Annotated in this window: 54 protein-coding genes and 4 pseudogenes; 31 read left to right on the top strand and 27 right to left on the bottom strand. The window is 70.4% G+C overall.

Annotated elements, in window-relative coordinates; translation table 11 throughout:
- Nucleotides 1–67: 67 nt before the first annotated feature.
- Nucleotides 68–1321: an NAD(P)-dependent malic enzyme gene (locus tag D581_RS0120445; protein WP_018959068.1), complete on the bottom strand. Its 1254-nt coding sequence runs from the start codon at nucleotides 1319–1321 to the stop codon at nucleotides 68–70.
- A 526-nt stretch (nucleotides 1322–1847) separates the two neighbouring features.
- On the opposite strand from D581_RS0120445, the gene D581_RS0120450 reads away from it, so the two are divergent.
- Genes D581_RS0120450 through D581_RS0120460 form a run of 3 tightly spaced genes read left to right on the top strand, consistent with a single transcriptional unit; the run spans nucleotide 1848 to nucleotide 4568 of the window.
- Nucleotides 1848–2810, top strand: coding sequence for an ABC transporter substrate-binding protein (locus D581_RS0120450; protein WP_018959069.1), 963 nt, complete (start codon nucleotides 1848–1850; stop codon nucleotides 2808–2810).
- Between the two features lie 28 nt (nucleotides 2811–2838).
- A complete protein-coding gene (locus D581_RS0120455) occupies nucleotides 2839–3807 on the top strand; it encodes an amino acid ABC transporter permease (RefSeq protein WP_018959070.1) in 969 nt (322 codons plus the stop codon).
- Complete coding sequence (locus D581_RS0120460) at nucleotides 3804–4568, top strand: amino acid ABC transporter ATP-binding protein (RefSeq protein ID WP_018959071.1); 765 nt, start codon at nucleotides 3804–3806, stop codon at nucleotides 4566–4568. Before D581_RS0120455 ends, D581_RS0120460 begins: the two co-directional genes overlap by 4 nt.
- Before the next feature lie 282 nt (nucleotides 4569–4850).
- Here D581_RS0120460 and D581_RS0120465 read toward each other — a convergent pair whose 3' ends face one another.
- Nucleotides 4851–5612 carry a class I SAM-dependent methyltransferase gene (locus tag D581_RS0120465; protein WP_018959072.1) on the bottom strand — a complete coding sequence of 254 codons (762 nt, stop codon included), beginning with the start codon at nucleotides 5610–5612 and terminating at the stop codon, nucleotides 4851–4853.
- A gap of 88 nt (nucleotides 5613–5700) precedes the next feature.
- On the opposite strand from D581_RS0120465, the gene D581_RS0120470 reads away from it, so the two are divergent.
- Nucleotides 5701–6321: a CGNR zinc finger domain-containing protein gene (locus tag D581_RS0120470; RefSeq protein WP_018959073.1), complete on the top strand. Its 621-nt coding sequence runs from the start codon at nucleotides 5701–5703 to the stop codon at nucleotides 6319–6321.
- Here D581_RS0120470 and sodX read toward each other — a convergent pair.
- The gene (sodX, locus tag D581_RS0120475) at nucleotides 6234–6662 is read right to left on the bottom strand and encodes a nickel-type superoxide dismutase maturation protease (RefSeq protein ID WP_003966341.1); all 429 of its coding nucleotides are present in this window, start codon (nucleotides 6660–6662) and stop codon (nucleotides 6234–6236) included. The genes D581_RS0120470 and sodX overlap by 88 nt on opposite strands.
- A 188-nt stretch (nucleotides 6663–6850) precedes the next feature.
- Between sodX and sodN the strand changes: the two genes are divergently transcribed.
- On the top strand, nucleotides 6851–7246 hold the full coding sequence (sodN, locus tag D581_RS0120480) for a superoxide dismutase, Ni (protein WP_018959076.1): 396 nt from the start codon (nucleotides 6851–6853) through the stop codon (nucleotides 7244–7246).
- A gap of 7 nt (nucleotides 7247–7253) precedes the next feature.
- On the opposite strand, the gene D581_RS0120485 is transcribed toward sodN, so the two are convergent.
- Together D581_RS0120485 and D581_RS0120490 are read right to left on the bottom strand one after the other, a co-directional pair.
- Nucleotides 7254–8408: a site-specific integrase gene (locus tag D581_RS0120485; RefSeq protein WP_018959077.1), complete on the bottom strand. Its 1155-nt coding sequence runs from the start codon at nucleotides 8406–8408 to the stop codon at nucleotides 7254–7256.
- Nucleotides 8409–8432: 24 nt separating this feature from the next.
- A complete protein-coding gene (locus tag D581_RS0120490) occupies nucleotides 8433–8933 on the bottom strand; it encodes a helix-turn-helix domain-containing protein (RefSeq protein ID WP_018959078.1) in 501 nt (166 codons plus the stop codon).
- Between the two features lie 120 nt (nucleotides 8934–9053).
- Here D581_RS0120490 and D581_RS0120495 point away from each other — a divergent pair, with 120 nt between their 5' ends.
- The 4 genes from D581_RS0120495 (at nucleotide 9054) to D581_RS0120510 (ending at nucleotide 13424) form a co-directional block, all read left to right on the top strand.
- On the top strand, nucleotides 9054–9248 hold the full coding sequence (locus tag D581_RS0120495) for a helix-turn-helix transcriptional regulator (RefSeq protein WP_018959079.1): 195 nt from the start codon (nucleotides 9054–9056) through the stop codon (nucleotides 9246–9248).
- Between the two features lie 143 nt (nucleotides 9249–9391).
- Nucleotides 9392–10831 (top strand): DUF3631 domain-containing protein, encoded by a 1440-nt coding sequence (locus tag D581_RS0120500; protein ID WP_106434436.1) that lies wholly within the window; start codon nucleotides 9392–9394, stop codon nucleotides 10829–10831.
- A 315-nt stretch (nucleotides 10832–11146) separates the two neighbouring features.
- Entirely contained in the window at nucleotides 11147–11716 is a 570-nt protein-coding gene (locus D581_RS0120505; protein ID WP_018959081.1) for a hypothetical protein, read from the top strand.
- Nucleotides 11706–13424, top strand: a complete 1719-nt coding sequence (locus tag D581_RS0120510; protein ID WP_018959082.1) for a relaxase/mobilization nuclease domain-containing protein — start codon at nucleotides 11706–11708, stop codon at nucleotides 13422–13424. The genes D581_RS0120505 and D581_RS0120510 overlap by 11 nt, the downstream gene beginning before the upstream one ends.
- Nucleotides 13425–13448: 24 nt before the next feature.
- On the opposite strand, the gene D581_RS0120515 is transcribed toward D581_RS0120510, so the two are convergent.
- From D581_RS0120515 to D581_RS0120535, 5 genes are all read right to left on the bottom strand, one after another.
- The gene (locus tag D581_RS0120515) at nucleotides 13449–13979 is read right to left on the bottom strand and encodes an ATP-binding protein (protein ID WP_020679222.1); all 531 of its coding nucleotides are present in this window, start codon (nucleotides 13977–13979) and stop codon (nucleotides 13449–13451) included.
- Nucleotides 13980–14026: 47 nt separating this feature from the next.
- Nucleotides 14027–14839: a glycosyltransferase family 2 protein gene (locus D581_RS0120520; protein WP_486585861.1), complete on the bottom strand. Its 813-nt coding sequence runs from the start codon at nucleotides 14837–14839 to the stop codon at nucleotides 14027–14029.
- A 54-nt stretch (nucleotides 14840–14893) separates the two neighbouring features.
- The gene (locus D581_RS0120525) at nucleotides 14894–16054 is read right to left on the bottom strand and encodes a glycosyltransferase (protein ID WP_486585862.1); all 1161 of its coding nucleotides are present in this window, start codon (nucleotides 16052–16054) and stop codon (nucleotides 14894–14896) included.
- Nucleotides 16055–16119: 65 nt separating this feature from the next.
- Nucleotides 16120–16824: a hypothetical protein gene (locus D581_RS0120530; RefSeq protein ID WP_018959087.1), complete on the bottom strand. Its 705-nt coding sequence runs from the start codon at nucleotides 16822–16824 to the stop codon at nucleotides 16120–16122.
- Complete coding sequence (locus D581_RS0120535; RefSeq protein ID WP_018959088.1) at nucleotides 16821–17978, bottom strand: glycosyltransferase; 1158 nt, start codon at nucleotides 17976–17978, stop codon at nucleotides 16821–16823. The genes D581_RS0120530 and D581_RS0120535 overlap by 4 nt, the downstream gene beginning before the upstream one ends.
- Nucleotides 17979–18126: 148 nt before the next feature.
- Here D581_RS0120535 and D581_RS0120540 point away from each other — a divergent pair, with 148 nt between their 5' ends.
- The 6 genes and pseudogenes from D581_RS0120540 to D581_RS0120560 form a co-directional block, all read left to right on the top strand.
- A complete protein-coding gene (locus tag D581_RS0120540; RefSeq protein ID WP_026290737.1) occupies nucleotides 18127–19101 on the top strand; it encodes a helix-turn-helix domain-containing protein in 975 nt (324 codons plus the stop codon).
- Complete coding sequence (locus D581_RS0120545) at nucleotides 19098–19661, top strand: peptide deformylase (RefSeq protein ID WP_026290738.1); 564 nt, start codon at nucleotides 19098–19100, stop codon at nucleotides 19659–19661. Before D581_RS0120540 ends, D581_RS0120545 begins: the two co-directional genes overlap by 4 nt.
- 165 nt (nucleotides 19662–19826) lie before the next feature.
- Nucleotides 19827–21209: an AAA family ATPase gene (locus tag D581_RS1000000139880; protein ID WP_158688622.1), complete on the top strand. Its 1383-nt coding sequence runs from the start codon at nucleotides 19827–19829 to the stop codon at nucleotides 21207–21209.
- A 150-nt stretch (nucleotides 21210–21359) separates the two neighbouring features.
- Nucleotides 21360–22466, top strand: a complete 1107-nt coding sequence (locus tag D581_RS0120550; RefSeq protein WP_018959089.1) for a hypothetical protein — start codon at nucleotides 21360–21362, stop codon at nucleotides 22464–22466.
- Between the two features lie 657 nt (nucleotides 22467–23123).
- Complete coding sequence (locus D581_RS0120555) at nucleotides 23124–23666, top strand: NUDIX hydrolase (RefSeq protein ID WP_018959090.1); 543 nt, start codon at nucleotides 23124–23126, stop codon at nucleotides 23664–23666.
- Nucleotides 23667–23814: 148 nt separating this feature from the next.
- A pseudogene (locus D581_RS0120560) lies at nucleotides 23815–24135 on the top strand (NUDIX domain-containing protein); the annotation flags it as partial.
- Here the strand turns inward: D581_RS0120560 and D581_RS1000000139885 are convergent.
- The 3 genes and pseudogenes from D581_RS1000000139885 to D581_RS01000000137495 form a co-directional block, all read right to left on the bottom strand.
- Nucleotides 24105–24539 (bottom strand): annotated as a pseudogene (locus D581_RS1000000139885) (alpha/beta fold hydrolase); the annotation flags it as partial. The pseudogenes D581_RS0120560 and D581_RS1000000139885 overlap by 31 nt on opposite strands.
- A gap of 92 nt (nucleotides 24540–24631) precedes the next feature.
- Nucleotides 24632–25153, bottom strand: a complete 522-nt coding sequence (locus tag D581_RS0120570; RefSeq protein WP_018959092.1) for a hypothetical protein — start codon at nucleotides 25151–25153, stop codon at nucleotides 24632–24634.
- A 69-nt stretch (nucleotides 25154–25222) separates the two neighbouring features.
- Nucleotides 25223–25438, bottom strand: a pseudogene (locus tag D581_RS01000000137495) (NUDIX hydrolase); the annotation flags it as partial.
- On the opposite strand from D581_RS01000000137495, the pseudogene D581_RS01000000137500 reads away from it, so the two are divergent.
- From D581_RS01000000137500 to D581_RS0120605, 7 genes and pseudogenes are all read left to right on the top strand, one after another.
- Nucleotides 25436–25879: pseudogene (locus tag D581_RS01000000137500) on the top strand (alpha/beta fold hydrolase); the annotation flags it as partial. The pseudogenes D581_RS01000000137495 and D581_RS01000000137500 overlap by 3 nt on opposite strands.
- Before the next feature lie 250 nt (nucleotides 25880–26129).
- Nucleotides 26130–27095 carry an alpha/beta hydrolase gene (locus D581_RS0120580; RefSeq protein WP_018959095.1) on the top strand — a complete coding sequence of 322 codons (966 nt, stop codon included), beginning with the start codon at nucleotides 26130–26132 and terminating at the stop codon, nucleotides 27093–27095.
- A complete protein-coding gene (locus tag D581_RS0120585; RefSeq protein ID WP_018959096.1) occupies nucleotides 27092–28273 on the top strand; it encodes an acyltransferase family protein in 1182 nt (393 codons plus the stop codon). Before D581_RS0120580 ends, D581_RS0120585 begins: the two co-directional genes overlap by 4 nt.
- Before the next feature lie 28 nt (nucleotides 28274–28301).
- Nucleotides 28302–29636, top strand: a complete 1335-nt coding sequence (locus D581_RS0120590) for a sensor histidine kinase (RefSeq protein ID WP_018959097.1) — start codon at nucleotides 28302–28304, stop codon at nucleotides 29634–29636.
- Nucleotides 29633–30310, top strand: a complete 678-nt coding sequence (locus tag D581_RS0120595; RefSeq protein ID WP_018959098.1) for a response regulator transcription factor — start codon at nucleotides 29633–29635, stop codon at nucleotides 30308–30310. Before D581_RS0120590 ends, D581_RS0120595 begins: the two co-directional genes overlap by 4 nt.
- Nucleotides 30311–30353: 43 nt before the next feature.
- Nucleotides 30354–31532, top strand: coding sequence for a DUF1266 domain-containing protein (locus D581_RS0120600; protein ID WP_026290739.1), 1179 nt, complete (start codon nucleotides 30354–30356; stop codon nucleotides 31530–31532).
- A complete protein-coding gene (locus D581_RS0120605; RefSeq protein ID WP_026290740.1) occupies nucleotides 31529–32725 on the top strand; it encodes a DUF1266 domain-containing protein in 1197 nt (398 codons plus the stop codon). The genes D581_RS0120600 and D581_RS0120605 overlap by 4 nt, the downstream gene beginning before the upstream one ends.
- 15 nt (nucleotides 32726–32740) lie before the next feature.
- Here D581_RS0120605 and D581_RS0120610 read toward each other — a convergent pair whose 3' ends face one another.
- From D581_RS0120610 to D581_RS0120630, 5 genes are all read right to left on the bottom strand, one after another.
- Nucleotides 32741–33622 carry an SDR family oxidoreductase gene (locus D581_RS0120610; RefSeq protein ID WP_018959101.1) on the bottom strand — a complete coding sequence of 294 codons (882 nt, stop codon included), beginning with the start codon at nucleotides 33620–33622 and terminating at the stop codon, nucleotides 32741–32743.
- Nucleotides 33619–33969 (bottom strand): DUF952 domain-containing protein, encoded by a 351-nt coding sequence (locus D581_RS0120615; RefSeq protein WP_018959102.1) that lies wholly within the window; start codon nucleotides 33967–33969, stop codon nucleotides 33619–33621. Before D581_RS0120615 ends, D581_RS0120610 begins: the two co-directional genes overlap by 4 nt.
- Before the next feature lie 33 nt (nucleotides 33970–34002).
- Complete coding sequence (locus tag D581_RS0120620; protein WP_486585863.1) at nucleotides 34003–35664, bottom strand: choice-of-anchor A family protein; 1662 nt, start codon at nucleotides 35662–35664, stop codon at nucleotides 34003–34005.
- A 115-nt stretch (nucleotides 35665–35779) separates the two neighbouring features.
- The gene (locus D581_RS0120625; protein ID WP_486585864.1) at nucleotides 35780–36778 is read right to left on the bottom strand and encodes an NAD-dependent epimerase/dehydratase family protein; all 999 of its coding nucleotides are present in this window, start codon (nucleotides 36776–36778) and stop codon (nucleotides 35780–35782) included.
- Nucleotides 36779–36943: 165 nt separating this feature from the next.
- Nucleotides 36944–37897: a LysR family transcriptional regulator gene (locus D581_RS0120630; RefSeq protein ID WP_018959105.1), complete on the bottom strand. Its 954-nt coding sequence runs from the start codon at nucleotides 37895–37897 to the stop codon at nucleotides 36944–36946.
- A 316-nt stretch (nucleotides 37898–38213) separates the two neighbouring features.
- Between D581_RS0120630 and snpA the strand changes: the two genes are divergently transcribed.
- Complete coding sequence (snpA, locus tag D581_RS0120635) at nucleotides 38214–38882, top strand: snapalysin (RefSeq protein WP_018959106.1); 669 nt, start codon at nucleotides 38214–38216, stop codon at nucleotides 38880–38882.
- Nucleotides 38883–39054: 172 nt separating this feature from the next.
- Here the strand turns inward: snpA and D581_RS0120640 are convergent, their stop codons facing one another.
- The 6 genes from D581_RS0120640 to D581_RS0120665 form a co-directional block, all read right to left on the bottom strand.
- The gene (locus D581_RS0120640; protein ID WP_018959107.1) at nucleotides 39055–39411 is read right to left on the bottom strand and encodes a GntR family transcriptional regulator; all 357 of its coding nucleotides are present in this window, start codon (nucleotides 39409–39411) and stop codon (nucleotides 39055–39057) included.
- A gap of 2 nt (nucleotides 39412–39413) precedes the next feature.
- Nucleotides 39414–40382 carry a DUF1648 domain-containing protein gene (locus D581_RS0120645; protein ID WP_026290741.1) on the bottom strand — a complete coding sequence of 323 codons (969 nt, stop codon included), beginning with the start codon at nucleotides 40380–40382 and terminating at the stop codon, nucleotides 39414–39416.
- Nucleotides 40383–40759: 377 nt separating this feature from the next.
- Entirely contained in the window at nucleotides 40760–41428 is a 669-nt protein-coding gene (locus D581_RS0120650; protein WP_018959109.1) for a DUF6304 family protein, read from the bottom strand.
- Between the two features lie 52 nt (nucleotides 41429–41480).
- Nucleotides 41481–42077, bottom strand: coding sequence for a GNAT family N-acetyltransferase (locus D581_RS0120655; RefSeq protein ID WP_018959110.1), 597 nt, complete (start codon nucleotides 42075–42077; stop codon nucleotides 41481–41483).
- A gap of 89 nt (nucleotides 42078–42166) precedes the next feature.
- Nucleotides 42167–43210: a family 2 encapsulin nanocompartment cargo protein polyprenyl transferase gene (locus tag D581_RS0120660; RefSeq protein WP_018959111.1), complete on the bottom strand. Its 1044-nt coding sequence runs from the start codon at nucleotides 43208–43210 to the stop codon at nucleotides 42167–42169.
- A gap of 90 nt (nucleotides 43211–43300) precedes the next feature.
- Nucleotides 43301–44707, bottom strand: a complete 1407-nt coding sequence (locus tag D581_RS0120665) for a family 2B encapsulin nanocompartment shell protein (RefSeq protein ID WP_026290742.1) — start codon at nucleotides 44705–44707, stop codon at nucleotides 43301–43303.
- 176 nt (nucleotides 44708–44883) lie between these two features.
- Here D581_RS0120665 and D581_RS0120670 point away from each other — a divergent pair, with 176 nt between their 5' ends.
- From D581_RS0120670 to D581_RS0120690, 5 genes are all read left to right on the top strand, one after another.
- Complete coding sequence (locus tag D581_RS0120670; protein ID WP_020679223.1) at nucleotides 44884–45330, top strand: Rrf2 family transcriptional regulator; 447 nt, start codon at nucleotides 44884–44886, stop codon at nucleotides 45328–45330.
- A gap of 137 nt (nucleotides 45331–45467) precedes the next feature.
- Nucleotides 45468–46664 (top strand): globin domain-containing protein, encoded by a 1197-nt coding sequence (locus tag D581_RS0120675; protein ID WP_018959114.1) that lies wholly within the window; start codon nucleotides 45468–45470, stop codon nucleotides 46662–46664.
- Nucleotides 46665–46701: 37 nt separating this feature from the next.
- A complete protein-coding gene (locus D581_RS0120680) occupies nucleotides 46702–47634 on the top strand; it encodes a pyridoxal-phosphate dependent enzyme (RefSeq protein ID WP_018959115.1) in 933 nt (310 codons plus the stop codon).
- A 332-nt stretch (nucleotides 47635–47966) separates the two neighbouring features.
- On the top strand, nucleotides 47967–48380 hold the full coding sequence (locus D581_RS0120685; protein ID WP_003966375.1) for an ATP-binding protein: 414 nt from the start codon (nucleotides 47967–47969) through the stop codon (nucleotides 48378–48380).
- Nucleotides 48377–49333: an RNA polymerase sigma factor SigF gene (locus D581_RS0120690; protein WP_373429550.1), complete on the top strand. Its 957-nt coding sequence runs from the start codon at nucleotides 48377–48379 to the stop codon at nucleotides 49331–49333. The genes D581_RS0120685 and D581_RS0120690 overlap by 4 nt, the downstream gene beginning before the upstream one ends.
- 108 nt (nucleotides 49334–49441) lie before the next feature.
- Here D581_RS0120690 and D581_RS0120695 read toward each other — a convergent pair whose 3' ends face one another.
- Entirely contained in the window at nucleotides 49442–49891 is a 450-nt protein-coding gene (locus D581_RS0120695; protein ID WP_018959117.1) for a hypothetical protein, read from the bottom strand.
- Between the two features lie 165 nt (nucleotides 49892–50056).
- Between D581_RS0120695 and D581_RS0120700 the strand changes: the two genes are divergently transcribed.
- Nucleotides 50057–51025 (top strand): diacylglycerol kinase family protein, encoded by a 969-nt coding sequence (locus tag D581_RS0120700; protein WP_018959118.1) that lies wholly within the window; start codon nucleotides 50057–50059, stop codon nucleotides 51023–51025.
- Nucleotides 51026–51345: 320 nt separating this feature from the next.
- Entirely contained in the window at nucleotides 51346–51603 is a 258-nt protein-coding gene (locus D581_RS0120705; protein ID WP_003953983.1) for a WhiB family transcriptional regulator, read from the top strand.
- A gap of 192 nt (nucleotides 51604–51795) precedes the next feature.
- On the opposite strand, the gene D581_RS0120710 is transcribed toward D581_RS0120705, so the two are convergent.
- Together D581_RS0120710 and D581_RS0120715 are read right to left on the bottom strand one after the other, a co-directional pair.
- Nucleotides 51796–53262 carry a PAS domain-containing sensor histidine kinase gene (locus D581_RS0120710; protein WP_018959119.1) on the bottom strand — a complete coding sequence of 489 codons (1467 nt, stop codon included), beginning with the start codon at nucleotides 53260–53262 and terminating at the stop codon, nucleotides 51796–51798.
- Nucleotides 53263–53668: 406 nt separating this feature from the next.
- Entirely contained in the window at nucleotides 53669–54751 is a 1083-nt protein-coding gene (locus D581_RS0120715; protein WP_018959120.1) for an SIS domain-containing protein, read from the bottom strand.
- A 283-nt stretch (nucleotides 54752–55034) separates the two neighbouring features.
- On the opposite strand from D581_RS0120715, the gene nagB reads away from it, so the two are divergent.
- The gene (gene nagB / locus D581_RS0120720; protein WP_018959121.1) at nucleotides 55035–55820 is read left to right on the top strand and encodes a glucosamine-6-phosphate deaminase; all 786 of its coding nucleotides are present in this window, start codon (nucleotides 55035–55037) and stop codon (nucleotides 55818–55820) included.
- Nucleotides 55821–56145: the final 325 nt, after the last annotated feature.

Below are 56145 nucleotides of genomic sequence, written 5' to 3' on the forward strand. Positions count from 1 at the left end.
CGCTGCCCCGGACCCCGCTCCTCACACGCCGGAGGGGCTGAAAGCGGCACAACCGCTCAACGCGGCATCAGCGCCGGGCCACACCCTCCGCACGGGCCGCCGCGGCCACCGCCGCGGTGACCGCCGGGGCGACCCGCTCGTCGAACGGCGACGGGATCACGTACTCCGCCGCCAGCTCGTCGCCGACCACGTCGGCCAGCGCGTTCGCCGCGGCGATCTTCATGCCCTCGGTGATCCGGGAGGCCCGGACCTGGAGCGCGCCCGCGAAGATGCCCGGGAACGCCAGCACGTTGTTGATCTGGTTCGGGAAGTCCGACCGCCCGGTCGCCACGACCGCCGCGTACTTGTGCGCGACGTCCGGGTGGACCTCCGGGTTCGGGTTGGCCATCGCGAAGACGTACGCGCCGGGGGCCATCGAGGCCACCGCCGCCTCCGGGACCGTACCGCCGGAGACGCCGATGAAGACGTCCGCACCGGCGAGCGCCCGCTCCAGCGAACCGGAGAGGCCGGCCCGGTTGGTCAGCTCGGCCAGCTCGCGCTTGACCTCGGTGAGGTCGTCGCGGTCGCGGCTGACGATGCCCTTGCGGTCGGCCACCGCGATGTCGCCGATCCCCGCCTCCAGCAGGAACTTGGCGATGGCGACGCCCGCCGCGCCCGCGCCGGAGATGACACCGCGCAGATCGCCGAGCGTCCGCCCGGAGAGCTTCGCGGCGTTGCGCAGGGCGGCGAGGGTGACGACGGCCGTGCCGTGCTGGTCGTCGTGGAAGACCGGGATGTCCAGCCGCTCCTGGAGCTTGCGCTCGATCTCGAAGCACCGGGGCGCCGAGATGTCCTCCAGGTTCACCCCGCCGAACGAGGGGGCGAGCCGGACGACGGTCTCGACGATCTCGTCGGCGTCGGTGGTCGCGAGCGCGATCGGCACCGCGTCGACGCCGCCGAACTGCTTGAAGAGGATGGCCTTGCCCTCCATGACGGGGAGGGACGCCTCGGGCCCGATGTCGCCGAGGCCGAGCACGGCGGTGCCGTCCGTCACGACGGCCACGACCTGGGACTTCCAGGTGTAGTCGTGGACGAGCTCGGGGTTGTCGGCGATGGCGCTGCACACTTTCGCCACACCGGGCGTGTACGCCAGGGAAAGGTCGTCCTTGTCCCGGATCGGGACGGTGGCCTGCACGGCCATCTTCCCGCCCCGGTGGAGGGCGAAGGCCGGATCGAAGGGCTCGTCGGCCCCGGTGTCCACTGCGCTCGTGCGCTGGATGGCACTGTCGGCGGTGCTGTCGATGGTGCTGTCGCTGCGAGGATTGACGATCTCCGCTGCCATGGTGTTGACCCCTTAAGTCTTCATCGTTTGAGGGTGGCCACTCCTGGTTGAGGAGGGGTGGGCGGGCACCGCGTACGCGCCCCGCACCGGGCGGTTGGCCCGCCCCGGCAGGGAATGAGGTACATACGCGCGGGCGCGCCGCACACGCGCCCTGAGCCCCGGATGAGGGGTGTAAACGTCTTTCTTACCGGACGAACGGTGTTACGGACGAGTCCATATCGACGCGGTGACGTGACTCATAGTCGAATATCTGGACAAGTCGGCAAACCGGCATAAATGCCGCCCACTAGTCGAGACATGCCGAAGATCCTCCGGCAGGAGGAATGAATCCCCACAGATGGTCCGGTCCTCGCGCACCGGCCGTTGATGTTCGGGGGTCGCCCGTTATCCGATTTTGACATGGCCGGACCCCTGAATGAGCCAGTCCGAATGGCAGGATGCCGTCATCACACAAGGTGGCGACACTCGAAGGTGCGTGCCAAGCCGCCCACCAGCACCTCACCCTCACCTGCCGGAGGACCCCGACATGACCGCAAGCACCACGCGTCGTACGACCGCGAAGTCCCGGATTGCGGCGATCGGCGCCATCGCGGTCGCCGGCTCCCTGCTGCTCACCGCCTGTGGCGATCAGACAGACAGCTCCTCCCAGGAGGGAGGCAGCGGCAAGGAGACCAAGAGCGGCGCGCCGCTCTTCTCGAAGCTGCCGGAGAAGTACCAGAAGTCCGGTGTGATCAAGGTCGGCACGAATGCCGAATACGCCCCGATGGAGTCCGTCGAGAACGGGAAGATCGTGGGTGTCGACCCCGATCTGGCCGAGGCCCTCGGCAAGCAGCTCGGGGTGAAGTTCGAGTTCACCTCCGGTTCCTTCGACGGTCTGATCACGGCCCTGAACAGTGGGCGTCACGACATCGCGATGTCGTCGATCACGGACAACAAGCAGCGCCAGGAAGGCCTGGACGAGTCCGGCAAGAAGCTGGGCGAGGGCGTCGACTTCGTCGACTACTTCCTCGCCGGCACCGCCGTGTACACGAAGAAGGGCAACCCGCAGAACATCAAGTCCATCGAGGACCTCTGCGGGAAGGCCGCGGCCGTGCAGCGCGGCACCACGTACGAGAAGGCCCTCAAGACGCAGTCGAAGGCCTGTACGGACGGTGGCAAGGCGGCCGTCAAGATCGAGTCGTTCGAGAACGACACCGAGGCGCAGACCCGCGTCAAGTCCGGCGGTGCGGTCGCCGGCGTCAACGACTATCCGGTCGCGGTCGACCTGGCCCGCAAGGCCGACGGCGGCAAGGCGTTCGAGGTCGTGGGCGAGCAGGTCGACGCCGGCCCGTTCGGCATCGCCGTCAAGAAGGACAACACCGGGCTGCGCGACGCCCTGAAGGAGGCCGTCGACGCGATCATCGCCGACGGTTCGTACCAGAAGGTGCTCGACAAGTGGGGCGCCGGTACGGGAGCGATCGACAAGGCCGCCATCAACGGCGGCAAGTGACCGGACGCTCCACTGAAGGGCAGTCACCATGACTGACAAGTTCGACAAGACACCCGCCGGTTCACCGGCCGGCCCGGTGTCCGTCTCCAAGGGCGCCACCCCGGCCCCGGAGAACATCAAGGCCATTCCGGTCCGCCATGTCGGCCGCTGGATCAGCGGCGTCGTGGTCATCGGCCTCCTCGTCGCCCTCGGGTACGCCTTCTCGCAGGGCAACATCCAGTGGCACGCCGTGGGCGACAAGCTGTTCGACAGCACGGTCGTCGCCGGTGCGGGCCGCACCCTGCTGATCAGCGTCCTCGCGATGGTGCTCGGCGTGATCCTCGGCGTGGTGCTGGCCGTCATGCGGCTCTCGAAGAACCCGGTCACCAGCTGGGTGGCCTGGCTGTACATCTGGTTCTTCCGGGGCACCCCGGTCTACGTACAGCTGCTGCTCTGGTTCAACCTGGCGCTGATCTTCCCGGTCCTGAACATCCCGTTCATCTACAAGGACGAGATGACGGACGTCATGACCCCGTTCATGTGTGCCCTGCTGGGGCTCGCGCTGAACGAGGCCGCCTACATGGCGGAGATCTGCCGGGCCGGCATCCAGTCGGTCGACGAGGGACAGACCGAGGCCTCGCACGCGCTGGGCATGACCCAGGGCAAGACCATGCGCCGTGTGGTCCTCCCGCAGGCGCTGCGTGTGATCATCCCGCCGACCGGCAACGAGTTCATCAACATGCTGAAGACCTCGTCGCTCGTCTACGCCGTCACGTACAACGAACTGCTCCGCTCCACCTCCCAGATCGGCTCCACGTCGTACGCGGTGATGGAGATGCTGTTCGTCGCGTCCATCTGGTACATCGTGATGACCAGCGTGTTCAGCGTCGGCCAGTACTACCTGGAGCGCCGCTTCGCCCGCGGCGCGCTCCGCTCGCTGCCGCTCACGCCGCTCCAGCGCGTCAAGGTCAACCTCGCCGCGTTCGGCAACCGGCCCTCCGGAGGTGTCTCCGCATGACCACCCCCATGGTGAAGGCCGAGGGCGTCCACAAGTCCTTCGGCGCCGCCCACATCCTCAAGGGCATCGACCTGGAGGTCGCCCCGCGTGAGGTGTTCTGCCTGATCGGCCCGTCCGGTTCCGGCAAGTCGACCTTCCTGCGGTGCATCAACCACCTGGAGAAGATCAACGCCGGCCGGCTCTCGGTCGACGGCGAGCTGGTCGGCTACCGGCAGAAGGGCGACAGGCTCTACGAGCTGAAGGACAGCGAGGTCGCCCTCCAGCGGCGCGACATCGGCATGGTCTTCCAGCGCTTCAACCTGTTCCCGCACATGACGGCCATCGAGAACGTCATGGAGGCCCCGGTCCAGGTCAAGGGCGAGTCCAGGGCCGTGGCCCGGGCCCGCGCCGAGAAGCTGCTGGACCGGGTGGGCCTCTCCGACAAGGCGGACAACTACCCCACCCAGCTGTCCGGCGGGCAGCAGCAGCGCGTGGCCATCGCCCGCGCGCTGGCGATGGAACCGAAGCTGATGCTCTTCGACGAGCCGACGTCCGCGCTCGACCCGGAGCTGGTCGGCGACGTCCTGGACGTCATGCGCGGTCTGGCCGAGGACGGTATGACGATGATCGTCGTCACCCACGAGATGGGCTTCGCCCGCGAGGTGGGTGACGCGCTGGTCTTCATGGACGACGGCGTGGTGGTCGAGTCGGGCCACCCGCGCGACGTGCTGACCAACCCGCAGCACGACCGGACGAAGTCGTTCCTGTCCAAGGTGCTGTAAGGCGCGCGTACGGGAGGGCGGTACGGACCACGGCCCGTACCGCCCTCCCGCGCGTCCGGCCGCGCCCGGTGCACGCCCCCGCGTCCGCGCCCGCGCCCTCAGCCCTTCGGCAGCACCTCCGGGCCGGAAAGCAGCTCCTTCAGCTGCTGCCGGGAGAGCGGCGGCCCCTGGGTGTCCGACAGCAGCGGCCCCTGGGTGCCGGTGCCCTCGAATCCGGTGCCGGAGCGTACGAGGAACTCCGCCGTGCGGCTGCCGCCGTTCGCGAGTGGTGACTCCGGGCGGCTACTTCACGGCGAGGACCAGGGTGTCCGAGGGGGACGCCCAGACCGCGCGGGCCTCACCGAAGCCGGAGGCCAGCAGGGTGCGGGCGTGCCAGTCGGCGGAGGGCATGTCGCCGTCCGCGTGCTCGCCGTAGATCGCGAACCGCTCGGCGGTGGGCGCGGCCAGGACGGGGTCCTTCGCGGCGACGGCCCACCACTCGGCCCAGTCCAGCGCCCCGGCGGCCTTGGCGCGGTCCATCGCGGCGTGCCGGTGGGCGCCTTCGGCGGCGTTGATCCGGGGGGTGGCCGGGTCGATCGTGCGGTCGGCGTTCATGAACACCCCGCCGTCCCGGACGAGGCCGCCGAGCTGCCCGTAGAGCGTGGTGAGCGGGTCCCTGTGCAGCCAGTGCAGGGCGGTGGCGGTGAGGACGGCGTCGTACGAGGTGTAGGGCAGCCGAGCCGTCCAGTCGGGGTCCTTGAGATCGGCGGTGACGAAGGCGACCCGGTCGTCGCCCTCGAAGGTGCCGCGGGCGATGGCCAGGAGCGCGGGGTCGAGATCGACTCCGGTGCTCGTGGCGTTCGGGAACCGCTTGAGGAGCCGGTCCGTAATACTTCCCGTACCGCACGCGAGGTCGAGCACCCGCGGTTCCGGTCCGACGACCGCCTCGACCATGTCCAGCATCACCCGGAACCGCTCCTCGCGGTCGGGCATGTACCACTCCTGCTGCCGGTCCCAGCTCTCCTGCCAGGACTGCCAGTCGGTGCCCGTAGCCGTCTCCGTCACGCCAACCTCCACGTAATGCCCGTTTACGTCAATCGACCATTACACTGGCCGACACCCAGACTCTAGACCGACACCGTAAGGACTACAAGTGGAACTGGCCTATTACTCGGACTACGCCGTGCGTCTGGTCAACACCGAGGAGCCGGCCCGCAACAAGGACGCCCTCACCTCCGTCGAGGCGGTCCGGGAGCTGTTCGGAGCCAATCAGCAGGCGGCGCGGCGGACGACGGACGCGGACGTGACCCGGTTCCGTTCCGTACGGGCACGGCTGCGCGCGGTCTTCGACGCGGCGGACGGGGACGACGAGACGCTCGCGGTCGACCTGCTGAACTCGCTGCTGCTGGAGTTCCCGGTGAGCCCGCAGATCTCGGGGCACGACGTACGCGACCAGGACGGCAGGCCGGACTGGCACATGCATCTGGCCGACCACCCGTCGAACGCGACCGCCGGTTACGCGGCCATCGCGGCGATGGGCCTGGCCTTCCACCTCACCGAGCACGGCGTGGACCGCCTCGGCCTGTGCGAGGCGGCGCCGTGCCGCAACGCCTATCTGGACACCTCCACCAACCGCTCCAGGCGCTACTGTTCGGACCGCTGCGCGACCCGCGCGAACGTGGCCGCCTACCGGGCCCGCAAGCGCGAGGAGGCCGAGCGCACCGGCCGCAGCGCGGAGACCGCCCAGCCGAGCACCGCCGTCACCGACCGCTGACCCTTCGCCAGGGGCCGGTAGCGGGCCCGCACCCGAGCCAGCACCAGCTCCTCCGGCACGGTCCCGTAGTCGGTGCTGTCCCCGCCCGCGAAGGTGTTGTCACCCCGCACCCACCAGCCGCCGGGCCGCCGCTCGGTGGCCCGCTTGACCACCAGCAGGTCCTGCTGGAAGGGGTGCCGCAGGATCACCACGTCACCGGGGCTCACGGGCGCCCCGTACTGCACGAGCAGCAGGTCGCCGTGGTAGAGCGTGGGCACCATCGAGGGTCCCGTCACCTCCACCACCCGCAACGGACGCCGCGTCACCCGCCCGCCTCCGGACACCTGTCGCCGCTCCGGCATCTCCGGCACCTCCCGGTCCCTCCTCCACCACATCGTCAGCACATCGCCCGAGCGTCACTCCGTACGTTCGGCCGACGGCCCGATTCTCACACCGGACTTTTGACCTAAGCCCCTGGGGCAGCCACGGAAAGCGGCGCTCCACGGAGTAATGTCCCACCTGAGAAGACGATCACGAGGAGGACAGCTCCATGCTTTCCCGCCTGTTTGCCCCCAAGGTGAAGGTCAGCGCCCACTGCGACCTGCCCTGCGGCGTGTACGACCCGGCCCAGGCCCGCATCGAGGCCGAGTCGGTCAAGGCCGTCCAGGAGAAGTACCAGGCCAACGAGGACGCGGACTTCCGCACCCGCGCCGTCCTGATCAAGGAACAGCGCGCCGAGCTCGCGAAGCACCACGTCTCGGTGCTCTGGAGCGACTACTTCAAGCCCCCGCACTTCGAGAAGTACCCGGAGCTGCACCAGCTGGTCAACGACACCCTGAAGGCGCTCTCCGCGGCCAAGGGCTCGAACGACCCGAAGACGGGCCAGAAGGCTCTGGACCTGATCGCCGAGATCGACCGGATCTTCTGGGAGACCAAGAAGGCCTGATCTACGGTTAGGCGGTCTGACCTGCGGTTTCGCTAGTCATACTGCCTACCGGTCCGCACCCGGTCCGCAGGCCGCCGAGCACGGCGTCCATCACGGACCGGGTGCGGTCTTCTTCGCCCGGCCACAGATGCGCGTAGATCCGCAGCGTGATGACGGCGGACGCGTGGCCGAGGACCATCTGCACCTGCTTGACGCTCGCCCCGCCCGCGATGAGCGCGGAGGCGTAGAAGTGCCGCAGGTCGTGGGTCACCATGTGCGGCAGCTCGGCGGGTTTGCGGCCCTCACGCCCGGCCGCCTCGCCCTCCGCCGCCTGGAGCGCCTTGCGGGCACAGTTCCACTCGGTCTTCCACCGTCGATAGTTGAGTGGTTCCCCCTCCTCCATCGTGAACAGCCACTCCGTGGAGGGGCGCGCGGCGAGATGCCCGAGGAGCGCGTCGGTGACGACCTCCCCGACCGGAACTGTCCGCCGGGACTTGGCGGTCTTCGGCGGACCGACCTTCCCCGACTGGAGCCGCTGCCGCTCCACGCGGATGGTGCCGGCCTTGAAGTCGACATCCGCCACCTTGAGGCCGAGCAACTCCCCTATCCGCAGACCTGATCCGGCGAGCGTGACGACGGCCGCCCGGATGTATGGCGGCATCGCTCGCGCCATGGCCCCGACCTGGGCGACAGTGGGCGGGGCGACCTCTTCGTCCGGCATGACCGGAAGGGTGATCCGGCGGCACGGGCTGGAGGCGACGACCTTGTCGTCCACGGCCGCCGTCATGACGCGCACGAGGACGTCGTGGACGTTCCGGACGCTGCCGGGGCCGAGCTGATCGGACAGGTGCTTGAAGAGCACCTGTATGTCGTTGCGGCGTATCGCCGCCAGCGAGCGAGCGCCCAACGCGGGTACGAGGTGAAGCCGGAGCGCGTTGTCGGTGATGCGTTCACCCGCCTCGCTCGCGATGAGCGAGCCCTGCCACCTCTCGGCGTACTTCTCGAAGGTGACGCGGCCGGCGCGCGGGTCGACGTACTGACCGGTGACCACGCTGGTCGTGACCTCGTCGAGCCAGCGCTGGGCGTCGAGTTTCCGGTCAAAGTGGCGGGCGTGCTCCTTGCCGTCGAGGTCACGGTATCGGGCGCGCCATTTGCCGTTGGGGCGCTTCTGGATGTTCGCCAAGTGGCTTCTCCTTGGTGCTGGTTGTCAGTAGTGACCCCCGCCCTCGATGTCGCCGCTGAGGACGCGAGCGTCTCGCTCGTCCCCCATGAGGCGGAGGCATTGCTCATGGATCGCCCGCGAGCTGTCCGGGTGGGCCTTGATGTGGCCGGCGACGGCGACCACGGCACGGTGCAGACGGTCGCGGGCGTCACGGGTTTCGTAGAACGCTTCGACGGCTTCCTGGACGAGCCGTCGGCTGTCGACGTCGAGCCCTTCGAGGGGCGGTGACATGAGCTCTTCGAGGGGGAGCTCGAAGACGCGGGAGAAGGCGAGCGCCTCGTCGAGGTTGATCCGGCGACGGGGTGAGCCGTTCTCGATGCGCCAGACGGCCGTCTGGTTCATCTTCACGCCGGCTCTGGTCACCCGTTCGGCCAGCTCGGTCGTGCTCCACCCTCTGACCTCGCGCTCCAGGGCCACACGGCCCGCCACGTTGCCTTCGCTGTAGAGCAGCGGCACTTCGCCACCCTCGGCCTTCTCGCTTGCCATCGAACCTCCATCGCGACTGTCGCTATCCAAATTGAAACATGGGCTTCCCGGTTTGGCTAACCGCCGATCATGAGGTACTGATTATGCAGATCGAATCGTCGCCTAGCCGAATGGGAACACATGCGATACCTGACCACTGCCGAGGTCGCCGAGCGCTACCGCACCGCCGAGAGCACTGTCCGCTACTGGCGCCAGCTCAAGAAGGGGCCGTGCGGCATCAAGGTCGGCAAGCGGGTGCTCTACCCCGAGGCCGAACTGCTGCGCTACGAGCGCGCGCTGATCGACGGCGGAGACGAGTGGGGCCTGGTCTCATGAGCCGCCGGACCGCCCGGACACAGGAACGGCCCTCGGCGCGCCTACGCCGAGGGCCGGAGATCCCCTTGCACCTCGCCCATCCCTGAACGAACTGGTCGGGGGCGAGACCTTGCCCGTCTCGCCCCTACCTGAGAGGAACATCTATGAAGGACCCTACGTCCCCGGCCACCTCGAAGGCATCCGGTGTTGCCTGGCCACCGATCGCGGTCCCGGGCCAGGGTCTGCCTCGCGACCGAGAAGCACGCCCCGCCATCGGAGGCCCGCCCGCCGATGCTCCGAGCCGGAGCTCACGCGATTCGCGACCTGCCGAAACTAGTGCCCCGACAACAGCGTCGGACAGCGCAGGCGTTCCTGCTCCAGGCGGACCAGAGTCCCAAGATAGCGGCGGGTCGGCAGGCGAAGGCAGCGCGCTGCTGGACGACCTCCGTACCGCGATCGGGCGGTACGTCGTGCTGCCGAGCGACGAGGCCCTGACCGCCGTCACCCTCTGGGTCGCTGCCTCCCACATCCAGCCCGGCCTCCAGCACGCGCCACGGCTGGCGGTGGTCGGGCCGACCAAGGGGTGCGGCAAGTCCCGCCTCTTGGACGTCCTCTACGAGACCGTCCACCAGCCGATGATGACGGTGAACACCTCCCCGGCGGTCGTCTTCCGCGTCATCGGCAAGAACCCGCCGACGCTGCTGGTGGACGAGGCCGACACCATCTTTGGCCCCAAGGCGGGCGACAAGGAGGACCTGCGCGGCCTGCTGAACGCCGGGCACCAGCGCAACCGGCCCGCCTGGCGGATCTCCGGGCCGGAGCACAAGCCGACCGCGTTCCCCACCTTCGCGATGGCGGCGCTGGCCGGCATCGGCGACCTGCCGGACACGATCATGGACCGGGCGATCGTCATCCGCATGCAGAAGCGCAAGCCGGGCGAGCGGATCACCCCGTTCCGCTCGCGGTACTCCGTGCCGGAACTGCACGCGCTTCGCGACCGGCTGGCCGATTGGCTGGTCCCGCAGCGCGGCACCGTCGCGGGCGCGGTGCCGAAGATGCCCGTGGAGGACCGCGCCGCCGACACGTGGGAGCCGCTGGTCATCGTCGCCGATCTCGCCGGTGGGCACTGGCCCGCGCGGGCACGTGCCGCCTGTCTGGCGATGACGCGCAACGAGGTGGTCCAGGACGAGCAGACGACGCTGAAGACGCGGCTGCTGCGTGACATCCGCCGTGTCTTCGACCAAGAGGGCGGCAGGGAGGCTCTGCGCAGCCAGGACCTGCTCGCGGTCCTCATTAAGGACGCCGAGGCCCCGTGGGCCGAGTACGGCACCAAGGGGCTTAACGCCTACCACCTGGCGAATCTGCTGCGCGACTTCGGCATCAGCCCGGCCAACCACCGGTTCGAGAACGGCCGGCAGGCCAAGGCGTACGCCCGCAACCAGTTCGTGGACGCATGGGCCCGCTACTGCCCCGACCCCGCCCTGTCGGCACCCACCGCCGAGGTCCCGGCACATCCGACCCGGGGCAGGCCGCCCGCCCCTCCGTCCGGGACGCTGCCCACCGGCCCGCCGGGAGGGCCCGCAGGCCCCAGGCCCACTCGCTGACACCAGGTCCGCATCAATCCGTCGCATCCGTCCCCGCGCAGGTTAGCGCGGGGACGGATCTCCTCGCCGTTACGGATCACTCCGTACCTGCGGCCCTCTCCGTACCTGTGCTGACCAGCCACGCGACGGATGCGACGGATGCGACGACGGGCCACCCCACACGACTGACGGAGCACCACCATGCCCGAATCGAACGCCGACGACCCCACCTCCCGCCGCCGCAGGAAGCTGTTCAGGCTCACCCGACGACCAGCAGCAAGCTGGAGCGAACGAGCCTCTAACGAGGCTTCGTCCGCGCTTGCCCCCGCCCCAGGGATGGCGGAGGACAAGGCCGAGCGCCAGGGGGTGCCCGAGCCGAAGGAGGGGGTGGCCGAGGACTCCGGTCGGCCCGCAGCCGACTCCGCTCCTCCCCGTACGCCTACCGATGCCCAACCGCTCGTCGAGCAGCCCTCGTGGCGGGATCTCGACGCCCCCGCCCTGCCCGCGCAGCTGAACCGCAAGCGCACCGTGGAGAAGCGCGACCAGGAAAAGACCATCCGCTTTACACGCACCGCAGTCCAGGTGATCAGCGCCGCCGCTCACCAGCGCGGTCAGAGGTTCGCCGGATTCGTCGGGGACGCGGCCCTGGCCGTCGCACGAGGCACAGCAGGGATGCTCGGCAGCCCGGAGGACGATCCTCTGCGCCCGCTGATCGAGGCCGTCGAGGCGCACACGGTCGCGCTCAACCGCATCGGCAGCAACCTCAACCAGATCACCGCAGCCATCAACCGAGGGACCGTGCCCGAGCGAGCGGAAGCGGTCCTCGACCACGTTGAGCAAGCGGCACACAACAGCTTCCACCTCATGGACCAGCTCCTCACGGAAGGCGTGCCCCATGGTTCCTGACGTCTCCACCGGCTCCGACAGCCGCGGACTGATCGCCTACCTTTTCGGCCCCGGCCGCCGCGACGAACACACCAACCCCCACATCGTCGCCGCCTGGGACATGGCCGGCGCCCCCGACCCCGGCCGCGACCCGGCAGCCACCTACACCCAGCTCGCCAAGCGACTCGACCACCACGTCGACCTCCGCACCCGCGAGCTCGGCGGCAAGAAGCCGCCACATCACGTCTGGCACTGCCCGGTCCGCACCGCCCCCGGCGACCGCTACCTCACCGACGCCGAATGGGCCGATGTCGCCCGCCGCGTCGTGCACGCCACGGGTATCACCTCCGACAGCGACGAGAGGGCCTGCCGATGGATCGCGGTGCGTCACGCCGACGACCACATCCACATCATGGCGACCACCGTCCGCGCCGACGGACGCCGTCCCCGCACCCATCAGGACGGCCGGCGGGCTCAGGCCGAGTGCCGCAGGATCGAGGCCGAGTTCGGCCTGCGCCGCCTGAAGTCCGGCGACCTCACCGCGCCTCGCACCCCCACCGGCGCCGAGCGCGCCAAGGCCGAGCGTCAAGGCAACTCGGTGACGGCACGACATTGGCTGCGCGAGCGGGCCTACGCAGTCGCCGCCGCCGTACACACCGAGGCCGACTACTTCACCGGGCTGCAGTCCCTCGGCATCAAGGTCAAGACCCGCCTCGGCTCCGAGAGCGGCGACGTGATCGGCTACAGCCTCGCCGTACCTGGCGACACGAACAATGCCGGCGAACCCGTCTGGTACGGCGGCTCGAAACTCGCCCCCGACCTTTCCATCAACCGCCTCCGCGAACGCCTCCCCGACCAGGAGGTGGCCGACCGCCCGCGGTTCGCGGCGGACCCCGCCGAGCCGTGGCAGCACACCATCACCGCGATACAGACGGCGCACATCGTCCTCGACTCCGACGACGATGCTGCCGCCCAGGCCCACCTCGCCGCCTTCGGCGACACCCTCTACAACATCGCCAGCGCCACACCCGGCCCGCACCGCGCAGAGCTACGCGCAGCCGCCTCGGCGTTCAACCGCGCCAGCCGTTCCACCACCCGCGCGGATCACCAGGCGGCCCACGCCCTGCGCCAGGCCGCAAAAGAGTTGGTATTCGCCTCCAATGAACCCGGCGGACTCGCCATCGCCCTGCTCTTCGCCACCGTGCACCTGGCCCGCGCCGCCGCCAAGTGGCACGAGCAGCGCGGCCACGAACAGCAGGCCGCAGCCGCCGACGAAGCTTTCCGCCACCTCCAGGCCGCCTACCAGCAGGTTGCCGCCCCCGTCCTGGCAGACCTGACCCGCCGCGCACCACGAGCCGAGACCGCCCACCGCTTCGAGCAGGACATCCGCGCGGCCCTCCCCGACCACGCCGACCGCATCATGGCCGATCCCTCCTGGCCTGCACTGACCACCACCCTTGCCCGCGCCGATACGGAGGGCCACAACGCCAGCCGCCTCCTGGCCGACGTGGGCACCCAGCGGGAACTCGACAGCGCCGAGCACCCCGCTGAGGTCCTGAACTGGCAAATCACCGCTCAACCGAACAAGAGGGCTCAAGCGGCACGAGGGCGAAGCACCACCGAACGTGTTTCCACCCTGATCGCCGAGCTGCGGAGCCCGGCACCATCGGTACCCCGTGCGGCAAACGGCGTTGGCCCAGGGTGTAGGAGCCAGAAGCCCGCCCGGTGATCCCCCGCCAACCTACGACCGTGCTCAGCCCTCGGCGTGGCCGGCCGCCGTCAAGGCCGCGAGGAGCACGCCGAGGTCTCCGCTGTAAACGATCTTCTCCTCGTCCTCTCCGGGCGGGTCGAACCGGGCGAAGAAATCGTCGAGGGCTTCCGGGGTGACCGCGAGCGCGTTGGCGTCCTCACGCCGATTGCGCTCGGTCAGGCGCCGCAGCAGCTCGGCGCGGTCAGCCGGCAGGTGGACGACGAAGGGGTGGCCGCCCGCATCGCGGGCGGCCTGTCGCCAGACGTCGCGCTCGGTGCGGCGCCAGAGCCCGTGATCAAGGACGACGTCGTTCCCGGCCTCGATCTCCTTGACGAACCTCTGCCGGATCGTCTCGACGACAGGACGTTCGCGTTCGAAGTAGGTGTGCTCGGGATAGTCCACGCCGTAGCGACCGTGAAGGCGGTGGACCTCCTCGTCGACGGACAGTCGGGTGAAACCGTGGCCGGCAAGGCCCTGGGCGACGGTGGTCTTCCCAGCGCCGGTCAGACCGGCAAGGAGAACGGCGAGGGGCACGTGGCCATCCCTTCCGCGACGAGCGGGCGCGAGCATGAGTAATTGTCTCAGTACTGGCCGATTCGCGTGTACGGCCGCCAGCTCGTGAAGATGCCGCGAGCCTCGGCGGGCCAGCCGAACGGCATCCGGTCCAGGCTCACCCGGCGGAAGGCGAACCGAGGGTCACTGATGTTGATCGCGCCGCCGTTCCGGCCGACGTGTGTCAGCAAGCGGCTCGCCTCGTCGCGGACAGCCGGGGTGCGCTCCTCCCAGGTGCCCGAGGCGAAGTGCCGGACCCGACGGCGAAGGTCGTCCAGGACGCCCGAACGCCACTTGAAGTGGTGGACGGCGCACATGCGGTCAGTATCGGGCCGATGACCGGGAGCCCGGTGGTTACCGGAGGCCACAGCCACATCGTGGCGGGCAAGGACGATCTTCCTGGGATCACCGTGCAGCAGTCGGTGGGTGAGGTGGCCGCCGAGGGGAAAGGCGAGGTCGAGGCCGCCTTCAGGTCGCCAGTCGGTCAGGCGTCCGCTCGCGGCGACCCGGTCGAGCATAAGCCCGCCGACCACGTGGCGGCCGGACTTTTCGGCCTGGGCGATCACCTCGGCGAGCGGAGCCGGGTATTGCTGGAACTCGTCGGCATCTGCCAGCAGGTGCCAGCCCGGCCCGGCCCGGTGCCGCAGGGTGTCTCGAAGCCGGGTGTTGGTGTGCTCGTGCCACGGGCCGACGCTCGTGCCGGTGGGGATAATGCCCAGTTCTCGGGCGGCGGCCTGAAGCTCGTGCCGCCGAGTGTCGGGGACATGGTCAGGAAAGTGGAAAGCGAGCAGGAACCGCTCGACACCCAGCCATCGGTAGTGACGGACCCAGGCGGCCAGCATGGGCGGCTCGACCGGGCCGACTACGGCGATCAACGCGGGAGACACGCTCGGCATTCAGGACTCCTTCGTGCGCAGTGCGGAGAAGGTACGAGTGAGGAAATCGGCTTGTCCGGCTGCAGACCGCATGCCCAGGAGCGCAGGGGCCTCGAAGCCTGGCCGTGGAGGCGGCCGACGGATGACGGTTCGCAGTGCGTCCGCGAGCGCGACCGGATCTCCGGCGGGGAACATGAGAGCCCAGGACTGCCCTTGCAAACGAGCGGTGAGGGCACTGTCGTGGTCGGAGACGATCAGGGGGACGCCGAGGCGGGCGGCGTCCATGACGAGCCCGGATTCTTTACTGGTACCCGAGCGACGGGTGACGAGCGTGGCGTCAGCTGCGGCGTACACCAGCCGCAGCACGGCTTCGCTGACCGGGCCGGGAACGGAGTGCACCCGCAGGCCGGGCAGGGCTCGCCAACTCTGGATGACACCTTCGTCGAGCGGGGAACCGGTGACCACCAGGTGCAAGGGCTCTCCCAGGCGGACCAGAGCGTCGTTGAGCACCGAGATGTCCTTGCAGGGCCACCAGCCGCCCACCAGGCACACGGCCCTCTCGTCAGCAGGGATGCCGAACGCGGCCCGACCGCCGCCACGTTCAGCAGCGGACAGGCGGTGACCATCGTCGATCGCGAAGCCCCCGACCACGGCGGGCAGGTCGTGGAAGGACGCGGCCAACTGGTCGGCGACGGACTGTGTCGGACAGACCGCGATCACCCGCTCTTCGCCTCGGCGGGCGAGCCGCCCGAGCAGCCGTATGGCAGCGTCTTCGCTGGTGACCGTCTCGTGAACGAAACGCAGATGTGGCTGACCGCCCAAGAGGCCGGCGGCCCCGTGCAGGGCTTCACTCGCGGTCAGGATCACCACCGCGTCGGCGTCGGATTCCAGTCGGCGCGCGACCCACAGGGTGGACGCTTCGGTGAGGCAGCGGGCGATGAGCGTGATTTGGTGTGGCAGTCGCCGCAAGCGGCGAGGCCAGCGGCGGGACCGGAACAGACGTTGTCCGGCCGAGGAGACCCCGGCCGCCAGCCCGGCAGCGGCCAGCAAAACGTCCGCCACCCACACGGTGCGTCCGGTGACCAGCCGGGCGCCTGCTTCGCGCAGAGCGCTGACCGCATCCACCGCGATCCCGTGCGGGGCGATGACCAGGCTGCCGGGGCGGGCCTGGGCGAGGGCCACCAGCGTGCGCTGATGGTGTCCTCCCAGTCGGCTCGCATACGGTTCGATGAGCACGAGGGGGCCGGTCATCCCGCCACCGCCTGGTCCCCGTGGGCGAAGGTGAACCGCTGCCGCAGCCAGTCGGGATCGTTGAGGCAGTCGAACCGCTCCGGTGCGCGGGCGGCTTGGTGGGCGAAGACCACGCCCTCCCTGGCTCCGGCTGCCGCGTAGGCGGCGAACTCGCCGTTGTGGCTCAACGTCCATGCCTCGACGCGGCTTTGCGCGTCGGTGTCGGGCATTCCGTATTCGCTCCCACGGGCAAGCATCGCGCACTCGCGGAAGCCCGCCTTCCAGGCGTGGAACGGACTCTGGTTGAACCTGGTGATCCCGGCGGTGTGCCGGGCGAACTCGATGCGGCCGGGCAGGGCGGCGAGGACGTCCACCGCCTCACCCATCTCCCGCAGGGCACTGCGGCGGATCAGCTTGAGCCCCCCATAGCCGTACGTCAGACCGTTGACCGCGTTGACCGCACGCCACACCCTCATGGACACCCCTTCTTCCAGCGGTGCGACGGCGGCCACGTCGAAGCCATGGTCGATGGCGAAGTCACCGTCGGCGAGGAAGAACTGCTCACGGTCGACGAGCTCGGCACACAGCCGGTAGGCCCTGCGCATGCCGTGTACGCCGTGCAGGCGCTTGACCGTGCCGCCGAGTGTCCGCTGGAACCTGGAGTGCAGGGAGCCGGCCATCGGCTCGTCGTAGGAGAGGAAGACGGCGTCGAAGCCGGTCACGAGATGGCCTCCAGATAGCGGGCAGCGACCAGAGCCGGAGCGAAGTCGGTGGTAGAGGCGTGGGCTCGCTTGGCGTGCACGGCGTGGAACTCGTCGTCCGAGGCGAGGCGCTCGGCAAGAGCGACCGCCTCGGCCGGAGTGGTGAAGCACAGCCCCGGATCGATGTGCTCGGCCAGCCAGCCCAGTCGGGGCGAGATGACCGGAAGGCCCATGCCCTGGCAGTCGATTACGCTCATCGACCAAGGGCAGCCGGGCCGGAACGGGGCGATGCCGAAGCGGGCGCCGGCCAGCAAATTCTTGTAGCGGACACGGTCACCGCGATCTGAGACGACCTGCACATGTGGCAGGGCGGCGAGCTGATCACGCATCTCGTCCGGGCTGTCGTCCAGGCCCTTGCGTTCTGCCCGGCGTTGGCCGAACAAGTCCATGACCCGCAGACGGACCTTGCCGGAGGCCACCAGATCGCGGGCCAGATCCACGAACTCCCCGGTGCCGTAGTGCGCGTACAGCCGGTGGTTGTAGACGCCGATCGCTTCGCCGAGGCCATCGTCGGGCCTGTCGGCGGGATCGCGGACCAGGCGCTCATCACGCGGAGCCGGCACCACACGCAACCGATCACCGAGGTCGACGGTCATCCTGGCGGCAGCTGCCGACGTCCAGGAGGCAGCCGTGGAGGAGTGGACCATCACCCGGTCGCAGGCCGCCAGGCCGGCGGCGAACGCCAACAGCACCGGTCGGCCCAGTCCGCGGTCGTTCAGAGACGGGTCGAGCAGGAGCTGGCCGCCCTCCGTGAAGGAGAACGGCAGGTAGTGGCAGTACCCGGCGAGCAGGGCGTCCGACCCGGCCTCCAGGAGCGCCGCACGGACCGCCGGGGCCTCCTCGATCTGGTTGGCCACGACCACATCCGGCCGCTCGGCCCGGATCAGCGCGACCAGTTCATCGATGTCCGCCGAGAACCGTGCCCGGTACTTCGTGCCCGGCACCTTGGTTCGGTGGAAGCCGCAGCGAGCGTCGCCGGCCGCAGCCGGAGCCGCGACGGTCACCTCGGCCCCGGCGTCGGCCAGGGCCGGTGCGAGCAGGTCCGCGAAGATCCAGCCCGAATCGGCCGACAGCTGGTCGGGATTGGAGATGTTCAGCAGGTACAGCACGCGCATGATGCGTCGCCTTCCTTGTCTGCCCGAACGGGTCGATCCGGGGCACTGAGGGAAGGAAAGCGGTGACGGGAGCCGTGACGGGATGATGAACTGAAATCACTCACGGTTCATTCATGCTCACCGACAAGTGACGCGGAGCGGGGCTTCCATGAACGCGCACAGCGAGGAGACGACCGTCGAGCAGGCGGCCGAGGACTTCGCAGCCGAGGTGGCCCGCTGGCGGGAGGTACGGGGCATGCCCAAGCGGGCCCTGGCCCAGGCGATGGGCTTCGACCCGTCTTACGTCAGCCACATGGAGTCAGGTCGCACCAAGCCCACCGAGGAGTTCGCCAGGCTCGCCGACGAAGCCCTGAACGCCGGGAAGGCGATCTGGCGACGCTGGTGCGACTACGAGCAGGCCCGCAATCGGAGCAGGCGCCCGCCGACGGCACCGCCGGCCCCTCGGAGGCTCGAGCAGCCGTACGCCACCGGCTCCGCCCTCGTGGTCGAGCACGACGCCGCCCACCTGAAGTACGACGGGCACTCCTACCGGCTCACCATGCGCAGGCTCCTGCGGAACACCGGTTCCGAGCCCGTGACCCGTTATCTGATCCGTGTCGCCGTCGACCGCTACCCCGGCGATCCCGAGCGCTCCAACGCCCACTACCGGGCGCATCCTTTGACCTGGGAAGAACTCGACCTGACAGCGACTTGTCGGGGCGAGGCGATGCGTTGGCAGGTAAAGCACGACCGCGACGCGTTCAAGGAGGTCTGGCTGGTGTTCGACAACGAACACGGCCGCTTCCCGCTCTACCCCGGCGAGTCCGTGTGGATCGAGTACGCGTACACCGTCGGTGACGACAAGTGGGGCAACTGGTTCCAGCGGGCCGTTCGGCTGCCCACCGAGCAGCTCGAAGTCCAGCTCGCCTTCCCGGTCGCCCTCGACCCAGTGGTCTGGGGAACCGAGACCTCCATGACAGCCGAAGCCTCCCCACTGCGGACCCCACCCGTCCGCAGTGAGGACGGCGGGCTACGGCAATTCACGTGGATCACGGCCGCACCGGCCCTGCATGCTCGGTACCGTCTTGAGTGGCGTTTCCGGGCCCGACCCGAACGCGAGACAGATCAAGGGGAGTTCAGGTGATCGACGTGCGGCCAAGCCAGCAGATGCGAGACCTCGGAGTCGTCCAACGCGGCGCCGGCATCCTAGCCGAACCGGCCCGCGCCTTCGATCTGCCCGCCGAGCGCGACGAGGCGGAGCGCATCATCGATGAGCTGTTCGCGGCCATGGAGCGGATCGGCCAGGTTCATCCTTTCGCCAAGGGAATGGGCATCGCCGCCCCGCAGATCGGCATCGGTCGCGCTGTAGCCGTCGTCCTGCCAGCCGCTGACGCGCCCGCCATCGTCCTACTCAACCCGAAGATCACCGATCGCTCCGACGAAACGGACGAGCAGTACGAAGGCTGCCTCAGCTTCTTCGACGTCCGCGGCCACGTCCCCCGCCCGCTGGAGATCACGGTCGAGAGCACGGGCTTGACCGGTGAGGCCGTCACCACCGTGTACGAGCGCGGCCTCGCCCGCCTCGTCCACCACGAAATCGACCACCTCGACGGCCTGTTGTACACCGCGCGTATGAGGCCAAACGTCGCCCCCATCCCGGTCGAGGAATACCGGCAGACCGGCCGGGCCTGGGCGTACGAATAGGCCACCACTCTCAGAAATAACGCGGAATCATTGGATTGCTTGAGCGCAATTTGAGCAGAAGGGAAAATTTCAGTGAGCACACAGCGCGACACGTCCCCTACCTTGTCAGCTCTCACCCATGAATGGAACACTGCCCGAAACACGGCAAAAGGATGGCCGCAATTCTTGGAAGCCGTACATGTTGATGGGCTTCGAGGATGGAACGGCGACACCATCGAGTTCAGGTTCCCTATCGTTGCCGTCGCTGGCGAAAATGGGGCCGGAAAAAGCACCATTCTTAAGGTTGCAGCCGCAGCTTATGTGGCAAATCAAGAAAACGGGCTAACTTTCTACCCGGACGACTTCTTCCCTAACACGCCGTGGGAAAGTGTCGATGGCGTAGCCTTGCGCTACCAAATCAGGCGCGGAAACTCCGTCAGCAACTTGACTTTGCGGAAACCTACCAAACGTTGGCGTGGAATGCCTGAAAGATTTGAACGACCTGTCTTCTTTCTCGACATCAGCCGGACGCAGCCTATTAATACTCTCGTCGGTTACGGAAAGATTGCTAAGGAATTGAACTTCCCTGGCGACATTACACCGTTCAGTGAGTCCGACCGATCTCTGCTGTCCAGAATTATGAACAAGTCATATACGTCGAGCGGCATGGCGAAGTACGAAAACAAGCAAGTTGGAGTGCTTACCACCGACGCAGGAGAATACTCAAATTTCCATCAAGGCGCTGGCGAGGACGCTACAGCAGACTTGGTGGCCTTGCTTCGATCCGCGCCTTCTCACTCTCTCGTCATTATTGATGAAGTTGAGTCTTCACTTCACCCGAGGGCTCAGCGTCGCCTGATGACGGAACTGTTCGCCATCTCGAAAGAAAGAAAGGTTCAATTCATTCTCTCTACCCATTCGGCCACGGTTCTTGAACAACTACCAACCGAGGCCCGAGTCTACATTCAGACTCAGCGTAAAGGAGCGCGAAATGTGATATATGGAGTAACGCCAGAATTCGCCATGTCACTCATGGATGATGTCGACCATCCGGAACTCACACTGTACTGCGAAGACGAACGAGCACAGACTTTGGTCGACGCATTGATTTCACAAGAATCTCCAGAGATCAGAAATCGGGTTGCAGTGATGCCTGTGGGTGCTGCTTCGACCGTGCGCATTCTAGGCGAACTGGCTTCAAAGGATAAACTCCCGAACCGATCACTCGGAATTCTCGATGCAGATCAGGAGGAAGGTCCAGGATGTATCGTCCTTCCGGGGTCTCAGGCACCCGAGAAGGAGGTCTTTGGTGCTCTAGATGAGACGATGTGGGAGAAGGTTGCTAATCGACTTGACGTCCGTGTCGCGGATTTGCTCGATGCGGTCGACGATGCACGCCAGATTAAGAGTCATCACGCGTGGGCTCGTAAGGTCGCTGAACGACTGGGCCCAAGAGTTCGCGTCGGACGGGTTTGGGAAGACATGGCGTCGGTGTGGTCCAAGGAAGTTGTTGATCCAAGCGAGCGAACCGTCTTTGTCGAGGCAATCTCTCAGCGTCTAATCGAGTAGTTGCAGTTCTCTCCGCAACCGACTATAAATACTCGAAAAACTATGCCACTCTCATACGGAATGGGCCAAGCGGAAAGCCTTAGCAGGCAGGCACCGAAATGGTCATTCGTTATAAGAGATCACGTATGGTCGCACCAAGAGAGCTATCGGATGATCAACAACGCCAGCCGTAAGCACCATATAGCCACCCAGCTCCTAGAAAGCGACCTCATGTTTTCTCGTCGCTTCCTGGAGGGCATGCTGGCGGGCCGGGAAAACGCAACGATTCCATACCTCTGCATGAACAATTACCTCTCGCTCTTCATCTACGAGTCACACAGGGCCCTCAAGGCCATCGATCCACAACGGGCAGCAGCCTTGACATACAGCCACGAGGCCGTTATCGAGAAGGCGCGCCACACCGTCAAACTTTTTGACGGTTCTAAGGTCGGACACGCGAGTATCCTCAACGACTTCACAGGAATTATTGCCGCCGATCGCAAGAAGTTCCTCGGCAACACCTGGCTCCCTCCGGCTAGGGTGCTAGAAACCGATCTCGGCGAGTGGCGCTACCGAGGACGGTTAGTGTCGACAACCCAAGTGGCTAGTTTCTTCTCGGGCATTCCCAGTATGTCCACGTCTGACATCTCTATCGTTGGCCGCGCCCTCATGGCATTGGCTGAAACTCAAGCGCGCTTTTTCGTCCAGGCAACCGAGTCTCTGCCGTGGCGCGGGGCATCATTCATATCCGGCATGCGCTTCGGAGAAATAAGAAATCGAGACCGGCGATCCGAGTGGCATTTCAAACGCCTGTTCGACCCGGCATTTTCGGACGAGCTAACAGCTTCAGTATCCTCCTTTCAATGCTCGCTGAACTTCCTTGACGTGATGATGTCGGCTGATCAATGCGTCGCTTCAGGCGGGACCCTATTCAAGCTTAGATTCATCACGCTGTACCATGTTCTTTCGAGTCTTACTGAGCTTAAGGCCGCGTACGGCAGCGTACTGAATAGAGCGTCCCTCAGAATCCTCGACGCCATCCTGAATCATCAGGTGAGCGCCACAATCATGCACGCGGACGCGCGGGGGTTTCGCAATACGCTCATCCACTACATTCCCGAGGAACGGGTCGTAACTCGGCTGACTCTGAGTTTGCCTTTGTACGGACTGATCGAGGAATACTACCCGGCGCACAGTTTCTGTTCGCTGGGCCAAGAGCTTGGCGAGCACACGACGCGCGTCGCGACGCTACTCAATGAATGGGCGAAAGGTAAGTGATCCCTCTGTCGTGGGGAGTGATCAACCGCGCGATACTTTCGCTTGCCCAATCGGGGCAGAGTGGTTTTCTATCCAAACAACACGGGGCGTTGCTTGGTGGAAGCCCACGGCTGTGTGCCCGCAGTTGCGACAAAGTCTGCGGGCACTCCGCAAAACCATGAATTCGTCCTCGCGGACTACCGCGGCGAGGAGCACAGAGCCGTCGACTCAGTCCGCACACAGTCCGCAGGACACCCGATCAGGACCGTCGCACCCCATCGCTGGCCAACAGTAAAAGGCCAGGTCAGCGGCCCGCTGGGACGATCCCCGCAGGTCGCCGACCCGGCCCGTTACTTGGAGACCAAGAAGGCTTGATCCTGGTGGAACCGGTTGTCCCGGCCCGTAGGGGCAGGTAAAGCCGCCCATCGGACCGCACCCGGTCCGCCGGTCGCCGATTTCGGCGGCTCGGCGGGCCGGGTGCGGTGTTTTCCGACGGGAGTGCCTGCATCCGCAGCGTGTTCCCGGCAGTCACGTCGGCCGAGGACCAACTGCGCCTGCGCCCTGCTGAACACAGAGGTTCCTTGCTCGCCGGAGTTGGCGATGATGCCCCAACTCGGCGGACGAATTCTCGTCAAAGTGACATGATGGAAGCTTCACTGAAGCGAGAGAGCTGAACTCATGCAGTGGACCGTCCATGGTGAGCGGCAGATCTACGACAACCCATGGGTGAATCTCTGGCTCGTGGACGTCCAGCAGCCTGACGGCCGGCGGTGGGAGCACCATGTTGTCCGGATGCGGCACCTGGCCGTAGCGGCCGTGGTCGACGACCAGAAGCGCGTGCTGATGATGTGGCGGCACCGGTTCATCACCGACACCTGGGGCTGGGAACTTCCGATGGGTCTCATCGAGGCCGACGAGACCCCCGAGCAGGCCGCCGCTCGCGAGGTGGAGGAGGAGACCGGGTGGCGGGTGGAGAGCGTCAAGCCGCTGGTTTACGCACAGCCCGCGAACGGCATCACGGATTCCGAGCACTTCGTCTTCCGCGCCGAGGCCGCCTCGTATGCCGGCCCTCCGACCGAGCTGAACGAGTCTGACCGGATCGAGTGGATCCCGATCTCCGAGATCCGAGGCATGATCGACCGCCGCGAGGTCGTCAGCAGCGGCAGCCTGGTCGGTCTGCTGTACCTGCTGTTGGACGAGGCGACCGGCAGTTCCTCGTAAAAGGTCAGCCGAGGACTTCACGCAGGCGTTGCTCGAAGACGAGGACGGGGGCTTCGCGTGCGTAGGGCAGCATTCGTCGGTGAAGCTCCTGGACGTGGCCGCCCACTCGTGGGGGTCAATGACTGCGGCGAGGTACGCAGGGACACCTATGCCCGAGCAGACCGACGACCAGCCGAAGGCCCTCAAGCCGGCGCTCGAATCGATGACCCTGCTGGTCGCTGCGGTCATCGTCCACGACAGGGCCACCAACCGCGTCGTCCTACTCCAACGCAGCGAGAACGCCAAGTTCGCCCAAGGTATGTGGGACCTGCCGGTCGGCAAGAGCGAACCCGGCGAGCCCATCACCGAGACCGCGGTCCGCGAACTCCATGAGGAGACCGGCCTCACCGTGAAGCCCGAGTCTCTCAAGGTCGCCCACATCATCCACGGCGCCTGGGGCTGCTCGGGCGGGACGCGGGCGCCGTCCGGGGCGGTGTAGGGGACGGAGCTGAGCGCTCGCGTTCCGAACACCGTGGCGCTCAGCAGCCGCTCGGGATGGTCGGCGATCAGCAGCTGGGCGAGCATGCCGCCCAGCGACATCCCCACGACGTGCGCGCGCTCCACACCGAACGCGTCGAGCACGGCCACGGCGTCCTCGGCCAGTGCGGTGAGCGGGTAGGGCCGCTCGTCGAAGGCCCAGGTGGACCGGCCGGTGTCCCGGTGGTCGTAACGGATCACGCGATGCCGGGCGCCGAGCAACTCCACCAACTCGTCGGGCCAGCCGAGCCCGGACGCCTGCGCGCCCATGAGCAGCAGCAGGGCGGGGGCGTCGGGAGCGCCGTGCTCCTGGGCCCAGAGGCGTACGCCGGGGGCGACTTCGACGAAGCGTTCCATGGGGGACCTCGCTGTCCTGGCGGTTCGGTGAATAAGACGAGACGGTCCGTCTCGCTTTGAGGTTAGCGCATCGCCGGCGCGGGACCACCCACTCAGTCGTCGGCCGCGACGAGGAGAGTGATCCGTCCAGCTGAGCGGTCGATGAGCACGAACTCGTGGAAGTGGTCGTGCACACGACCCCAGCCATGAGCGGCCTCGTTCCCCAGCCCGCTCAGGTAGTAGATGTGGTCGGCCGCCGCCAAGCGGTCGAACACCCCCACCTGTAGATCCGCCTCCAGCTCGGCGGGCACGTCCCCGAACTGGTTCACCCACGCCCACAGGACGTACGCGCTTCTCTCCCGGCTGACGGCTTCGTAGGCGTCGGAGGAGAACAGCCTCAGCCAATACGGGCCGTGCCTGGACCCGTCCGACAGGACTCCGCCGCCCGCGTAGTCGTCTCGGAACTGTTCATGCCCGATGAGCGCCGAGAGCAGTTCCTGAGCTTCGCCGGACTCGGCTGGGAACCGCAAATGCTTGAGATCAACCCACCTGTAGTTGTGTGACCTCGGGTCCCGGAACTTGTAGTTCCGGAAATTGATTAAGGCACTGGCCTCATGGGTGAGCGGGTTCTCCATAGCGCCACAGCTTAGGAGTCGAAGGTGACTCGGCGGCCGGCCGATCAGCCGCGTGAACAACCCTGCGAGTCAATACATCTCGCGCCAGCCGTTGAGCGAGACTTGCGGGCCTCCCGTGAGGTAGCGATGGAGCGCGCTCGCGGTGGTCTCCACGAAATCCTCGGGGATGGCGTTGACGTCGACCCAGCGGACCTGGGAGTGCTTGCGGGGTTCGCGGTTTTCGGGTTCGCCGGTCCATTCGTGGGTGGCGAAGACGACGGTGAGGAAGCCGGTGGGGGCTTCGAGCAGCTTCCCGGCGTCACGCCCGCCCTGCTGGAGCTCTGGGCCCGGCCCGTGGAGGACCATGGGCCCGAGGCCGAGTTGGAGCGGCGCGTGGAGCACTGGCGGGCGCTCGGCGGGGGCGTCATCCCCTTCGACGCCGATCGCGCCCGGGCCCTGGAGCGCCGGATCATCGAGCACACCGGGCATCACCGCGCCGGTTCCGCGCACGCCCGCGCCGACTACTCCGGGATGGACCGCACCGAGCGGCTCGCCAGGACCCGCGTGCCCGCCCTGGTCGTCTCGGCCCTGGCCGAACCCGTCTTCCCGCCCCCGCACTCCGAACACCTCGCCCAGGCGATCCGCGGCGCGCGGCTCGTCGAGATCCCGGGCATGGGCCACGCGCTCCCCCGCGAGGTGCACGCCCCGCTCGCCGCCGCGATCCTGGAGCACACCGGCCGAGGCTGACGCCGCGCCGCACGGGCCGGGGCTGACACCATGCCACCCTCCGGCCGGGGCCGACACCGCACGGCACGCACCGCTCGCACCGCGCCCCACCGGCGGGATCCGGCCGGCCCGCCCCCGCCCGCGTCCCCCGCGTCATACCTGAGAGCCACTCCGCAGGTGCCCTCTCCAGCGGGACGCCGACTACCCGCCCCCGTCCATAACTTCTGTACCGGAAGCACGCGATGCCCCTGGTACGGAAGGACCTCACCCCATGCCCGACCGCCCGCGCAGCCCCCGTCGGCTCCGCGCCCTGCTCGCCGCGCTCGTCACCTTCACGGTGTCCGTGCCGGTGTCCGGAGCGGCCCGGCCCGCCGCCGTGCCCGCCCCCGAGCCGACCGCCCACGGGGTGCTGCGGGACGCGGGGCCGACGGCGCTCGCCCGGCGGTACGCGGTGAGCCGGCACGACATCCGGGCGGCCGGGCGGACGGCGGCGGAGCACGGGGACCTCCGGCGGGCGGACTCGCTGCGCGCGATGGCCGCGCCCGGGCGGCAGTTCCTCGCCTTCGACGGGCGGGACGGCGGCCGTAGCACCGAGGTCGTCGGGGACCTGTCCACGGCCCGGCGGATCGCGGTGCTGGTGCCCGGTGCCGGCGTCGGGCTTGACGCGTACTGGCGGCTGCGGCGTGACGCCCGGGCGCTGCACCGGGAGTCGGGGGAGGGCGCGGCCGTCGTCGCCTGGCTCGGCTACCACACGCCCGGCACCGTCAGCCCGGCCGTGCTGACCACCGGTCGCGCCGACGAGGCCGCGCCGGGGCTGCGCGCACTGGTGGACGGGCTGCGCGTGATGCTCCCCGGCGCCCGAATCAGCCTGCTCTGCCACTCCTACGGTTCGGTGATCTGCGCCCGGTCCGCGCCGGGGACGGCGGCCGACGCCCTCGTCCTCTACGGCAGCCCCGGGGTCGGAGCCCGGGACGCCGCCTCGCTGCGCACCGGGGCCCGGGTGTGGGCGGGCCGGAGCGGCGGGGACTGGATCGCCCGGGTGCCCCATGTCCGGGTGCGGGTGCCGTTCGTCGCGACGGTCGGCTTCGGGACGGATCCGGTGGCGGACCGGTTCGGGGCCGAGGTGTTCGACGCGGGCGACGGTGGCCACAGCGACTATCTGCGGCCCGGTTCGCGCTCCTTGACGAACCTGGCCCGGATCACCGTGGGCGCCGAACCGCTGGGGGCCTCCCGATGACTGGTCTCGTCGCACAGATCGAGGCCGCCACCCCGCCGGGCCGGGACCGGGCCGTCGACGCCCTGCGGGCCCTGGCGATCCTCGGCGTGGTGGGCGGGCACTGGCTGGTGACCGCGCTCGTCACCGACAGCGGCACGGTGCGCGCGGCGAGCCCGCTGACGTACCTGCCGGAACTCACCCCGGTCTCCTGGGTGTTCCAGACCCTCGCGGTGTTCTTCCTGGTGGGCGGGCAGGCGGCGGCGGGGAGTTGGGCATCGGCCCGGCAGCGCCGCGTGCCGTACGGGCGGTGGGTGCGCGGCCGGCTGGGGCGCCTGTTCCGGCCGGTGGCGGCGGTGCTCGTGGTGTGGGCGCTCGCGGCGGCCGCGATGCTGGTGGCCGGGGTGGGCGAGTCGACGGTCCGGGCGCTGGTCAAGCTGGTCTGGTCCCCGCTCTGGTTCCTGCTGGTCTTCGCCGCGCTGACGGCGCTGACTCCGCTGGTGGCGCGGCTGCACCCGCTGTGGCCGCTCGTGGTGGTGCTGCACGTCGACCTCGTACGCCTGGGTCTCGGCGGTCCTCGCGAGCTGGGGTGGATCAACGTGGTCGCGGGCTGGCTGGTGCCCTACTGCCTGGGGGCGCTGGTGGCCCGGGGCGGGGTGCGGGGCCGGACGGGCCGCTGGGCGCTGCTGCTCGGCGGGGCCGGGGCGGCCGTCTCACTCGTCCTGTGGGCCGGGTATCCGGCCGCCATGGTCGGCGTTCCGGGCGGCCGGATGTCCAATCTGGATCCGCCGAGCCTGGCCGCCGTGGCGTTCGGTCTGGCGCAGTGCGGAGCGGCGCTCCTGCTGCTCGGGCCGCTGCGCCGGGCGCTGCGGAGGCCCGCGGTCTGGGCGGTGGTGGCGGTGGTGAACCTGTCGGCGATGACCGTCTTCCTGTGGCACCAGACCGCGATGATCACCGTCACGACGAGTGCGGCGCTGATCGCGGACGGGCCGCTGCCGGGGCTGCACACCGTGCCCGGCGTCGGCTGGGTGCTCGCCCGGTTGCTCTGGCTGCCGGTGTTCGCGCTGGCCCTGCTGGTGTGCTGGGCCGCGTTCCGGGGTCACGAGCAGGGCGGGCGGCCCCACGGCGGGGGCTCCCTCGTCGTACGGGAGTCCATCGGGGAGTCCTCCCCCGGGCGGAAGGGACACGCGCGTCGTGCCTAGTCTGAGCGAAAATGGAGCCGAGGGGGCGGTGGGGGCGGTGACGTCATCGAGCGCGGTACGGCTGCGGGCGGCGGTGCGCCGTGTGCCGCGTGCCCTGTTCGAGGAGTTGTGGGCGGCGCCCGCCGACCGGGTGCCGCGCATGGGCGATCCGAACGCGCCGGTGTGGCGCCCGGTGTTCCTGGTGCTGCTGGTACTCATCGCGGTCGGCGTCACGGTGATCCGTACCGTCGAACTCACGCCGTACGGCGCGGCGGTCAGCGGCTTGGCGGTCCTGGTGGCCGTCGCGCAGTCCGCCGCACTGGTGGCCGGAATGATCCGTCCGGTGGGCGCCTGGTGGGCGGCGACCGCGCTGGCGATCGTGTCGGTGCCGGCCGCCGTGGCCGCCGTTCCCCCGGGCCGCCCTACGTACCCGGGCCTCGAGTTCCTGTATCCCACCCCCTTCGCGGGAGCGGCCCTGCAGGGCGGCGCCCTGTTCCTGCTGGCGCTGCGTGTCCGGCCGCTCCGCGCGGTGGCCGCGCTGGCGATCTCGCTGGCGGCGGCGCTGTCCGTCGCCCTGCGCACGCCGCCGCTGCCGCACGTGACCCCGGCCGTGGCCGTGCTCGTGCTCACCACCTCCCTCGTCCTGGGCACCGCACTCCGCAGCCTGCGCCTGGCCCGTAAGGACCTCGTCGTCCAGGCCGAACTGACCGCCGAGGAGCGGGCCCGACGCACCCTGCTGGAGGAGCGCAACCGGATCGCCCGCGAGCTGCACGACGTGGTCGCCCACCACATGTCCGTGATCTCCATCCAGGCGCAGGTCGCCCCGCATCTGGTGGAGCACCCCACCGAGGAGCTGCGGGAGAATCTGACCGGCATCCGTGAGAACGCCCTGGAAGCCCTCACCGAGCTGCGCCGGGTGCTGGGCGTCCTGCGCTCGGAGGACGCCCCGTCGCAGAGTGCGCGGCACGCCCCGCAGCCGGGCCTCGACGGCCTCGACGGCCTGCTCGCCACGGTGCGGTCGGCCGGTCTCGCCGTCACCCGCTCCACGACCGGCGATCCCCGCCCCCTCCCGCCGGGCGTCGAGCTGTCCGCGTACCGCATCGTGCAGGAGGCGCTGAGCAACGTGATGCGTCACGCGCCCAGCGCGAGCGCCGAGGTGGTGATCGGCCACCGGCCCGCCGGGCTGACCGTCCGGGTCGTCAACTCGCCGCCGGACGGGGCGGCCGTGCCCTCCCCGGGCGTACGCCACGGCCTGCTCGGGATGCGCGAACGCACGGCGATGCTCGGCGGCGAGCTGGCCACCGGTCCCACACCCGACGGCGGCTGGGAAGTCACCGCGCTGCTGCCCACCGGAACAACCGAGACGACCGAGGACGCCCCATGACACCACCCATCCGCGCCGTGATCGCCGACGACCAGATGATGATGGTCCGCCAGGGCTTCACGGTCCTGCTGAACGCCGAGCCGGACATCGAGGTCGTCGGGCAGGCCGTCAACGGGCTCGACGCGGTCGACAAGGTCGCCGAACTCGCCCCGGACGTCGTCCTGATGGACATCCGGATGCCGGAGCTGGGCGGGATCGAGGCGACCCGGCGGATCACCTCCCCCGAGGGCTCCACGGTGAAGGTGCTCGTGCTGACCACCTTCGATCTGGACGAGTACGTCTACGAGGCGCTGCGCGCGGGCGCTTCGGGCTTCCTGCTGAAGGACGCCTCCGCCGACGAACTGGCCCACGCGGTACGGGTGGTGGCGGCGGGCGACGCGCTGCTCTCCCCGAACATCACCAAGCGGCTCATCGTGGAGTTCTCCCGGACGGCCGGCTCCCCGCGCCCACCGCTCAAGGCGCGCGTCGGGGAGCTGACGGAGCGCGAGACGGAAGTGCTGACGCTGATCGCGGGCGGCCTGTCGAACGCGGAGATCTCCCGGCAGCTCATCGTGGCGGAGCAGACGGTGAAGACCCATGTGGGCCGGATCCTGGTCAAGTTGGGCGTCCGCGACCGGACCCAGGCGGCGGTGTTCGCGTACGAGTCGGGGCTGGTGCGCCCGGCCGGGCTCTGACCTCCCGCGCCCGGCGCGCGGCCCGTTTCGTAGGATCGGCTCCGTGACGACGGGGAACGGGGCGGGAACAGCGGGCGGCCCAGCGGTGGCGCCCACCGGGATCGAGCGCGCACTGTCCGCGGCCGTCGCGGCCGACAGCGCCGACGCGGTCGTGGAGCTGCTCGCGCGGACCCGGCTGTACGTGCTCGTCGCCCGGCTGCACGCGGACATCCCCGGCTGGACGGCCCCCCTGCCCGCGATCCGCGACGAGGCCTCCGGGCGGACCTGCGTCCCGGTCCTGACCCAGGGCATGCTGCCGCCCTGGCACCCGGAGTGGGTCTTCCGCGAGGTGAGCCTCGGCGAGCTCGCCCGGATCTGGCCGTACGACGTGCGCCGGCTCGCGGTGAACCACGGCACCCCGTACGCGGCGATGCTCGACGCCCGGCCCCGGCGGCTGAAGGCCTGGTCGAGGGCGGACGAGCACTCCGGCGGGGCCCAGCGGGGCGTCCTGCTCACCGACGAGGGCGGGCCGCTGCACGGACCGCTCGCCCACGGGCTGGCGCTCGGCGCCCATCTGGCCGTCACCAACGGCCTGATCTGGAACCGGCTCGGCGCCGCCTACGAGGACTACGCGACCGACCGGGCCCGGCTGCGCAGCCCGTGGGGCATCCCGCACCGCGCCGAGTACCGCGACCGCCTCGCCTCCCTGATGAAGAACCAGCTGGTCGGGCGCGTACAGGAAGCCGTCCTGCGGACCCGGCACACCCTGGCGCACCGGCTGGGGCGGACGCCCACGCCCGAGGAGTGGTCCGAGGCGGTGGCCCGCGCCTTCGCCGCGCGCGACGCGGACGACCGGGCGGCGGCGAACCGGGCACTGCGTCACATCACCCTGTACGAGGAGAAGTTCCGGGCTGACGGCGCACTCGCCCCGGGGGGCCGCGTCGACACCCTGGCCGCCTTCGACCTCGGCCGGGCGGTCAACGTCGTACGGCTCGCGCTCGGCACCCGGTACGGCGAACCTCACGAGGCCGAGCAGGACGTGCTGCGGATCGGCCCACTCGCCCGGGCGGCCTACTCCTCGTGGGCGGACTTCTCCCTCGGCTACCTCATGGCCCGGGTGGTCCACCGGGCCGAGGACGACGGACCGGAGGCGGCGGAACCCACGTACCGGCAGTCGCTCACCGAACACCGCATCCTCGTCCAGGACCCCACCAGCCCCTACCGGAACATCGCGTGGTCATGAACCCGATCCACCCGAACCACCTCCCGGCTCCCCCGCCTCCCCCGGCAACCCCGGCTCCCTGGGTCCCGCCGTCCGAGACCGAGCAGCTCCTCCACGAGGCTGCGCTGCGCGGCGACGCCCGGGCCCAACTGGCGGCTCTCGCCGGGGCCGAGCTGTACATCCCGGCCCCGCGCGCCGAGGTGGACGCGAAGCCGGACACCATCACCTGGCGCGCGCACCACGACCCGGCCGGCTTCGTCTGCCGGCCGGTGCTCACCCGGGGGATGCTGCCGGCCTGGCATCCGGACTGGGTCTTCCACGGGGTCACGCTGCGCTGGGCCGCCGAGTTCGGCTGGTCCGACCCGAACGTGTTCCTCGGCGTGAACGTGGGGACGCCCGGGCAGTTGCTGCTGCCCACCGGCCCGATGGACCTGGCGCTGTGGCAGCGCGCCTACGCGGAGAACGACCGCCTCCCGGAGAATCGGCTGCTCGCGCTGCGCCACGGCGCGCTGCACGGGCCGCTGGCGTACGGGCTGGCCTGCGGGGCGCATCTGGCGATCGGGAACGCGGTGCCGTGGAACGAGGTCGGCACGGTCTACCGCGAGTACACCACCGAGCGCGATCTGCTCCGCGAGTCCTGGGGCATCACCGGCCACGCGGAGTGGCGCAAGCAGGTGGACGCCCTGCTGGAGGCCCGCAACAGCCCGCCGGAACCGGACTTCGTGCTGCGCACCCGCGATCAACTGGCTTCCGCATTGGGCGAGTTGCCCTCGGCCGACCTGTGGCGGGAGACCGCGGCGGGGCACGCCCAGGACCTGGGGGCGGACTCCGGCACGGTGAAGGGCATCGAGGAGCTGGTGCGCCGGATCATGCGCTACGAGGCCCGGTTCCGCGCGGACGGGCTGCTGCCGCCGGACGGCCGGGTCCGCACGACGGTGGCGTACGACTACGGGCGGGCGGTGAACCTGGCGCGCTGGGGGCTGGCGGCGCGTTACTGCGCCCCGGCCGACGCGGAGCAGGCGATCGTCTACGCCGGGGCGCTGAGCAAGTCGGCCCACCGTTCCTGGGAGGAGTTCTCGGCGGGCTACTCGCTGGGGCGGGTGCTGCGGTTCGACGAGGAGGAGTACGGGCCGTTCTACGAGAAGAACGTCCTCGCCCACCGTCTGCTGGCGGAGAGCGAGGGCAGTCCCTGGCGTCACATCCCGTGGCGGTGAGGCGGGGCCTCCGGGTCAGCCGCCGGCCAGCAGGTGCCGGTAGCTGTCCGGGTTCTCCACCAGGAACTGCGCGAAGCTCTGGGCCGGGTGCCCGGTGAGCGTGGGCACCGCGTCGGAGACGGCGGACAGCTCTCCGCCGGCGATGGCCTCGTACGAGGTGACCCAGCCGGCCACCTCCCAGTCCTCGGCCCCGTGGCCGGCCCGGGAGGCGTAGGCCTCCTCGCGGGTCTCGGGATCGTAGACGACGGGTCGCCCGGTGACCCGGGTCAGTTCGTCGGCTGCCTCGGCGAGGGTGAACGCCTCGGGTCCGGTGAGGTCGTAGACCCGGCCGTCGTGGTCCGTGCCCTCGTCCAGCAGCACGGCCGCCGCCGCGTCGGCGATGTCCTCGTGGGCTACGGCCGCCACCCGTCCGTCGCCGGCCGGCCCGCGCAGCACCCCGTCGGTTCCGGTCATCGCGGGCAGCCCCGCCAGATACCAGTTGTCCCGCAGGAAGGTGTGGCGGATCTCGGCCGTACGGATGTGGGCCTCGGTGTCCCAGTGGTCGCGGGCGAACGTGAACGTGGCGTCGGGCGCGGCCCCCTGGAAGGACACGTACACGATCCGCTCCACACCCACCGCCACGGCGGCGTCGATCGCCGTGGTGTGCTCGCGCACCCGGTAGGGGCTTTCGTGGGCGGAGACCAGGAACAGCGTGTGGGCCCCGTCGAGGGCCCGGCGCATGGCCTCCGCGTCGCCGTAGCGGGCGGCGGGCGCATGGTCGGCGCCGGGCAGATCGGGCAGTCGGGCGGGGTCGCGGCCGAGGAGCCGTACGGGTGCACCGGTCCGGGCCAGCCGTCGGGCGACCCGGCCGCCGACCGCTCCGGTCGCTCCGGTCACCGCAATGAGGGGGCCGATCACTGGGGTTCGTCTTCCTCTCGTCGTCCTCCGTCCCAGGGCCGCACCTCCACGACCGCGCCCACCGGGAGCGGTCCGTACAGGTGCGGGAACTCCTCGCCCCCGGGCTTCATCGCCTCGTACCGGACGGGGTCGGCGAGGCGGGCGGGGTCGACGACCAGAACCACGAGGTCCTGGTCGTCGTCCCCGTACAGCATCCGGGCCACCCCGGGGAGTTGGTGGGGCAGCGAGAGATGGATGAAGCCCTCCTCCTGGAGAGTGCGGCCGCGGGTGGACATCTCGTACGTCCCTGTCCCGCGGGCCGCCTCCCAGAGAGGTGCTTCGGCGAGGTGGAGCAGCGGTTCGGTCATCGAACCACGCTAGCGGGCGGTGCTCGGCGCCTGCTAGAAGGTGCGGCGACGAGCCCTGCGCGTGGCCACGAGAACCGTGCCGCCGGCGGCGACCAGCGCGGCCGCGATGGACCCGATGATCCATTCGCCGCCCCGGGAGCCGGTGTCGGGCAGCTCACCCGGGTGGCTCGGCGAGTGCGTGGGGTGCGGCGGGTGGCCGGTGCGGGTGGGGGTGGGCGTGGGGTCGGTGGGGGTGGGCGTCGGGTCCGTCGGCGTCGGCGTGGGGTCGGTCGGGGTGGGCGTGGGGTCCGTGGGAGTCGGCGTCGGGTCCGTGGGCGTCGGCGTGGGGTCGGTCGGGGTGGGCGTGGGGTCCGTGGGAGTCGGCGTCGGGTCGGTCGGCGTCGGCGTGGGATCCGTCGGAGTCGGCGTCGGGTCGGTCGGCGTCGGCGTGGGATCCGTCGGAGTCGGCGTCGGGTCGGTCGGCGTCGGCGTGGGATCCGTCGGCGTCGGCGTGGGATCCGTCGGCGTCGGCGTCGGGTCGGTCGGCGTCGGCGTGGGATCCGTCGGCGTCGGCGTCGGGTCCGTGGGAGTCGGCGTCGGATCCGTCGGCGTCGGCGTGGGCGTCGGATCCGTCGGCGTCGGCGTCGGGTCGGGCGAGCAGGTCGGCAGGTCGCCGTCGAAGGGGTACGCGTGGATCTCCTGGCCGCCCGACGCGCCCGCCGAGGTGTGGGTGAGTGAACCCGCCGTGTAGAAACGGCCGTTGGTGCCGCTCATGCTGAGCACGGTGGTGCTCGTCGGCTGGCCCACCAGCACGCTGCCCTCGAACTGGGCCGGGCCGGTCAAGGACAGGTCGGTGGCGTCCGGGAAGTTCCACAGCAGGTTCTCGCGGAGGCCCTCGTTGGGGAACGAACCCATGAACGTGGCGACGCTGCGCGTGTCGCCGTAGACGTTGACGAGGACGGTCGCGCCCTCGGGGATGCCGTTGAAGACGAACCCCGTGTTGCCGCCCGCCTCCGACTCCAGGTCCGCGTCCACGTCGAAGATCTGGATCGCGGACGAGCCGTCACCGGTGAACGTCATGACGTCGCCGGTCTTCACCCAGGTGCCCGTGGCCTCCCGGTGCTCGTCGCCGTCGTACGCGTAGCACTGGCTGGCCTCGGTGAGCTGCGGGCGCAGCCCGGTGTACGGGGCGGCCGCGTCCTCGTCGAAGCGCGGGGCGGTGGTGGGGTTCACCGTGCCGGTGAGCTCACCCGCGTACGCGACGCGGCCGGAGTGCGTGCCCTCCTCGGCGAGCAGGCGCTCGCCGGCGGCGATGGTCACGTCGCCGCCCGCCGTCAGGTAGTCGGAGCCGTCCGGCGGCGGCACCCGCGAACCGACGCCCGCGATGCCGACGTTGTAGACCTGCGAGACCCCGTCCCGCTTGTCCATGTCGAAGCTGCCGAGGGTGACGACCTTCCCCTCCGCCTCGGCCGCCGCCTCCCGGACGAGGAAGTCCCCGCCGACGTAGACGTTGATGTTGCTGTCGAAGTTGGTGACCGGGCCGTTGTTGGGGTCGTTCCAGCTGGGCGGGCAGGAGCTGCCGAGGCAGGGTCCCAGTCCGCCCGGCAGCGGATCGGCACCCGCGGCCGGGGCCAGCACGCCCACCATCGCCGCGGCCGTGGCCACTGTCACTGCTGCCCGGATTGCGTTGCCGCGCCTGCGCGCCTTCTGTTCCATGCCGCGCAATATGCATGGTCAACGCTTAGTCATTTTGTATGACACGCCGCCTTTGCCCCTTTGTGTAGGCCTATAGGAGGTTTCTTCGTCGCGACACGCAGGCGGAAGCGGTACGTCAGAGAGCCAGCAGCTTCGCCTCCAGCACGGGGTCGAGGCCGACGGCCGGGCGGTCGGGGCGCTGGGGCGCCACGCCGCCGAGGGCGCGCAGCCAGGCCCAGGTGTCCGCGACGGTCTCTCCGGCCGGGCGGCAGCGCAGTCCCGCAGCGTATGCCCTGGCGGGGTCGCCCCGGTGGAGGGTGTCGTACAGCTCGCCCGGCGGGAGCCAGATCGGCAGGTCGCTCCAGGGCTCGACCCCGGCGGCCAGCAGGACCTCCGGATCGATCCAGCGCAGCTCGGCGTCGGACCCGGTGACGCGTACGCAGGCTTCCAGCAGCTCGCCCGTGGTCGTGTGGCCGGGGCGGCTGACGGTGTTGTACGCGCCGTGCAGCCCGCCCGCCGCCGCGTCCAGCATCCACTCCGCCAGGTCCCGCGCGTCGATGTACTGGAGCTCGGTCCCGGGCGGGCCGGGGGCGATCACCGGTCCGCCCCGGGCGATCCGCGCCAGCCACCAGGGCAACCGGCCGATGTTCTCCCCGGGGCCGATGATCAGCCCGGCCCTCGCCAGCAGGGCCCGGTCCCCGAAGGCGTCGAGGGCGGCCAGCTCACCGCCGCGCTTGGCCCGGTCGTACGGCACGTCCGCGCCGTCGTCGGGCGAGGCGCCGGCCACCAGCGGGCCGTCCTCGTCGCGCCCCGGGGCGGCCGGATGGGCGTACACCGAGCGGCTGGAGACGTAGGTGAAGTGCCCCGACCGGCCGGACAGCAGGCGGGCGGCGTCGCGGACGGCGGCGGGCGCGCCGCTCCAGGTGTCGACGACCAGGTCCCAGTCCTGCCCGCCCTCCGCCAGCGCCGCGAGTCCGTGCTCACCCGCGGTCCGGTCCCCGGTCAGCGCGCGCACGCCGGGCGGGGGCGCGTGGCGGCCCCGGTGGAACACCGTGACGTCCCAGCCCCGCTCCAGCGCGGCGTCGGTGACGGCCCGTCCGACGAACTCCGTACCGCCCAGCATCAGAAGCCTCATGGGACGACTCTGCCCGCCGGAAGGCGGCGGGGGAACACGAGCACGCTGTCAGCAGAACGGGGAACTCACCGTCGCGAGGTCGTCGCGGGGCCGGGACGCGGGCCGGGGCGCGGGCCGGGGCGCGGGCTAGCGGGGCGTCGCCGGCGCGAGCGCGACGTCGGCGGATCAGGGCGTGCGGGCCAGCGGGGATCGGTGGCGCAGCAGCCATTCGTGGTAGCCGCCGGCCCGGCGCGCCGCGTCGCGGTAGGCGTCCTCCAACTGCGCGTACACCACCGCGATGTCCGCCCCGGGCCGGAAGACCAGGAGCAGCCGCACCGCGAGCGGGTCCCCCAGCAGCGGGCGGATCACCATGTCGTCGCGCGGGCCCGATGTCGGCTGGCAGGGCGCGACGGCCTCGCCGAGCACGACGAGGGAGGCGGCGGTGAGGTAGTCGCCGTGCAGGACCGGCGGGTTGAGCCCGGCGGCGCCCAGCACCCGGCGCACCCCGTCCCACTCGCCGTCCACCGTCGGATCGACCATCCACGGGTCGCCCGCCAGGTCCGCGAGCTCCACCACGCGGCGGCGGGCGGCGGGGTGGTCCCGGGAGAGCGAGATGAACTGCGGCTCCCGCTCCACGAGTACGCGCTGCTCCAGGCCCTCCGGCACGGCGAGCGGGGACCCCTCCACCTCGTGCACGAAGGCGACGTCCAGGCGGCCTGCCTCGACCGAGCGCAGGAGTGCGTGGGCGGAGACGTCGACCCGCAGCGAGATGTCGGTGCCGGGCAGGGCGCCCCGCAGCCGGCGCAGCCAGCCGCCGATGACCCGGCTCGCGGTGCAGCCGATGCGCAGCCGGGATCCGCGCGGCCGGGCGGCCTCGGCCTCCGCCAGCGCTGCGGTGACCAGGTCGTTCATGCCGTCCACGAGGGGCCGGGCCCGGCTCAGGACGGCCCGCCCCAGGGAGGTCGGCCGGCAGCCGGTCCGTTCACGGCGGAACAGTTCGGCGCCGAGCACGTTCTCGATCCGCCGGAGCTGGGTGGTCAGGGAGGGCTGGCTCACACCGAGGCGTCGGGCCGCCTGATGCAGGCTGCCCGCGTCGGCGATGGCGCAGAGCGCCCTGAGGTGCCTCACCTCCAGTTCCATGCAGCGGAGACTATGACCGCCGCGCGCCGTGCACCAGACGTCGCAACCCCATCAAACAGCGGCAATTCAGGGAGTGTTGGGCCCTGGGACATGTGACGATGCCGTGCCCGCGACGTGAGCATGGCATGCTCATGGTCGGCTGACGTGCGACGGGAGAGGGCCCGGGCGGCGATAGGGCGGCGCTATCGCCGTTCGACATCATCCCCCGCGACTGTGCGCGGCACCACACTCTTCCCCGTACCGCCCCACGCCCTGTCCGCCCAGCGGACACCCCCACGGCGCGGGTTCGGATCAGACAGGTAGGAGAAATCCCCCCATGAGACACCTCAGGACCGCTGTCGCCACCGCCGCCGCCGGGCTCGGCCTCGTCGCCGCGCTGGGCACCGCACCCGTGGTCGCCGCCGCTCCGGCCCCTGCCACCCCCTCCTCCACCGCCCCCTCCTCCCCCACCATCGCCGCGTACAACGGCTCGGGCGAGAACGCCGCCGCGAACCGCGCCTTCCTCGACGCGGTCATGAAGTCCGTCGCCGAGAAGCGCGCCGCCAACCCCGGCATCAAGGCCGTCACGGTCACCTACAACGCGTCGAGCGCGCCGTCCTTCCGCGGCGAGATAGCCAACAGCACCCGGATCTGGAACAGCTCGGTCGCCAACGTCCAGCTCCAGGAAGGCTCCAACGCCGACTTCACCTACCGCGAGGGCAACGACCCCCGGGGCTCCTACGCGAGCACCGACGGGCACGGTCGCGGGTACATCTTCCTGGACTACGCCCAGAACCAGCAGTACGACTCGACCCGGGTCACCACGCACGAGACCGGGCACGTGCTCGGCCTGCCGGACAACTACTCCGGGCCGTGCAGCCAGTTGATGTCCGGCGGCGGCCCCGGCCCGTCCTGCACCAACGCCCAGCCGGACGCCAACGAGCGAGCCCGGGTGAACCAGCTCTGGCAGAACGGCCTGGCCGCGCTCGCCCGCTCCGCCTCCTGACACCGGGTCGCACCGGCAGCCCGGCGGAGGACGGCCGGTCCTGTGTCCCGGGACCGGCCGGCACCCCCCACACGGACACGACAGAGGACCGTTCCGGGCGCGGAACGGTCCTCTGCGCGGTCCGCGCCCGTACCGGTCGAACCGGCACGGGCCGTGCGCGCCCGGGTGCCGGTCAGGCGTGGAACTCGCCGCGGACGAGGGCCAGCAGTTCGTCCTCGGTCATGCCGAGGTCCCGGGCGTCCGCGACGGCTTCGCGGACGCGCTCCAGCAGCCGGGCCCGCTGTGGCGAGGCGCCCGCGGTGATCGCCGCGCCCCGGCCGCGTCGGAGCTCGATGAGCCCTTCCTCGCGCAGCCGTTGGTAGCCGCGCAGGACGGTGTGGACGTTCACGCCGAGGGATTCGGCGAGCACCCGGGCGGCGGGCAGCCGCTCGCCCGGGGCCACCGCGCCCTCGGCGACCGCACGCCGGACCGAGGCGGCGATCTGGTCGCCGAGCGGGACGGTGGAGGTCGGATCGACCCGGAAGAGCATGGTCAGCGCCCCGTCCGCTGCCGGTCGAGCAGGGTGTTGAGCAGGGCCGCGCCGGTGGCCGAGTCGTCGACGGTGACGGCGAACTCGCGGCCGCTCGCCAGGCTGACGACGATGGCCTCGCCCGAGCGGGTGATGACACCGCTGCGCTCGGGGCGGATGCGGTAGCCCCAACCTCCGTACTCCGCCAGCGCGTTGACGCGGCGACTGTCCGCTCCCGCCATCCGCTCCAGCGGCACCCGCACCCGGGGCCGGGGCAGCAGGCCGGAGACGGTGAGGCCCCGCCGGTCCACGGTGACGTGGGGACGGCAGAAGGTGACCGCCACCAGGGCGAGGAGAAGGAGCGGGCCCCCGATGAACCAGCTCTGCTCCAGGCCGACGGTGACACCGGCCGCCAGGAACACCAGCACGGCGACCGGCACCCACCACGCGCCGATCCCGCGCGCCCAGCCGGCCACCTCGCCGTCGGCGAGCGCGATCCGCTCCCGGCTCGCCGGATCACGGTCGCGGGGGTCGTCGGGTGCGGGGACGAGCCGGGACGCCAGCAGGCCGAGGGCTCCGGCGAGGACGGCCACCCCGAGGGCCACGGCGATATGCCGGAGCGGGAAGCCGTCCGCCGGTCCGCCCTCGGAGACGTCCACGTTGACGAGCAGGACGGCGGTCAACAGGTATCCGAGGAACCCGGCGACGGCGAAGCCCCCGCCGGTGAACCACCGTTGGGCACGGCCGTAGAGCCTGCCGTTGACCGCGATGAAGGCCCACAGGGCACCGAGCACGAGCAGCGATGTGGCGGTGTAGAGGAGATGGGCGGTGACGCCCATGTAGCCGTCGGCGGAGCCGCCGGCGTCGAAGTGGACGGCCAGCCGGGCGGGCAGCCGGTCCTTGACGGTGACGTGGACCACGAGGTCGACGAGGAGAGCGAGCACAAAGGGCAGGGCCGCGATCGTTGCGCGGCCAAGGTTCTTGCTTGTCATGGAAAACCTCCGTTGTTCGCATGCTAGTAGAACAATGAGGCGAGAGCAACGGGGTGACGCGCGTCCGCCCCGTACCGGGATGGGTACGGGGCGGACTCGGTACGGGAGCGCGGGACCGCGGTACGGGAGCGGACGCGGGCGATTCCAGCGGCGGCGGGCCGTCCCGGGTCGGGCAGGCCGGTCGGGCAGGCCGGTCGGCCAGGTCGCGCAGGCCAGGCCCGTCAGGCCCGGGGCGGGCCGGTCGGCCAGGCCGCATCAGCCAGGCCGCATTCAGACCGGGGCAGGCCGGTCGGCCAGGCCGCGCGCAGGCCGGGTCCGTCAAGCCGGGGCGGGCCGGTCGGCCATGCCTGCCCGTCAGGACGAGGCAGGCCGGCCCGTCAGGCGAGTTCCAGCGGGAAGGCTCCCCGGTGGCCGGTGCCCGCGCCGTCGGCCGGGCGCACCTCGAACTCGCGGCAGCTCCAGACCTCCTGGACGAACCCGGACCGCTGGTCCCACAGATCCAGCACGTCGTCCTCGCCCGCCGAGCCCCGATAGGCGTCCTTGGCCCCCCGGAAACAGGCGAGCCCGCCGGAGAGGCCGCGGCCGGGGGCCGGGAAGTAGTCGGAGAAGGCGCAGGCGATACAGGTCTGGATCCGGACGCCGTCCGGGAGGACGCGCTGGACGGCGGTCAGGGCGGCGTTGAAGTCGCGCTCGGCGCGGGCCGATTCGTACACCGCGCCGTCCAGGTGGAGGGCGAGGTGGAGGTCCGGGTCGACCCGGCGCAGGGAGAGCAGGCAGCTGAGCGTGGCGTGGCGGAGCGTGCCCGCGACGAGGATGGGCAGCGGCAGGTCCCACTCCAGTACGCAGTCGGTGAGCGCGCCGTCCGCGAGGGCGAACATCCCGCTCTCCGGAGGCATGCCGACGACCGGCCCCAGGTCGTCGAAGCTCTCGCCCTCGAAGTCGACCCCTCTGATCCGGATGCGGAGCTGCCGCCCGTCCGTGGTGAGAACGACGGCGTCGGAACCCTTGTTGTCCCGGTACCAGCCGGCCCACGACTCATCTGTCATGAGCAGGGACTGTAGCCCCTGCCCCAGGCGTCTTCCGTACCGCCCTCCGGGTTCAACCCGCTTGGGGTTCCCGCCACATGGGGTACATCGGCGGTCCGTCCGGCAGGTCGACGGCGCGGCCCAGGAAGCGGAATCCGAGCCGCTCGTACAGCGCCCGGCTCCGGGCGCTGCTCGCCTCCAGATAGGCCGGCAGCCCTTCCCGGTCGCAGCGCTCCAGCTCCACGCCGATCAGCTCCGCGCCGATGCCCTCTCCCTGGCGGTCGGGGGAGACGCCGATCATCAGCAGATAGGCGTGTGCGCGGTCGTGCGGGTGAACGGCTCCGGTGAGTCTGCCCACCAGTTCGCACCGCTCGTTGTCGGGGTCGGCGGTCCGCCGCATCAGGGCGGGCGTGGGGTCCTCCTCCTCGGGGGCGCCGGCGGGCACCGGCAGCCAGAGCGCCACCGCGGCCCCGTCCTCGGCGATGTCGATACGGCCCTCGGCGAGGGCGACGTCGACGAAGACGCCGAGGAACCTGCCGTGGACCGCGCGCCGGTGTGCCTCGTCGGGGAACACCCAGCTGCTGACCGGGTCGTGGTGGAACGCCTCCTCCATGACCGAGACGACCAGCTCCCGGTCGCGCCGCTTGGCCCGCTGAATCCGTATGCCCATGACCGGCTGCCGTCCCTCCGTACCGCTTTCGCTCAACCCGCCTCCGGAATAATAGAGTTGAAGGGACGGTGTCGGTCACACGAGGTGGGTCAGCTGGTCCTGCGGGTGACGAATTCGGCCAGTGCCAGCAGGTCGCCGGCGGCGCTCGGGTCGGGGACCGCCCGGGAGAGGTGGTGGACCGCGCGGGCCATCCGGTCGGCGGCGCAGACCTGGGCCCAGTCCCGGCCGCCGGCCCGGTCCACCGCGTCGGCCGCCCGGCTCACCTCGGCGGAGGTGGTCATGGGCCCCCGGTAGAGCGTGGCGAGCTCGACGGCGGCCGGGGCGCCCGAGGTGAGGGCGGCGACCACGGGCAGCGACTTCTTGTGGGCGGACAGGTCGGCCCCGACGGGCTTGCCGGTGCGGTCCGGGTCGCCCCAGATGCCGATCAGGTCGTCGATGAGCTGGAACGAGAGGCCCGCCTCCCGCCCGAACCCGTCCATCGCGCGGACCGCCCGGTCCTCCGCCCCGGCGTAGAGGGCTCCGAGCGCACAGGCGCAACCGAGCAGCGCGCCGGTCTTGGCGGTGGCCATGGCGAGGCATTCGTCGAGCGTGACCTCGTCGGGGCCGCGCTCCTCGAAGGCACAGTCCGCCTGCTGGCCCGCGCACAGCTCGATGACGCAGGAGGAGAGGCGGGCGGCGGCGCGGGCGGCGGCCGGGTGCGGATCCTCGGCCAGCAGCCGCTGGGCCAGGGCGAGCATGGCGTCGCCGGTGATGATGGCGTCCGGGATGCCGAAGACCGCCCAGGCGGTGGGCCGGTGCCTGCGGGTGGTGTCCTCGTCGATGACGTCGTCGTGGAGCAGGGTGAAGTTGTGGGCGAGCTCAACGGCGACGGCGGCCCGGACGGCGCGTTCCGGATCGCCGCCCAGCGCGCGGGCGGCGGCCAGCACCAGGGCCGGCCTGATGGCCTTGCCCGCCTGGCCGGCGGCCGGGGTTCCGTCGGCGTTCTCCCAGCCGAAGTGGTACATCGCGATGCGGCGTATGCCGCCGGGCAGCGACTCCACGGCCGATCGCAGATGCGGGTCGACGACGGCACGGGTGCGCTCCAGGAGCACCGCGGCCTCGTGCCCTTCCGTCGCTGCGTCCGTACTGGTCATGGTCACGGTCACTCCCTGGGGCAAGGCGATGGGGTGCGGGCCCGGGGGTCCGGGCGGCGGCTGCCGCCCGGGCCCCCGGGGTGAACGGGGTCAGTGCCAGCGGCTGACCTCGACGTTCTCCAGCACTCCGAGGGCGTCCGGGACCAGGATGGCGGCGGAGTAGTACGCCGTCACGAGGTAGGAGATGATCGCCTGCTCGTCGATCCCCATGAAGCGGACCGAGAGACTCGGCTCGATCTCGTCGGGGATGCCGGTCTGCTGGAGGCCGATGACGCCCTGCTCGGCCTCGCCGGTCCTCATGCAGATGATGGAGGTGGTGCGGGCGTCGGAGACGGGGATCTTGTTGGACGGGAAGATCGGCACCCCCCGCCAGGCGGGCACGTGGTGGCCGCCGATGTCGACGCTCTCCGGGACGAGTCCACGCCGGTTGCACTCGCGGCCGAAGGCGGCGATGGCCTTCGGGTGGGCGAGGAAGAGCTTGGATCCGCGGCGGCGCGAGAGCAGCTCGTCCATGTCGTCCGGGCTGGGCGCCCCGTCGTGCGGCTGGAGCCGCTGCCCGTAGTCGCAGTTGTTGAGCAGTCCGAACTCCCTGTTGTTGATCAGCTCGTGCTCCTGGCGCTCACGCAGCGCCTCGACCGTGAGCCGCAACTGCTGCTCGGTCTGGTTCATCGGCTGGTTGTAGAGATCGGCGACCCTGCTGTGCACCTTCAGCACCGTCTGGGCGACGCTCAGTTCGTACTCGCGCGGCGCCGCGTCGTAGTCGACGAAGGTGTGCGGGACGACCGCCTCCCCCACATGGCCGGCGGAGAGGTCGATCGCCGCCTCGCCGTAGTGGTTGGTCCGCTGCTGCGGAATGGAGAGCAGACGCGCGAGATGGTCCTGCAGGGGCGCCGCGCGCTCCGCGAGGTTGTACACGTCGGCACGGCTCAGGGTGAGGAGCGTGCACGGGGTGACCGCCCGGGCGGTGTACTCCCAGACGGCGTCGCCGTCGATCAGGCTCTGGTCGCCGAAGTACGCGCCGTCGGCGAGGACCCCGAGCTCCGTCTCGTCCCCGTAGGGGCCCGATCCGACCTTCGCCACCTTGCCGTGCGCCAGCAGGAAGACCCGGTCCGCCGCGTCCCCCGAGGCGGCGAGCACCTCCCCCGCGGCCACGTCCCGCTGCTCGCACCTGCGGGCGAGCTCGGCGAGCACCTCCTCGTCGCCGAACTCCCGCAGGGCGGGCAGCTCCCCCAGCTCCGCGGGGATCACGGACACCCGGTCCCCGGTCTGGACGAAGGTCACCCGGCCGTCGCCGACCGAATAGCTGAGCCGACGGTTCACCCGGTACGTACCGCCCTGTACCTGCACCCACGGCAGCATCTTCAGCAGCCACCGCGAGGTGATCTCCTGCATCTGCGGCGCGGATTTGGTGGTCGTCGCGAGGTTCCGCGCAGCCGCCGTCCCCAGACTCTGCTGCGGCGGCGCCTGCGTGTCGCGAACCTCTTCACCAACGGACATCTGACGTCCTTTCGATCTTGGGCTGACCTGCGTGCAAAAGCCTTTCAGCAGGAGGACCGGGTCGCCATTACACAAAAGAGTGCGACTAATCCGCCTTCAGTCGGGGCACGTTGGTCCCTGTCGCCCGGCGGACGGTTTAAGTTGCATCTCTCATGCAACTTATCTACGGTGGGGCCATGCGGTTGACGAGATTCACCGACGTGGCGCTCCGCGTCCTCATGCGACTGGCGGTCGCCGAGGGCCGGGAGCCGCCGACCACCCGCGAGGTGGCGGCCACCATGCGGGTCCCCTACACGCACGCCGCGAAGGTCGTCGCCAGGCTCCAGCACCTCGGGCTCCTCGACGCCCGTCGCGGCCGGGGCGGCGGACTCACCCTGACCTCGGCCGGCCGCTCGGCGTCGATCGGCTCACTGGTGCGGGAGCTGGAGGGGCCGGAGGAAGTGGTCGAGTGCGAGGGCGACACCCCCTGCCCGCTCCGCTCCGCCTGCCGGCTGCGTGGGTCCCTGCGCGGGGCCCAGGATGCCTTCTACGCCGCACTGGACCCGATCACCGTCACCGATCTCGTCGCCTCCCCCACCGGCCCCCTGTTGCTGGGCATCGGCAGCGGCCCACCGCCCGACTGAGCCCGCTCGGCCGCCCGACTGACCCCCCGCCCGATTGAACCCCGCCCGGTCGCGCGGACGAACCCCCGCGCCGGCGGGGCACCGTCCTCCACCTGCCCCTGAATGCGCATCTCACATCCCAATTAAGGAGTTCCGTCATGCTCTCCGACCGGTCCACAGCCACTGTCCGCGCCACCCTTCCCGCCGTCGGCGCGGCCATCGGGGACATCGCCGACCTCTTCTACGAGAAGCTCTTCGCCGCCCACCCCGAGCTGTTGCGGGACCTGTTCAACCGGGGCAACCAGGCCTCCGGCGACCAGCGCAAGGCCCTGGCCGGGTCCATCGCCGCGTTCGCGACCGCGCTGGTCGAGCACCCCGGCACCCGGCCCGACGTGATGCTGGACCGGATCGCCCACAAGCACGCCTCGCTCGGGGTGACCCCGGAGCAGTACGAGGTGGTGCACACCCATCTGTTCGCGGCCATCGTGGACGTCCTGGGCGACGCGGTCACCCCGGAGGTCGCCGCCGCCTGGGACGAGGTCTACTGGCTGATGGCGGGCTCCCTGATCGCCGTCGAGGAGCGCCTCTACGCGCAGCAGGGCGTCCTGGCGGGCGACGTGTGGCACACCTGGGAGGTGACCGACCGGGTCGAGGAGACCGAGGACGTCGCCACCTTCCTGCTGCGCCCGGCCGAGGACACGCCCCCGCCCGCCTTCCGGCCCGGCCAGTACGTCTCCGTACAGGTGGAACTCCCGGACGGCGCACATCAGATACGCCAGTACAGCCTCTCCGGCGCCCCCGGCTCCCGGCTGCGGTCGATCACCGTGAAGCGCGTGCGCGGCCAGGGCTCGCCCGACGGCGAGGTCTCCCGGCACCTGCACGAGCACACCCGCGCGGGCGACCTGCTGCGCGTCTCCGCCCCCTACGGCGACCTGGTGCTCGACCACCTGGACGCGCCCCTGCTGCTGGCCTCGGCGGGCATCGGCTGCACCCCCATGCTGTCGATGCTGGAACATCTCGCCCAGGAGGGCCACAGCGGCCCGGTCACCGTCGTGCACGGTGACCGCTCACCGGCCGACCACGCCCTGCGCACCGACCACGTCCGGCTGACGGAGAAGCTCCCGGACGCCGAGGCGCACTTCTGGTACGAGGCCCCGGAGGCCGGGCGGCCCGCGAACCGCACCGGCCTCGTCGACCTGGCCGGCATCACCGTACGACCGGGGACGCACGCCTATCTGTGCGGCCCGCTCCCCTTCATGCGGGCCGTCAGGGCCCAGCTGCTGGAGGCGGGCGTCCGTCCCGCCGACGTCCACTACGAGGTGTTCGGCCCGGACCTCTGGCTGGCCTCCTCCTGAACCGACGGAGAAGCGGCGGAGAGGCGACAATGGGCGGGTGAACAGCCCGCCCCGCCTCGACGCCCTCCTGCGGCCCCGGGTGCCCTCCCCGCTGCGGGAGGTCCGCGACGAACGCTTCGCGCGCCACGGCGTGCGGCTGCTCCTGAAACGGGACGATCTGATCCACCCCGACCTGCCGGGCAACAAGTGGCGCAAACTCGTCCTCAACCTGGAGGCCGCCGCCGGGCGCACCGTGCTGACCTTCGGCGGCGCGTACTCCAACCACCTCCGGGCCACCGCGGCGGCCGGGCGGCTACTGGGTTTTCCCACCGTCGGCGTCGTCCGCGGCGACGAGCTGGCCCACCGGCCGCTCAACCCGTCGCTCGCCCGGTGCGCGGCCGACGGCATGCGCCTGCACTTCGTGGACCGTACGACGTACCGGGCGAAGGCCTCCTCCGAGGTCCTGGAGGGGCTGCTGAGCCTGTTCGGGGACGTGGAGGTCATCCCGGAGGGCGGCAGCAACGCGCTGGCCGCACAGGGCTGTACGGAGCTGGGGCGCGAGCTGGCCGGGGAGTGCGAGGTGGCGGCCGTGGCGTGCGGGACCGGCGGCACCCTGGCCGGGCTCGCCGCCGGCCTGGGCCCCGGGCAGCGGGCCCTGGGCGTCCCGGTGCTGCGCGGCGGCTTCCTCGGGCGGGAGGTGGAGCGGCTCCAGCGCGAGGCGTTCGGCGACCCGTCCGGGAACTGGTCGCTGGACGAGCGCTTCGCCTTTGGCGGCTACGCCCGCTCCACCCCTGAGCTGGAGGCCTTCGCCGCGGACTTCGAGGACCGGCACGGGCTGCCCGTGGAACGCGTGTACGTCGCCAAGCTGTTGTTCGCGCTCACCACGCTGGCCGAGGAGGGGGCGTTCGCGCCGGGCACGCGGGTGAGCGCCGTCATCACCGGCACCCCCGACGCGCGCCCGCCCCTTCAGGAGTCGTCCGTCTCCCGGTAGGCCGCCGCCTCCTCCAGGGACGGCCGGCGCGGCGACGCGCTCAGCGGGTCAATACGGCTTGAGCCAGTGCCGGTGCTTCGAGGACGGTTCGATCGTCTGACGCCTGGGTACGTCAATGCGGCGCTGGTTCTTCGCAATTGGACGCCGCAGCCCCCTAGCCACTTTCCGTACGCATGGGCTTACCATGAGTGACGGTCGGGGTATGGGGTCCGTACGACACGGCATCATGGATCCGATAACGTCGCCGAGCCGAAGAACCGTCGACGGACCGCATGGCTCCGGGCCACCCTTCCCGGAACCTCGAAAGAGTTTGTGCCACCTTGGAGGTGAGGGTGTCCCAGATCGCAGGCGAGCCCGGGAATCAGGACTTCGTAGAAGTCCGACTGCCCGCTGCGGGTGCCTACCTGTCGGTGCTGCGAACGGCCACGGCCGGTCTCGCAGCGCGTTTGGACTTCACTCTCGACGAGATCGAGGATCTTCGTATCGCGGTCGACGAGGCCTGCGCGATCCTGCTCCAGCAGGCCGTGCCGGGCTCCGTCCTCAGCTGCGTCTTCCGACTCGTCGACGACTCCCTCGAAGTGACGGTGTCGGCGCCCACCACGGACGGCCGGGCGCCCGAGCGCGACACCTTCGCCTGGACGGTGCTCTCCGCACTGGCCGGCAAGGTCGACTCCACGGTCGCCGACGACCGTACGGTCAGCATCAGCCTCTACAAACAGCGCGGCGCGGGCCCCGGGCCGGCGTGAGCGACGGGAACGGGGACGGTCCTGTGCGGGACGAGACGATCCGATCCGGGGTGGTGCGCCCAGCAGGCATCCCGGAGCAACAGGCCCGGCCGCATCCGGTGGACGGAGCGGACGGGCCCGAGAGCATCGACGTCGCGGTGGAGCAGCAGTCGCAGGCAGGGCGGGCGGGCCAGATGAGCGAGCACGGGCACCACGATCCACACGACCGCAGCGGGGCCCGGGCCCTCTTCTTCGAGCTGCGGGAGCTGCCCGACGGTTCGGCCGAGAAGGCCGAGCTGCGCAACAGGCTGGTGCGGATGCACCTGCCGCTGGTGGAGCACCTGGCCCGCCGCTTCCGCAACCGCGGGGAGCCGCTGGACGACCTGACCCAGGTGGCCACGATCGGGCTGATCAAGTCCGTGGACCGGTTCGACCCGGACCGGGGCGTGGAGTTCTCGACGTACGCCACCCCCACGGTGGTCGGCGAGATCAAGCGCCACTTCCGGGACAAGGGCTGGGCGGTGCGGGTGCCGCGCCGTCTCCAGGAGCTGCGGCTGTCGCTGACCACGGCCACCGCGGAGCTCTCCCAGCAGCACGGCCGCTCGCCGACGGTGCACGAGCTGGCCGAGCGGCTGGGCATCTCCGAGGAGGAGGTGCTGGAGGGCCTGGAGTCGGCCAACGCGTACAGCACGCTGTCGCTGGACGTGCCGGACACGGACGACGAGTCGCCGGCGGTCGCGGACACGCTGGGCTCGGAGGACGAGGCGCTGGAGGGCGTGGAGTACCGGGAGTCGCTCAAGCCGCTCCTGGAGGACCTGCCGCCGCGCGAGAAGCGCATCCTGCTGCTGCGCTTCTTCGGGAACATGACCCAGTCGCAGATCGCCCAGGAGGTCGGCATCTCGCAGATGCACGTCTCCCGGCTGCTGGCCCGGACCCTGGCGCAGCTGCGCGAGCGGCTGCTCGTCGAGGAGTAGAGAGTAGGCGAGAAGGGCGTCCGGCGTCCGTCGGTGCGGAGGCTGTCGGGTGGGATCGGGACGGACGGACCGGGTCCGCTGTCCGTCGCGAGGCGACCCGCCGGCCTCTCAGGCCCCGGGGGCCGCCCCGGTGTCGCGGCGGACGCCCAGGTCCCGGGTGGTCGCCGGCTTGAGGGCGAGCACGAGGCCGGTGACGGCGACCGCCGCCAGGACGATCCCGGTGGGGATCAGCGCGCCCTGCGAGCGCAGCAGCGTCCAGGCCACCGGCAGCGCCATGATCTGGGTGATCAGCGCGGGCCCCCGGCTCCAGCTGCGCAGCAGCAGCAGCCCGCGGGCTGCGATCAGCGGGATCGCGCCGAGCGCGACCAGCGTGATCCCGACCGTCTCCGCCTGCTGCGTGCTCTCCAGCTTCCCGAGCACCCCCATGACCACCATGTAGACACCGCCGAGGGCGAGCGCCAGGCCTTCGAGGGCGTTGACCCCGGCGAGGACGGTGATCCTGGTCGGGCGCTCCGCCGCGGAGGGTGACGGCGTGGAGGGGGTCGCTTGAGTACTCACGCCTTTCAGGTTGGCATCCCGGGGACCCGGAAGTGAAGCCGGGGTAGGGAGGAGCCTCCCCCGTTCGGGCGCACGGCGGGGCAGTCGGTCACGTTCCGTCACCGAATCGGAGCGCAGCGAACCGGGACTACAGAGCCGAACCGCCCGATAGGTAGGCTGGCCGTCATGCGCGCACTCCTCGTGGTCAACCCAGCTGCTACCACCACCAGTGCCCGCACCCGTGACGTGCTCATCCACGCGCTGGCCAGCGAGATGAAGCTGGAGGCGGTGACCACCGAGTACCGGGGGCACGCACGGGATCTGGGACGGCGGGCCGCGGACAGCGACGACATCGATCTGGTGGTCGCCCTCGGCGGCGACGGCACGGTGAACGAGGTCGTGAACGGGCTGCTGCACAGGGGCCCGGACGTGGACAGCCTCCCGAAGCTCGCCGTGGTCCCCGGCGGGTCCACCAACGTCTTCGCGCGCGCCCTGGGGCTGCCGAACGACGCGGTGGAGGCGACCGGCGCGATCCTGGACGCCCTGGAGAACCGGACCGAACGCACGGTCGGGCTCGGGCTGGCGGCCGGCACCCCGGGGAGCGAGGACGAGTCCGTCCCCGAACGCTGGTTCACTTTCTGCGCCGGTCTCGGATTCGACGCGGGAGTCATCGGCCGGGTCGAACAGAAACGCGAGCACGGGAAGCGCTCGACCCACGCCCTGTACGTACGCCAGGTGGTGCGGCAGTTCCTGAACGAGGCCCACCGCAGACACGGGCAGATCACGCTCGCCGTGCCCGGCCAGGACCCGGTGACCGACCTCGCGCTCTCCATAGTCTGCAACACCGCCCCCTGGACCTACCTGGGCAATCGCCCGATGTACGCCTCGCCGAAGGCCTCCTTCGACACCGCGCTGGACGTCCTCGGACTGAAGCGTCTGTCCACCCCGGCGGTGGCCCGTTACGGCACCCAGCTGCTCACTTCGAGCCCCGAGAAGGGGCCGCGCGGCAAGCATGCCGTTTCACGGCATGACCTCACGGACTTCACCTTGCATTCAAAGGTCCCACTGCCCTTCCAGATGGACGGCGACCACCTGGGACTGCGTACGAGCGTGACGTTCACAGGCGTACGCCGTGCACTGCGTGTGATTGTGTGAGTGGAAGGGCCTAAAGTCCTTTAACTCGAACGTTTGGACTGGGTCCCACCCCTAAGAAGTGCGCCTGTGACCTAGTCGACACCGAGGAATCAAAAAAAACTTTCCAGAAGGGGTTGTATCCGCCGCCGAGGTTTGCGAATCTCTACATGGCGATCGAGACGGCCCGCAACACCGGCCTCCACTGAGAGCCAGAACCCCTCCTCACCATCACAGACCACACCCAGTCCTTCTGGGGGGCGGCCCGTCATCTGCGGGGGGATTCGTGAAAGCGTTCACATTCACAAGCAACAGACGTGTAATACCAAGGAGAGGTAGCAGCCATGGACTGGCGTCACAACGCCGTTTGTCGTGAGGAAGACCCTGAGCTTTTCTTCCCCATCGGCAACACCGGTCCTGCGCTGCTGCAGATCGAGGAAGCCAAGGCTGTCTGCCGCCGCTGCCCCGTCATGGAGCAGTGCCTGCAGTGGGCGCTCGAGTCCGGCCAGGACTCCGGCGTCTGGGGTGGCCTCAGCGAGGACGAGCGCCGCGCGATGAAGCGCCGCGCCGCTCGCAACCGGGCGCGCAACGCAAGCGCCTGAGCGAGAACCGCACCAAGCCTCAGCCCGGCGGCGCGTACAGAGCGTACGCACAGCCCCGCCTTCGAGTCGCAGCGCGCAGTACCCCGAAGCGCATCGCAACGTGAGCATCACGGAGCGGGCCCGGACCGTCACCACGGTCCGGGCCCGCTCTGCTGTGTGCTCCGCGTTTCGTTCTTGTCGGGGCGGGATTTCCTACTTGTCGGAGCGGACCGGGAGGTCCAGCACCACCTGGGTGCCGCGCTCGGGCGCCGGGACCATGCCGAACGTGCCGCCCAGCTCTCCCTCCACCAGCGTCCGTACGATCTGGAGCCCGAGGTTGCCGGCCCGCTTCGGGTCGAAGCCCTCGGGCAGCCCGCGCCCGTCGTCGGTGACGGTGATCAGCAGCCGCCCTTCGGTGGGCGATCCGCCGCGCACGGCGGAGACCTCCACCGTCCCGTGGTCGGCCACGGCGAAGGCGTGCTCCAGGGCGTTCTGCAGAACCTCCGTCAGCACCATGGAGAGCGGGGTGGCGACCTCGGCGTCGAGGATGCCGAAGCGTCCTGTGCGCCGGCAGGTCACCTTGCCCGGGGAGATCTCCGAGACCATCGCGATGACCCGGTCGGCGATCTCGTCGAACTCGACCCGCTCGTCCAGATTCTGGGACAGCGTCTCATGGACGATGGCGATCGAACCGACGCGCCGGACCGCCTCGTTGAGCGCCTCGCGGCCCTGCTCGGAATCCATCCGCCGGGCCTGGAGGCGCAACAGGGCCGCCACCGTCTGGAGGTTGTTCTTCACCCGGTGGTGGATCTCCCGGATGGTCGCGTCCTTGGTAATCAACTCCCGTTCGCGGCGGCGCAGTTCGGTGACGTCGCGGAGCAGGACCAGGGAGCCGATGCGGACGCCCTTGGGCTTGAGCGGGATGGCCCGCAGCTGGATCACCCCGCCCTCGCACTCGACCTCGAACTCGCGGGGCGCGTAGCCGCTGGCCACTTTGACCAGGGCCTCGTCCACCGGCCCCCGGGACGGGGCCAGTTCGGCGGTGGTGGTGCCGAGGTGGTGGCCGACCAGGTCGGAGGCGAGGCCGAGGCGGTGGTAGGCGGAGAGGCCGTTGGGGCTGGCGTACTGGACGATCCCGTCGGCGTCGAGCCGGATCAGGCCGTCGCCCACACGCGGGGAGGCGTCCATGTCGACCTGCTGGCCGGGGAAGGGGAACGACCCGGCGGCGATCATCTGGGCCAGGTCGGAGGCGGACTGGAGGTAGGTGAGCTCCAGCCGGGAGGGGGTGCGCACGGTGAGCAGGTTGGTGTTGCGGGCGATGACGCCGAGCACCCGTCCCTCGCGGCGTACGGGGATGGACTCGACCCGTACGGGCACCTCCTCACGCCACTCCGGGTCGCCCTCGCGCACGATCCGGCCCTCGTCCAGGGCCGCGTCCAGCAGCGGGCGGCGGCCGCGCGGCACCAGGTGGCCGACCATGTCGTCCTGATAGGAGGTGGGCCCGGTGTTGGGGCGCATCTGGGCGACGGAGACGTACCGCGTGCCGTCGCGGGTGGGGACCCACAGCACGAGGTCGGCGAAGGACAGGTCGGAGAGCAGTTGCCACTCCGAGACCAGCAGATGGAGCCACTCGAGGTCGGTGTCGCTCAGAGCGGTGTGCTGGCGGACGAGGTCGTTCATGGAGGGCACGTGTGGAGCGTACCTGGGGTTACCGGAGGCGTTCGAACCGATCGACCCGCCGAGCCGTGCCATGGGTACGACGATGGGCAGGTGGGGTTGGACGGGTGCGGTTAGACGGGGCGGGGCCGATCGAGAATGTCGTGCACATGGATGGACACAGGCAATTGGTCTAGTCCACAATGAATCCATCACGACCTCCGCTCTCCCCGCACAGGAGAGCGGACCGAGGCTCCGGCACTCTCTGCCCTGACTGCGCCGGTGCCTCCAGTGGCCGACGGCACCGCACACCGTCGGCCTGAAGCTCCGGGCTGCGGTGCCGGGTGGGCTGAGGGTCCCGCTCTGGCGCCGCGGCCCGCGGGTGTTTCCGGGGCCCTTAATGTTTCCGGGGCCGTTCCGCCTCAGGGCCTCAGCGGGTCTCGGTGACCTTGGCCAGGGCGCGGGGCGCGTCCGGGTCCTGGCCCCGGGCGATCGTCACCTCGTACGCCAGCAATTGCAGCGGCAGGATCTCCAGGATCGGCTGCAACTCCTCCGGGACGCCCGCCGTGGGCAGGGAGAAGCCGGCCGATGCCGCCTCCACCTGGGCCTTGGGGCCGACCACGAAGAGGTCCGCGCCGCGTCCGCGCAGCCGGTCCAGCACCGGCTGGAGGGCCTCGCCGCCCCGGCCGTCGGTGACCACGGCGATCACGGGGGAGATGTTGTCCACCATCGCCAGCGGCCCGTGCAGCAGATCCGCGCCGGAGTAGGAGAGAGCGGGGATGTAGCTGGTCTCCATCAGCTTCAGGGCCGCTTCCTTGGCCGTCGGATAGCCGTAGCCGCGCGAGGTGATCACCATGCGTTCGGCGAAACGGTAGCGGGAGGCCAGCGCCTTGACCTCGGATCGGCGGCCCAGGATCGAGCCCGCGAGGTCGGGCAGACCCGCGGCGGCCTCGGTGCCGTCGCGGCCGCCCAGGCCCTCCACGAAGAGGTAGAGGGAGAGCAGGGAGGCGGTGTACGTCTTGGTGGCCGGGAGCGCCTTCTCCGGGCCCGCCAGGATGTCGATGTGGTACTCGGAGACCGCCGCCAGCGCGGAGTCCGGGTTGTTGGTGACGGCGAGGGTGACGGCCCCGGCCTCCCGGGCGGCCCTCGTGGAGGCCACCAGGTCCGGCGAGCCGCCCGACTGGCTGACGGTGACCACCAGGACGTCCCGCAGGTCCGGCCGGGCGCCGTAGGCCGTCGTGGTGGACATGGAGGCCAGTCCGCAGGGCAGCCCGAGGCGGATTTCCAGCAGGTACTTGGCGTACAGCGCCGCGTTGTCCGACGTACCCCGGGCGGTGAGCAGCACGAACCGGGGCTTCCGGGCCGCGATCTCGGCGGCGACCTCGCGGATGCGGGGCGCGCCCTGTTCGAGGATGCGGCGGAGCATCGCGGGCTGCTCGGCCATCTCGCCGGACATGATGCGGCCGGGCTCGTCGCCCTGGCCGCCCGGGTCGGCCGGAGGGGTGGCGGACATGTGGGGGCCTCCTGCGCTGTCGGCGTACGGGACGGGGCGTGCGCGCGGGTGCGCGAATCTCGCCGTCCGGTCGGGCCTCCTCAGTCGACCAGGCAATGCCGTGCGCCGCCAGCGGGCCGGGGCGGGCGTGTGTGCCGGAGTGTGTGCCCGGCGTGTATGCGTGTGCGTGTGTGCGTGCGAGCCGGTGGGCGGACTGTTCACCGTACGGCTGCCCGATTCTGCTAAATTGGGAGTTTGATTGGTCTATACCACCTCCTCCCCTAGTCAGATCGGCAGGCACAGCGTGGAAGTTGTCATCGTCCCGGACGCCGCGGCAGGCGGCGAACTGATCGCGGAGGCCATCGCCGCGCTGATCGCCCGCAAGCCCGACGCCCTGCTCGGCGTTGCCACCGGCTCGACCCCGCTGCCCATCTACCGCGCGCTCGCGGCGAAGGTCGCCTCCGGTGCGGTCGACGCGTCGCGCGCCCGGATCTGCCAGCTCGACGAGTACGTCGGGCTGCCCGCGGGCCACCCGGAGTCGTACCGCTCCGTGGTGCTGCGCGAAGTCATCGAGCCGCTCGGGCTCCCCGAGACCTCCTTCATGGGCCCCGACGGGTCGGCCGAGGACGTCCAGGCGGCCTGCGAGGCCTACGACCGGGCGCTGGCCGAGGCCGGCGGCGTCGACCTCCAGCTCCTGGGCATCGGCACGGACGGGCACATCGGCTTCAACGAGCCGTGTTCCTCGCTCGCCTCCCGTACCCGGATCAAGACGCTGACGCAGCAGACCCGGGTCGACAACGCGCGCTTCTTCGACGACGACATCGAGCAGGTGCCGCACCACGTGATCACGCAGGGCATCGGGACGATCCTGGATTCCCGCCACCCGATCCTGCTGGCCACCGGTGAGGGCAAGGCGGAGGCCGTCGCCCAGACGGTGGAGGGACCCGTCGCCTCGATCGTGCCGGCCTCGGCGCTCCAGCTGCATCCGCATGCGACGGTGGTGGTGGACGAGGCGGCTGCGTCGAAGCTGAAGTTGGCGGACTACTTCCGCGCCACGTATGCGGCGAAGCCGGGGTGGCAGGGGCTGTAGGCTCGCCCCTCCCCTCGCACGGCTGAGGGCCGGGACGCCTGTCGGTGTCCCGGCCCTTTGCCGTGGTGTGTCGTGCCTGGTGCCGCCGCTCGTCCGGCGTGAGGCGTTGTCCTCAATCGCCGGACGGGCTTGATGTGGCCGGCCCGAGGCCTTGTCTGCGGGCCCGGACGGGCCAGGTGTGGCCGGTCTGCGGGCCCGTCCGGCGTGAGGCCTTGTCCTCAAACGCCGGACGGGCTTGATAGCACCGGCCCGAGACCTTGTCTGCGGGCCCGCACGGGCTTGATAGCGCCGGCCCGAGGCCCTCGTCCTCAAACGCCGGACGGGC

The sequence above is a fragment of the Streptomyces sp. CNB091 genome (genome assembly GCF_000377965.1).

Coding starts and splice junctions, on each gene's coding strand:
- D581_RS0120620 (WP_486585863.1), bottom strand. CDS start 35,664: ATGGAACAGAAGGCGCGCAGGCGCGGCAACGCAATCCGGGCAGCAGTG.
- D581_RS0120675 (WP_018959114.1), top strand. CDS start 45,468: ATGCTCTCCGACCGGTCCACAGCCACTGTCCGCGCCACCCTTCCCGCC.
- D581_RS0120640 (WP_018959107.1), bottom strand. CDS start 39,411: ATGCTCTTCCGGGTCGATCCGACCTCCACCGTCCCGCTCGGCGACCAG.
- D581_RS0120495 (WP_018959079.1), top strand. CDS start 9,054: ATGCGATACCTGACCACTGCCGAGGTCGCCGAGCGCTACCGCACCGCC.
- sodX (WP_003966341.1), bottom strand. CDS start 6,662: ATGCCGGAGCGGCGACAGGTGTCCGGAGGCGGGCGGGTGACGCGGCGT.
- D581_RS0120585 (WP_018959096.1), top strand. CDS start 27,092: ATGACTGGTCTCGTCGCACAGATCGAGGCCGCCACCCCGCCGGGCCGG.
- D581_RS0120605 (WP_026290740.1), top strand. CDS start 31,529: ATGAACCCGATCCACCCGAACCACCTCCCGGCTCCCCCGCCTCCCCCG.
- D581_RS0120650 (WP_018959109.1), bottom strand. CDS start 41,428: ATGACAGATGAGTCGTGGGCCGGCTGGTACCGGGACAACAAGGGTTCC.
- D581_RS0120505 (WP_018959081.1), top strand. CDS start 11,147: ATGGCGGAGGACAAGGCCGAGCGCCAGGGGGTGCCCGAGCCGAAGGAG.
- D581_RS0120595 (WP_018959098.1), top strand. CDS start 29,633: ATGACACCACCCATCCGCGCCGTGATCGCCGACGACCAGATGATGATG.
- D581_RS0120510 (WP_018959082.1), top strand. CDS start 11,706: ATGGTTCCTGACGTCTCCACCGGCTCCGACAGCCGCGGACTGATCGCC.
- D581_RS0120710 (WP_018959119.1), bottom strand. CDS start 53,262: ATGAACGACCTCGTCCGCCAGCACACCGCTCTGAGCGACACCGACCTC.
- D581_RS0120580 (WP_018959095.1), top strand. CDS start 26,130: ATGCCCGACCGCCCGCGCAGCCCCCGTCGGCTCCGCGCCCTGCTCGCC.
- D581_RS0120490 (WP_018959078.1), bottom strand. CDS start 8,933: ATGGCAAGCGAGAAGGCCGAGGGTGGCGAAGTGCCGCTGCTCTACAGC.
- D581_RS0120670 (WP_020679223.1), top strand. CDS start 44,884: ATGCGGTTGACGAGATTCACCGACGTGGCGCTCCGCGTCCTCATGCGA.
- D581_RS0120645 (WP_026290741.1), bottom strand. CDS start 40,382: ATGACAAGCAAGAACCTTGGCCGCGCAACGATCGCGGCCCTGCCCTTT.
- D581_RS0120445 (WP_018959068.1), bottom strand. CDS start 1,321: ATGGCAGCGGAGATCGTCAATCCTCGCAGCGACAGCACCATCGACAGC.
- D581_RS0120500 (WP_106434436.1), top strand. CDS start 9,392: ATGAAGGACCCTACGTCCCCGGCCACCTCGAAGGCATCCGGTGTTGCC.
- D581_RS0120520 (WP_486585861.1), bottom strand. CDS start 14,839: ATGCTGGCCGCCTGGGTCCGTCACTACCGATGGCTGGGTGTCGAGCGG.
- D581_RS0120570 (WP_018959092.1), bottom strand. CDS start 25,153: ATGGAGAACCCGCTCACCCATGAGGCCAGTGCCTTAATCAATTTCCGG.
- snpA (WP_018959106.1), top strand. CDS start 38,214: ATGAGACACCTCAGGACCGCTGTCGCCACCGCCGCCGCCGGGCTCGGC.
- D581_RS0120660 (WP_018959111.1), bottom strand. CDS start 43,210: ATGACCAGTACGGACGCAGCGACGGAAGGGCACGAGGCCGCGGTGCTC.
- D581_RS0120665 (WP_026290742.1), bottom strand. CDS start 44,707: ATGTCCGTTGGTGAAGAGGTTCGCGACACGCAGGCGCCGCCGCAGCAG.
- D581_RS0120460 (WP_018959071.1), top strand. CDS start 3,804: ATGACCACCCCCATGGTGAAGGCCGAGGGCGTCCACAAGTCCTTCGGC.
- D581_RS0120455 (WP_018959070.1), top strand. CDS start 2,839: ATGACTGACAAGTTCGACAAGACACCCGCCGGTTCACCGGCCGGCCCG.
- D581_RS0120535 (WP_018959088.1), bottom strand. CDS start 17,978: ATGCGCGTGCTGTACCTGCTGAACATCTCCAATCCCGACCAGCTGTCG.
- D581_RS0120715 (WP_018959120.1), bottom strand. CDS start 54,751: ATGTCCGCCACCCCTCCGGCCGACCCGGGCGGCCAGGGCGACGAGCCC.
- D581_RS0120630 (WP_018959105.1), bottom strand. CDS start 37,897: ATGGAACTGGAGGTGAGGCACCTCAGGGCGCTCTGCGCCATCGCCGAC.
- D581_RS0120625 (WP_486585864.1), bottom strand. CDS start 36,778: ATGAGGCTTCTGATGCTGGGCGGTACGGAGTTCGTCGGACGGGCCGTC.
- sodN (WP_018959076.1), top strand. CDS start 6,851: ATGCTTTCCCGCCTGTTTGCCCCCAAGGTGAAGGTCAGCGCCCACTGC.
- D581_RS0120450 (WP_018959069.1), top strand. CDS start 1,848: ATGACCGCAAGCACCACGCGTCGTACGACCGCGAAGTCCCGGATTGCG.
- D581_RS0120615 (WP_018959102.1), bottom strand. CDS start 33,969: ATGACCGAACCGCTGCTCCACCTCGCCGAAGCACCTCTCTGGGAGGCG.
- D581_RS0120655 (WP_018959110.1), bottom strand. CDS start 42,077: ATGGGCATACGGATTCAGCGGGCCAAGCGGCGCGACCGGGAGCTGGTC.
- D581_RS0120540 (WP_026290737.1), top strand. CDS start 18,127: ATGAACGCGCACAGCGAGGAGACGACCGTCGAGCAGGCGGCCGAGGAC.
- D581_RS0120705 (WP_003953983.1), top strand. CDS start 51,346: ATGGACTGGCGTCACAACGCCGTTTGTCGTGAGGAAGACCCTGAGCTT.
- D581_RS0120550 (WP_018959089.1), top strand. CDS start 21,360: ATGATCAACAACGCCAGCCGTAAGCACCATATAGCCACCCAGCTCCTA.
- D581_RS0120700 (WP_018959118.1), top strand. CDS start 50,057: ATGCGCGCACTCCTCGTGGTCAACCCAGCTGCTACCACCACCAGTGCC.
- D581_RS0120555 (WP_018959090.1), top strand. CDS start 23,124: ATGCAGTGGACCGTCCATGGTGAGCGGCAGATCTACGACAACCCATGG.